Source organism: Streptomyces sp. MP131-18 (genome assembly GCF_001984575.1).
Classification (GTDB): Bacteria; Actinomycetota; Actinomycetes; order Streptomycetales; family Streptomycetaceae; genus Streptomyces; species Streptomyces johnsoniae.
In genome coordinates, this window is the sequence record NZ_LZNS01000001.1 from 4,375,970 (window position 1) to 4,429,760 (window position 53,791).

Here is a 53,791-nt window from a genome sequence, read left to right on the forward strand (position 1 = left end):
CGTGACCGACCCCCTGCGATGTATCGGGTACCCGATTGACAGATTATCGGGTACCCGATACACTGGCCCTGTCGGGCCAACCGGAAATCTCTGATTTCCTTCGAACCGAAAGAGGAGCGCCTCGATGGAAAGCCCCAACGCTATGGCCATGATCCATGCCCTCCAGCACATCCTGAACAAGTGCAACGAGGAAGCCGCGCGAAGGGGGCGCCACACGTCGGTCAATCCGGATGTTCGGCTCGCCCTCCCTTCCACCCACTGCCCCGTGGAGCAGGTTCCGATCGTGCTCAAGGGGTCCGGGGACTGGATCTGGATCACGGCCCATGACGCTGACGGCAACCTGCCTCCCGAGGTCGAAGAAGACCTCGGTCTGTCCAGCGAGACTCTGAATGAACTCGATGAACTGGACGCTCCGGGCTGGTTCTAAGGCGCGGATGCCCCAGGGGTGCGAAGCCGCCCGAGCGCGCGAGGTGCGTCGGCGCTCACCGGGAACCTGGGCTGCCGGGCGGCCGAGGTGGTGGCGCCGGCCTGGCGGCCCCGTGCTGCCTCCGGGTGGCGACCGCCGCGCCTTCGCGGTCAGCGACGTCAGTCGCGCGCCGTCCGTCGCCGCCGTTGCTGCGGAGCGGTGACCCGCGCAGCGCCGAATCTGACTCCAGGGACTGATTCGGTCGAAGGGAATTCGGGTACCCGATTGAACTTTTATCGGGTACCCGATATTATTGGTCTTGTTGGAACACCGCACCGCAAGGAGGGGCACCATGACCGCCGACGCCGACAAGCTGCGTGCCGAGGCCGCGCGCCACGAAGCCGACGCCTACGAAAGCTTCCAGAGCTGCGACAACGATGGCTTCCTGTCGCAGTGGGCCTCCGGCAAGATGGCCGGTCTCAGGCGCCTCGAAGCGGACATAGCCGAGGCGGGCGGTGTGTGGGAGTTTCCCGCTCTGTTCGATCTCGACGGCAATCTCGTCCCTGCCAAGGAGGTCGAGGGCCGCTACGGCCTGTCGTGGATGTTGCTGAACGAGCACGGGCGGTGCGCTGGGTGGTTCAACCCGTCCAAGGCGCGCAGCCCGGAGGTGCGCCGTCGCAACAACGCGGCGAAGGGCTACTACATCGGGAGCGTCCGCGTCCCTGCCGACGCCGACCTGGAGGGCGGGAACGCCTTCAGCGTGAGGGCGGTCGCGCTCCGCAAGGACAACGGCTGGAGCCCGGACGCTGTGATCGTCGACAACGGTCAGTAGCACCCCTCGCGTCGCTGCCTGGCGCTCCCTCGCCCACGGCCCGGCTGAGCGGCCTCGTGGCGAGGAGCGCGGCAGTGCCCAGCTCGGCCACGCCCGGCCTAGACGTTCAGCGGGATGGACAGGAGCTGCGCGGCGAGTTCGCTGGCCGTCTCGCCCGACAGCTCCGCGGCAAGAGAGTCGTCGCCCATCTCGATCTCGACGCGGACCGAACCGGCGTCTCTTCCGGCGCGAAGGGTCAGGGCGGCCTCGGGGGACACGCCGGTGAATCTGCTGATGGCGTTCCGGTGGTCCGATGCGTCCTCCTGCGCGAGGTCCAGGAGGCCGTCTGCGAGCTTGCGCACCGTGTGGTGAGCCAGCTCGATGGCAAATGAGTCGTGATCGAGCTCCCTGTAGATCATGAAGCCGACCGAGTGCAGGACATCGTCCACCCAGAAGCCCAGCGTCTCCTCCACGGAGGTGCTGGGGAACGTACGCAGGGTGCCGCTCTCCGGCATCCGATCCTCCGTCCGCAAGGCGCTTCAGTCCGATGAGCCTTCCCCCACCCCGGAGGGGGCAAGCGCAGCATCCTCGCGCTCGAGAGCAGACCGCGAGACGTCCAGCGGGACCAGGCCGTCGGCACCTGTTCCCCACAGGACGCCTTCGCCCCGGCACGGGGCCAGTACCGGATCATCCGACGCGACGCCGTTGGCGATCGCCATGGCCCGGTACGAGTCGTACAGCTCCATGCCGGGCGTCAGTGTCGGAGGCAGCAGGGTGCGGTCGGCCATGTACCGGCGCACCATGAGGTTGTCGCTGGCACCGCGCAGCAGCCACCCCGCGCACAGATAGGGGTTCTTCGCCTCGTGGCCGTGGCAGGCGAAGCCCCGGGTGCCCTGGTCGTAGGAGGTGGGAGCGGAGATCCTGAAGACTTCGGCGGGGAACTGGCCGGGCGGGGCGTCGCGGCGCCATGGGCAGGGAATCTCCCCGCCGCACACCGTCTTCCGCGCCCGTGGCCGGCCGCTGATCTCGACGGTGGTCACTCCCCATACGTCATCTCCGGGACGCTGGCACACCACGGTGCCGCGCCGGGGCCGCTCACCCGCGGCTGGCTCGTCCCGCGCCGACGGCGGCGGGACCGTGCGCTCGACCGCCGCGGCGGGCAGCACGCACTCGGAGGACCACCATTGCTCTGCTCCGGCGAGCACCACTCGGGTGCCCTCAACCGGTTCGCGCTCCTGCCACGCCCCGGTGCGGCGGAAGTTTGCGGCGGCCAGCGCCGCCTCCCGTCCGCCCGGTGCCGGCAGCACCGTCAACGTCTCGGTCTGCGCGGTCCCGTCGACGTGCGCCAGGACATGCACCTCGTCCTCGACGTCATAGGCGATCATCATTGCCCCGCCCTGGGCCTTCACGGCTGTTCCGGGGCGACGCGAGCCGTCTCCTGCTGGGCCAGTCCGAGGGCGTCCCAGGCAGCGTTCGCATAGTCCAGCGGGGTGGCTGCTGAGCCGGCGCCGTGCACCTTCGCCATTGCGCTGAGGAGCGCCGCGTACCGCGGGTCCGCGCCCAGCGTCTCCGCCTCCTCCAGCAGCTCGTACTTGCTCGGGGTGGCCAGCGCCTTGAGCTGGATGTGCGTGGTGCGCCCGACGGTGCCGCCCAGGTCGTGCTCGATCAGACATTCGGCTCGGGTGTCTCCGACGCCGGTCACGCGCAGCCGGCGGTCACGGTTGGCCATGTACCGGTCCAGGTCGCGGTAGAGCTGGCCCTTCTCGATGCTCCTGCTCATGCTGGATTCCTCCGCTCTGATGCGGCCAGAGACGCGGCCTCGGCCGTGCACACTTCAAGAACAGGGCCGGTCAGTCGCCTGTCTCGGTGGGAAACGCGCAGCCCGGCGTCGATCAGGTCGGCTCTGGTGGCCAGCAGCCGCAGCCGGCCGGCCAGGACGCCGTCGAAGGCGACGTCCGGAGTGGCCACGCTCAACGCGCCCTGGACGTCAGCCACGAGGACCGAGCGTTCGCCGAGGGTGGTGGAGGGCGCGTAGGTGGTCAGCACGAACATCAGCCGGCCGCCAGGGGGTCGGCCGCTGCCGGACGTGTACGGGCACCTAGTAACCACCTTCTTCGGGGCTGAACGCGGTGTGGAGGGACTGCCCGCCATCTCCGAAGTTGCGGGCGATGTACTGTTCGGTCCTCCAGTTCTGCTCCACTTCCGCTTCCTGCCGAAGCTCGTCCGGGGTCAGTGTAGATCCGTCGAGTTCCTCGACGAACAGGGAATTGGCCGCTGCGACTTCCTCCGGCGTCGAGGGTGAAGGGTCCGCCACGGGGCCCGCGTGCTGGCAGGCGGCGTGCCCGTCGGAGCTGCACAGCAGGCAGGGAACGGCGTGCCGCTCGACCTCCTGCGGGCATTCACTGGTGCGGCAGTTGAGGCAGTACAGCGCGTCAGTCACCTTGTTCTCCACAGAGCGCGTCATCGGAACGCATGGCGGGCCGAGGGCTGACCCCCTGGCCGGCGAGGGCTAGGCCGGGACGACGTTGGTCTGGCCCGGAAGGCATCCCAATCCCGTGTGGGTCTGCTGAAAGCGGATCAGCGCTTCTGCCTGTGCGGCCTGTTCATCTTCCGCGTGGAGGACGAAGGTGGCGATCGCCATCTCGTCCTGTCCCGAGCGGTGATACGGCACATCGACCTGCCACCTTGGGCGCCCGTCGCGAACGGTTGCCGACTCGATAGCCCAGTTGCCGATGGGCCTTTCGAGGAGGGCGCGGAAGGCTTCCCTTGCCAGCGTCTCCGCTCGGTGCTCGGACTCTTCGTCGAGCCTCATGGTCATCTCGACGGGGAGATCCCCGACACGGGCGGTGATGGTCACGACGTAGCGGTTCACCGTCGCTCCTTCTGCGTACGGGCGGGGGGAAGGGCTGGCTCGCGCATCGGTCCGAACTCCTCAGAGCCGAGTCCAGCCGTCGTACTCGATGCCGCCTCCGAAGCGCATCGCGATGCCCCAGTCGAAGTCCTGTTCCGTCAGTTCGATGTTGAAGTGCTCGGCCCTGCGTCGCAGGGCCTCGAATTCGTCCGACCGGGAGGGGAACAGGGGGTGGCTGGCCTGCTCGTACTGGGCGGCGACCCACTGCGCGTGGTTGGTCACGAGTCCCTTCCTTCCGGGGGCGGTGTGGTGGTCAGGCGGCCAGTTCGGCGAAGACGTCGTGGCGGTAGGTGGGGTCCTCGCGCGCGACTTCCCGGGCTATCAGCTGGGCGACCGAGGTGATGACGACGCGAGCGCTGTCGAGATGGTGAGGTGGATGTAGCGTGTAGCGCCCGCGGTGCACCGAGTAGGCGACGATGCGGTCAAGCCGGAAGGTCCGCAGCTCGCGAGACGCTCGGTCCATAGCCGTGACGATCAGATCGCCCAGCGCAGTCGTGGCGATGTCGTGCACCTCGATGGTCCGCACCGCCTCCTCGCCTCCGACCTTGATGTAGCTGATCGTCACCGGTCGGCGACGGTCCTGCGCGCGGCAGAGGTCGGTCAGGGTACGGGTGCGGTCCTGACGCGCTGTGATTCTCATGGCGCCCTCTTCAGTCCTCTGCGAGTTCGTCGGTCGGTGCTTCGTCGGGGAGGTGGTGTGTGCCGCCCCGGGCCCCGCAGAAGGCATTTAAGCATGCAGAAAACCGGTTGTCAATATTGCTAATCGAGGGCGGGGCATCCGGAGACGGGTCACACTCCCCGCTTTATGAATGTTGACAACCGGTTTTCTGCATGCTTAATATAGGTCTGTCGGGCCGGATGATCCGGCCGATCCCCTGATGGGTGAGGAGGCAGCGAACATGTCCAGCGCTGCGCGTCGTAAGAACCGGCGCGGGGGACTGAAGAAGGGGTTCCGGCGGGAGAACGGGCGTACCCCGCGCCACAAGGTGCGCCCGCTGCGTGAGCGGGCCTGCTCGCCGGAGGTCCCCGGCGGCGCGACGGTCGGCGCCCTTATTGGTGGGAGGGCGCGATGACCGCTCCGCTGCGCTGGAGGCCGCCGGCCCCGATCACGGTCCCCGAGTGGCTGTTGCGTCAAGAGGCGTACAGCCGTACGGACTACTGCGTGGCCTCGCTGTTCGCCTCCATCAAGGCCGGGCACTGGACCGTCAGGCCGCTGCCGCTGCTCCCCGGCGCGTCGGGGGTCGATCCGGTGGCCATGTCTGCTCACGTCCTCGCCGTGACCGAGGCCTCTCGGCTTGCCAAGGCCCGCACCTACTCGCTCAGGTCGAACGGCACGGGCCTGGCCGTGGCCGCTGTCGCTGGCTCGGCCCCCAGGGAGAAGATCACGACAGACCGTCTGCCGTCCCCGGCCGGGCTCATGATCTTCGCCGACCCCATAGGATCGGATGTCGAGCAGCTGACCCTCAGCGACGGCACGACGGCGGAGATCCACACGCCCATCGTCGCTGTCTCCTGGTCGGAGTGGAGCCCGAAGGACTACCAGCTGCTTGGCGAGGGTGAGCAGCTCATGTGGCTGCGGAACGGCGCGGGTTACGACCGGCCACGCCCCGTCCCGCACGACTTCCACGGTATCTGGATGACGTTCTACGCGCCCCGGACCGCTGACACGATCGGCCGGGCGCCGGATGACATCGTCGCCGTGGACTCGGACGGTGTTCCCATCACGGCCAGTCAGTCCCGCTTGGCGAACGCCCGCTTCGAGCGGGCCAGCAAGGACCGCTGGGGGCCGCTGGCCTGGCACCAGGAAATCATCCTGGGCGTCGATGAGGTCTTCGCAGAGCACCCCAGGCCCGGATCGGCGCAGCAGTGGGCCAGCGTGGTCTATACCGCCTGGCAGATCATGCAGCAGCGGTCGGGGAAGAACCAGCTCGTAGAGATCGAGGAGGTCCGCCTGCCTCCGGCCGTGAGGAAGAAGGCCAAGGAGGAGGTGAAGAGGGCCGGGAAGAAGAGAGTCGGAGACGGCGTGGTCCGCGTCGTCGACCTCGCCGCCCCGGTGCGCCCGTCGACGAAGAGCTCAGATCGCGATGCGGAACGGTCCGACGGCCGTCGCACCGTGGAGTGGTCCTGCCGGTGGCCGGTGCCCCCCTATCGACGGTGGACCTGCACCAACCCCTACCTCCACCACAAGCTCAGTGACGACGCCCGCGAGTATCACGAGCACAGGGAGGAGGTCATGCCGTTCAAGATCAAGGGGCCGGCCGACAAGCCCTTGCGCGTCAAGGGTGGCACCACATTCACGTTCGATGTGCCGACCGACGACACGCTGGAGAAGTAGCGCGCGTCTGCGGTGAACCCTCCCGGAGTCATGCCGGAAGAGCGGTGCAGGAACGGCGCGGCCACACCGTGCTTGTCCGGATCGGCGCGACTGACGCTGATCGGCCCACCTGTTGAGAAGGACCGCCATTTTCGACAGATCAAGGATGTTGACAACCGGTTATCTGCATTCTAAAATGCGTGAGCGCGATGAGCACCGGAGGCGGCCAGAGCGGCGTGCCCCGGCACTCCCGCCAAGCCCCCGGCGCGGGACGCGCGATCAAGGTCAGCCCCCTCCCACCCCCTCAACTGGCCTTACTGATCGCGTCCCGTGCCGGGTCCCCCACGAAGAGCCCAAGAAGGAGAACCGTGCAGTGAGCACCACCGAAACCGCCAAGCCGGACGAGGTCCCGGGAAAGCGGGAACTACTGCTGACCGTCGACCTGCCACCCCTGCTGGCGACGGAGAACTTCAGCGTGAGCGACGTGTTCCGCCTGCCGGAGGGACCGGAGGACAACCTGTTCATCCTCAGCATCGATCCGCACCGGTGGCCCGGCTGGCGGACCTTCGTCATCTACGGCCTGCCCGAGCCGGTTCCGTTCCGGGCAACGGAGCTGTTCCAGCCGATGCGGATGAACCGGATCTGGTCCGACGTCCCCTGCCTGGTGTGCAAGCAGACCGGCCAAGTCCATCTGGAGATGGTGCAGCACGGCCGCCTCAAGTCACGGATCTGCCGCGACTGCTCCTGATCACGCGTCCAACGCCCAAGGAATCTGTGATGTCTGAACACCTAGGCCCGGTCGCATTTCCCGGCCGTCAGTACACCCGCCCGCCGGTGCCGCGGCAACCGCCCTGTCACTTCCAGAACTGGCCGTTCGACCCGGACGGTTTCCACGAGCAGTCGTCTCCGATCGGCTCGGCGGCTGATGGACCGGACCTCTCAGGCAAGCCGCTGGAGTACGCCAGGTACATGGCGTACGGCTTCGACGTGCCGAACCGGCGCCTGTGGGTCGAGGTGGACTGCTACATGACCCCGTCCACGGGCGGCATCGACGGATACGTGGCACGGCCGCCGGAACGGCGGATGCACGGCAGGATTCCGTATCGGTTCTTCGTCGACCTGGCGCACCTGCGCTCGGCGACGGTTCACCACCGTACGGGAACCGCCCCATCCAGCCTGCACACGGACCGCTGCGATCATCCCCTGGTGCGGAACGGAGAGCTACTCGCGGACCACGCCGGCCACCGCCAGTGCTACGAGCTGTATGTCTGCCAGCACCGGGCGGGCGACCTCCACCGGATCGCACGCGAGCATGGTGACGAGTGCACCTACTGGCAGCTCCGACCCGGCTTCTGCGACGACAGGCAGCAACTCGCCATCGACACCGCTCAGCAGTCCGAACACGCCTACCTTCAGCGAGCCTCCGACCAGCGGGTCGTCTTCCGCCACAGGGCGGACACCCGATGACCAACACCAACCTGCTCCGGGTCGGGAAGAAGCCTCGCTCACACCAGGAGGAGGCCCTGTCCGCCATCCGCGGCATCGGACCGGCCGGGCGCGCCCTTGTGGTGATGGCCTGCGGCACCGGGAAGACTCTGGTCGGCCTTCTCGCCGCACTCGAGCGCGCAGGAGACCGCGGCGTCGTGATGGTCCTTGTGCCTCGCAAGGCGCTGCTACGCCAGACCTACCTGGACTGGCGCGCCGACATCCCCGGCAACGTCGACGCCCTTCTCGTGTTCTCCGACCCCCCGGTCGCAGACGCCCGCGCCACCACCGACCCCACCACGATCCGCACCTTCCTGCGAAATCCCACGGACAGGCCCCGGTTGCTGTTCTGCACCTATCAGTCGGCCGCCCGCGTCGCCGAGGCGTACGCGGCCGACCCGTCGCTCGCCGCCCTGGACGTGATGATCCTGGACGAAGCGCACAACACGGTGGGCAAAGTCGGCGGCCGCTACTCGCGTGTCCTCCATGACAGCCACATACCGGCGCGGACACGTCTGTCGCTGACCGCGACAGCCAAGGTGCACGAGCTCGGAGACGGCACGTCCGATGCCGTGGCCATGGATAACCCGAAGCTGTACGGCAAGCGGGTCTATCAACTCACCTTTGGCACCGCCATCCGCCACAAGCTGCTGTCCGACTACCGCGTCGCCGTCGTCCTGGTCACCGATGCCGAAGTGCACCAGGTTCTCCAGCAGCAGACCGCTGCGTCCCGGGGGGACCGGCTCAGCCTCGCCCAGATCGCCGCGCAGATCGCCGTGGCGCGGGCCGTCGAGGAATACGGGCTGCGGAGGATCATCGGTTTCCACGGCCGCGTGGAACGAAGCCGCCTGTTCACCGAGACCCTGTCCCGTACCGCTGCCGGTCTCACTGGCGTTCCCGTGGAAGCCCTGCACATCGACGCCGGAACGCCCGCGGAGAAACGTCTGCGTGCTCTTGAGCGGCTGGAGAACCCGGGCCGCGACGGCGCCACGGTGCTCTCCAACGTCGCCACCCTGACCGAAGGGGTCAACGTGCCGGCGGTGGACGGGGTGATCTTCGCCGATCCCAAGACGAGCAAGATCGCCATCGCTCAGGCGGTCGGGCGCGCACTGAGGCTGGCTCCGGGCAAGGAGCGCCCCTCGGTTATCGTCCTGCCGGTCTACCTCTCCCCGGACGAGAGCCCGGAACAGGCGCTGGCCAGCAGTGACTTCCGGCATGTCTGGGCCGTGTTGTCGGCGCTGCGCGACTTCGACGAACGCCTCGACACCCGGCTTGTCGCCGCCAGCCAGAAGCTCGGCGAGCGGGACGTGACCGGCGACGGCAACGTGAACCTTCCGGACGCCATCGACCTCCTGGGCTCCGGGGTCACGGGCCACAAGCTGCGCGACGCCCTCCACATCCACATCCTGAACCACACCACCGAACCGTGGCACATCCGCTACGGCCGGCTGAGAGCACACATGCGGCGCACCGGCAGGGTGCCGAAGAATTCCTACGTGACACCTCGAGGCGATCCTCTCGGGCGGTTCGCCGCCGCCCAGAAGATGGCGTTCACCAAGGGACTGCTGGCCCGGGAGCGGGCAGCTCTGCTGGAGGCTCTACCGGGGTGGGCGTGGGCGCGCCCACAGGTGCGCTACCCGGAGGTCGACCAGCAGGAGCTGGACACCCTGGTGCTCGACTGGTTCAAGCACTCCCGCGATCACCGTCTCGACGAGGACACCAGGCACCAGCGCAAGCTCGCCATCGCACGCCAATGCCGCAAGCTCATCCCCGGCTTCAAGTACTCCATCTCGAAGCAGCGGCAGAGGGTCAACAACGCCCTGATGGAGATGCAGGTCTACCTCGACCGCGTGGAAGCCCGGGAGCGCAGGGCGGCCCAGGAGCGTAACGCCGACAGCGGCTGATCCGGGCCCGCGTTGAAGGCGGGCAGACAGCAAGCCAACTCAATTACGAATGTTGACAACCGGTTTTCAGCATGATTAAATATGGGTTGTTGGGCCAGCCGCCAGCCTCGCTGGAGCCCTGGCCCAACAGCCCGGCGCGGGAGCGACGTCGAGACCAACCCCCCGGTCTCAGGCCCGTCCCGCGCCGGGCCCAGGAGAGCGCCGAGCACCCATGTCCCACCGGATCAACCCTTCGGCGTCGTCCACACCCCCACCCTGGGCGAACCACCACCAACGCACGAGAGGGACGTCATGCCGCCACCGACGAACTGGCCGCCGGTCTTGCAGGCCGACACACTGACGTACACCCCGTCCAACGGCATCCCCGCCACCCGGCCCATGACGGTGTGGCGCACCGGCCCCCGCCACGTCACCGTGCTACTGACGGAACTCGGCGACGGCATGAGCATCACCAACGCCATCCACCACGTGCACTTCGCGATGCAGGCCGTGTGGCCGGCCGACGCCATCCGGCTCATCGAGTACTACCCGCAAGCCTCCGGCTGCGGCCCGGATCACCTCGACGAAGCCCACCTCACCCCCTCCGGCCAGTGGGCCTGGCGCCGTCTGTCCCGCGAAGCCCTGCTCGCCGAACTCGGCCCCACCCTGCCGCCCGCAACGGCACCTTCCACCCCCTCGGAACGGGAGACGCGATGACGTACCAGCCCGGCGACCGCGTGGCGCTCGTCTACACGGACGACGCCTATACCCACCTCCAGCCCGGCGACGAAGGAACCGTCAGCTCCTACAACGAGCAGCTTCAGCAGCTCGAAGTGGACTGGGACAGCGGCTCCAAGCTGTCGATGTGGTTCGGCGACGGCGATCGCGTCCGAAAGCTCTGACCGCAGCCGGGGCCGCCACCGGCATCCCTGGAGGCGGCCCCGGCCACGTCGGCCCGCTCACCGGCAACGACCCAAGGAACGGCAGGACATGACACTCACCGCGAACGCCGTACGCGAAGGGCTCGGTGACCTCTGGGCCATCTGGGAGGTCACCTTCTACGAAGCCAACCCGGACGGCGAGGGACGCAAGCCGAGCGGCCACTGCTGGGTGACCACGCTGGAAGCTCACCCGCGACATCGTCAGCGTTCCCTCGCCCACCAGGTGTGGCTGTACCTCAACCGCTGGCGGCCGGACGTCCCCGAGGTGGACATGCTCAGCCCGCACGTCCGGCTCAGCGGCTACTGCGACCCCCAGACACGCGCTCGCACGCACGGCGTTCGCTGCATCTCCTGCGGCAGCGACCAGGTGACCTTCACCCCCGGCCAGCGAGCCGAATGCGCGTGCGGCGCCGGCCAGACACCCAGCGAAGCCCAACTCTGCACGGACCCGTGCAACGAATGCGAGGAAAAGGCGCTGTGACCAGCAAGAAGTACTGCCTGCACCTGGAGTTCGACACCCCCAGGGAGGCCCTGGAATGGTTCGACGGCCTGCGCCGCTCCGACGCCCTCCCGGCCGAGGCGGAACTGTACGTCCCCGACGCGATCGACCGGCAGAAGCACGGACTCACCGCCCGCGACCTGATCGTGCGCCCCGCTGGCGACCGACCGCACGGCCGAGTGCGCGACGAGGTGCGCCGGTGACCGACCACGAGTACGCGAACGCCGTCCGCCACACACCCGGTCAGACCGACATCGTCCAGCTGACCAGGAAGGACCTCCATTCCGCCGAGAACGCCACGCTGCTGTGGGGGATCACCGAGTGCAGCAGGTGCGGAACCCCGCACCAGCAGCACGCCTGGATGCGGCTGACGATCACCCGCGGCCTGTGCGGGAAGCCCTTGAACGCGAAAGTCGTGGACTGCGACGGAGCCCCGCAAGAGCACCCCCAGCCGGACGGCACGCACGGAGAGACGTCATGAGCGGGATACCCGTGCGCTGCGCACACCGTCCCACCTCGGGCGGCCTGGTTGTCCCAGCGGTCTCCCTGGTCCACAACGGCCACGCCGTCTTCGGCAACCTCGACGCAGCCCGGGTACGCGAAGCCTTCCGCCACCGGCTCTGCCAGATCTGCGCCCAGCCGCTGACCGAGCGACTGTATGTGATCGTCCGCCCGGCAGACGAGGCGAACGGACGGTCGGTCGAGCCAGCGCTTCACCCGGAATGTCTCCGGTACGCGCACGCACAGTGCCCGGTTCTCAACGGCTCCGCAACCCACTACCGGGACCGCTCCGTGCTTGCCACGCACCCGGCGTTCCGACCCTGCGGCGACCCTACCTGCCCCTATCCGGACAAGGTCAAGCCCGGGAAGGACGAGGCCGCCCGCCGCGGACAGCTGGTCGAACGCTACGAGGCATGGATGATCGCGCTCGAGCACTACCGGCTCGTCCCCGGCAAGGACAACCCCAGCGCCCCGGCAGGCATCGCCCTGGACGTGCCCGTGCTGCGCAAGCGTCTGCTGCGCCAGGCGGCGCTTCCCCCGGAGGCGGAGGCCCTCCTCGGCCAGCTCCGCGCGCTCCTCGACCTCGAACCGTAGCCCACCACCCGTCACGCCACCACCGGGCCGGGCCCTCACGGGTCCGGCCCAGGAGGGAGACCAGATGTACCGCTCCCACAACACCCGCGGCCTCACCCGAGAGCAGGCCGCTCACGTGCATGCCGATCTCGCGCGCCACCCGTTCGGCATCCTGACAAGGTATGAGCGAAACGCTGATGTGGCCCACACCATCCGGCAACTTCTCCACCTCGCTGAGGTAGACCGACACGTCAACGGTGACCGGCCGGACCTCATCATGGCCGAGGGCTGGCTGTTGTACGCCACCGGCGACGGAGACATCGAGGGAACTTCGCCCAGCTCCCGCGCCGGCCAGGACCAGGACGCCTCCGCGGCCCGCGCCGTCCTGCGCCGCTTCCACGGCAGGGACCTGCCGGAGGACACCGATCAGCAGCGCGAAATCCTGACCCGGCTGATGGTCAGCCTCATCCGCGTCGGCCTCATCGACAGGATGGTCAGCGACGCGTCCGATGCTGCCGACCTGCTCGCGGCCGCCCTGCGCGGCATCCGTCGCCAGGTCACCTCCGCGTCCGCGTGAAGGCGGTGGCCTCAATGGACCAGCGCGACGTTCTGCTGACGACCCTCCAACTCGCCGTGCCGCTTCACCGCGAGGAACTCCGTGACCTGCCGTCCGAACAGCTACTCGCCATAGCCAGCAACGCGGCCACCGTGCTCGGCTCGCATGGTGACGCACTTCAGTTCGGCGGCAAGCACTGCCGCGAGGCGTTCAACGCCCTCGCCCGGGGTCTTGCCGCCGCCGCGCTGACCGCCGACGGGGGCGTCACATGGCTCGGCGCCCACTGGTGCGCTGATCCGAGCTGTCACAACCCGAACGCCCACCTGAGCGGGCCGTGACCGACGAGGAACGCCACCGCCGCCGGACCACCCCTCTGAGCGCGGACACCGCGTCCAGACCTCACTGACCGTAGGACTCCGGCTTTCCCCGTCGCCGACCCGCAATGCACCGAAGGATCACTTCATCATGAGCTCTTTCGCGCACGGCACTCCCGCCTACTGGGACCAGATGACGCGCGTCGCCGCCGCCGTCGTCCATCGCCTGGACGACACCGTCGACGTGATGCGAGCGGCCCAGACCGTCCACGACCTCTACGCGGAGCGCGGCCTGCTCCATGTCTCCGCCTGCCTGCTGGCTTACGCCCACCTGGAGTGCCCGTTCAGGCTTCTCGGCCCCGACCGCCGCCCCGACGCTAGCCGGCTGCTCGCGCGTCCACAGCCGGACGCGCTCACCGCCCTGACCACGACGAGCAGAGTGAACCAACTCCTCGGCCGGTCCGCCGTCACGGCGACGAACATCAGCGACACCGAGGAGCAGATCAACGCCTTCGACGCGGCCGAGCCCTTGGCGCGCGCCGCTCTCGCCGCCGCACCGGAGATCCGCGTCATGGCCGTTGCCCTCGAACCAGCGGACGGCGACCGGCGAGTCACGTCCTGCGTGTACGTATACGCGCTCATCGCCGTCCGAGCCGTCCTCGAGACAGCAACGACGTGACGGCCACCCGACGCCCAACGCGCCAGGGCTTGTGCTCCTCCCGGCCCAGCGCGCTCCTGCTGGTGCTCGCATCCATGAGGGACCTCCCCCAGGCCCTCGGAAACGCAGACGTACGCACGCTTACCCTTCCGCGCTGCACCAGCCGCGAACAGGGGATTTACTCATGGCCCAGGCGAGGTATCAGCGCACGGTCGACCTCCCGCTCGACCACCTCACCCCGTTTCCGGGGAACGCGAAGAGGGGGCACGTACCGACTATCCTGGAGAGCCTGTGCCGGAACGGACAGTACCGCAGCCTCGTCATCCGCGAGGTGGGTCCCGCCCTCATCGTCCTGGCGGGCAACCACACCCTGCAGGCGCTCGCCGCACACGGCCCCGGCGACTGCGGCCTGACCGTCACGGTGGCCGGCGAAGAGCGCCCCTGCGGCATCTGCCACAACCAGCCGTGGGATCCCGTGGCGCGCTGCGAGATCGTCTCCTGCGACGACGACACCGCCGCCCGCATCAACCTGGTCGACAACCGCGCTCCGGAGCTGGGCACCTACGACACCGATGCCCTGGCGGAACTGATCGCCGGGCTCGACGACGACCTAGGCGGCACCGGCTACACCGAGACCGACCTGGAGGACCTCCTCAAGCCGATCGAGCCCCTGGCCGACGAGACCGTTCCAGACGTGCTCACGCTCGAGAACCCCGAGGACACCCCAGAACCAGCCGCGCCAGAGACCACGGGAGCCACCGAACGCCCCACGGCCGACGTCGCTGGGGACCATCCCCTCGACGCCACCCCGCAGCCCCCCGCCAGCGACCAGACCGGTGACACGGCCCTCCGTACCCCGAGCCCGGTCGAGATGCTGTTCACCTTCACGGCCGAGGACCGGGCGGAGGCCGGCCATCTCATCACCGTCGCCCGCGACTTGCTCGGAACAGACCTTAACGCCTCGGCCGTCGTGCTGCGTGCCCTGCAAACGCTGATCGCCGTCCTCCACGCCCGCGACAGCCCGGACAGCACGGTCACCCCCTCCGACCTGCTCACGACCACCAGCGCGGACTCGACATCCCGATCCGCCACCTGAACAGCACGGAGGCGAGCGTTGACCACCTGTGTTTCCCCACCGCCGTCCCTGCGTCCGCGGCGGCCCCAGCGCCCCCGGCGACTCCTCGGCCAGAACACCGACCTTCGCCGCTCCGGAGTGTGGAGCTGGACCCTCCCCGCACTCGCCACCCGGCTCCCGGACGGGCGCACCGTCCGCACCTGCCCTGCGGCCGGCGTCTGCTCCCAGGCATGCTACGCCCGCAGCGGCCATTACAACTTCCCGGCCGTGCTCGCCCGCCACCAGGCCAACCTGGCCTACGTGCTGGACGACCTCGGCGGCTGGCAGCGCCAGATGGCCGCCGAACTCAGCCACGAACGATTCCGCGGCGGCTGGGTGCGGGTGCATGACGCAGGAGATTTCTTCTCCGACCACTACCTCGCCGCCTGGCTGCGCATCATCGCCTTCCGCCCCGCGGTGAACTTCTACTGCTACACCAAGGAAGTGGCCAGGTTCCGCCGCCTGGTCGAGCCCGCTCCTCCCGCCAACTTCCGCTGGGTGTACTCCTTCGGCGGACGCGAGGACCACCTGATACGACCAGAAGACCGAGTCGCCGACGTCTTCCCCGACGAGAACGCCATCCACGCGGCCGGCTGGCACTCCCAGGACGAGAACGACCTCCTGGCCGTTCTCGGCCCCGCCCCGGTCGGCATCCCGGCCAACAACATCCCCCAGTACCGGCGCCGCCAGGGCAGCCGTACCTTCCGGCAATGGCAGGCCGAGCTCGACGCCCGGCGCAGCGAGGGCCGCCGAGCCAGAACCCCACCCCCCGGCCGACTGAAGGACGCGCTATGACCAGCTCCGACGAGCCGTGCCTGCCGCCCATCGCCGTCGACACCTACGAGGAAGTCCACAGCTCAGGAGAGCTGACCACGCCCGGCACCCTCATCGACGGTGGCGACGCCTTGCGAGGCCGTATCCGCGACGACCTGCGCAGCGGCCGGTACGACACCGTGCTCCCGGCGGGCCCGGTGATCGTGCTCGGCAAGCGGGACGGCCGCGGCGACTGGGCGCGGTTCGTGCGCTTCATCCCGCTGTGCTTCGGCTATCGCTTCGAAGACCACGACCACCCCTACGTCCGCACCCTGGTGTCCGTGCTGTGCCAGCACGGGCTGCTCCCCCTGCTGCTCCGTGGCGACCAACCCGTGGGTTCCGGGTTCTCCGTCATCTCCGTGCCCGGTCGGGAGGAGGCCGCGCAGATCATCCTTCTCCGCGGCTCCGACCGGGAGTGGCACGAACTCGCGCGTCTGCTGCGGCACGCCGGCCACGTTGTCGAGGGTGAGCACTATGGCACCGGCGTTCTCGACGTCCATCGGCCCGCCTGAGCATCCTCTGCTTGCAGACGCGGGCGCTCCAGCGCCCTTCCGGCTGCCGCACGGACCCGGGGCTGGCGCGCGGTGCTACGCGCCACGCGCCGGACGGGGATCTCGATTACCGAGCCCTGGGATGCAGTCTCCTGCCGCGCATTCTCGGCTGCTTCCCCTGTCGCTCCGCTTCCCAGTCCGACTGGATGCGGCGCAGGGCGCTGACGCTCAATCCCAGCTCCGCCGAGAAGGCTTGTACGAGCTCGCGGTCCCAGCCGGAGACGCGCTCCCCGGGAGGGCTCGGCGGCGGCATGAACTCCGCGATCAGCCGGGTACGCGTCCGCAGCAGCCGCTGGTACTCCCGCGCCGCCTCCGGCAGCTGCTCCAGTGCCTCCTCCATCGAGGTCTCCCGAGCAGGAGCCCCCTCCTTCTCCCGCTTGGCCCGAACCAGGCCGCGCAACTGCCGCACCCAGTCATCGCTCAATCCCGCTGCCTGTGCGATCTTCTGCTGCAGCCCGCGCGGAGACCGCGTCCCCGCGTCCGGGTGCGCGTCAGCCACGAGCCCGTCGAGACGATCCCGCGCGGCGTCGATCGGCTCCACGAGGTCGTTGATGGGCTTCGCCGCTTTGCGCGCAGCCTTGATCGCGTCGTTGAGCGGGTCCTCCAGCATGTGCACAGAGTGGCATACGGAAGTAGAAAACCGGAAACTGCGACCGGTGATCACCGGCCCCAGCGATCGATACTCGCCGCTTTCGACCCGAGCCGCCAGTGGACGCTGTTCTCGTCGTCTGCCCGTCCGGGGGCCGGGGACGCCTCGGGGCCCGGATGACGGCCCGGACGTGATCACGATGCGGACGCGGCCTGTCGTGTGGCCGCGAAACGGCAGGTCGTGCCCGGTGTCGAGGCCGATCACCTGCCGGCCCCCCGCTCGGGGTGAGGATTGCGAGGGAAGCGCCCTATGTCGCAGTAGGAGCCCTGGTGGACCAGCGAGTAGGTGTAGCGGCCCAGCTCGAACGTGATCGGTCCGGTCGCTCGGATCACCTTCTGATACGCCTCATGCAGGGTGAGCGTCATCCCGGGCGGCATCATGGCGAGCCCCGCGCTGCTCTCCGTGCGGCGTAGGTATACCAGCAGCTCGTACTTGGCCTCCTGGGCGGGCAGCAGGTAGGTGTTGCCGCCCACGGGGTCCAGCGGTGGCCGGTAGTCGGTGACGTGCCACCCGGCCGACAGGTCGTGGACGCCGTCGAGAGAGACGAGGCCGGCCAGGTGCCGGTCGATGGCCTCGCCGGCGCGCTGTTCGAATAGACTGTCCGAGACCTCGGCGGTGTGGGACAGGCGGAGATAGGCGGCCCGCGCTTCGCGCATGTTCTCGGTGGCGTTCTTCTGGTCGCAGTAGGTGGAGTACCACCACTCGCCGGTGGGGGAGAACCCGTCGCGCCGGCTTGTTCCGGTGTACATCCGGCCCGCCATCCAGCGGTCGCGGTCGTTGCCGAGGAAGATGCCCTCGAACTGGCCGGACCGGATTTCCTGTCGCCGCTGGTGGACGATCGTCCATTCTCCGGCCCTCTGGTTGGTCTTCACGTGCGGCTCTCCTTCCATGCGGCGTACTTCCTGGCGGCCTCGTCCGGAACGAGGCGGGGGAACGTGTCGGCCCAACTGCGAAGCGAGTTGGATTCGTAGTCGTCGAGCGGTCCGGTGATGAGGTCGGGCTGCTCGGTGAGCTGGGCCACGCTCTGCCGGGAGCCACGCTCCTCGAACAGGGCCTGGGCTCCCAACTGGGCCCGGTTGTAGGGCGTGTGGTGAGTGGTGCAAAGGCGCCTCCGGTTGCCGGACGGCTTGTGGATCACCATGAGGTCGGCGGGCATCGGGAACGGGCGCGGGCAGCCCATGCAGTGGAAGATCCCGTAGTTGTGCTCCGGGCCGCCGCGGTGGACTTCCGCGTGGTCGGTGATGATCTCGAAGTCGGTGATCTCCGGGGTGATCTCGGACAGCGGACGCCGGTAGGTGCCGGCGTGGAAGGTGCTGACGACGGCCGCGTAGGGAGTGGACGTCTTCCGCCGGCACGGAGTCCCGTCCTTCTTGACGAGGCGCTCGACAACGCCGAAGTGATGCTCGGTGTGACCGTCGATGTCCACGACCACGCGCACGATGTCGCCTGTGTCCACGGCTTCTCCTTGGGTGAGAACTCGAACGAAGGCTGAGCGCCCGCTGAGGCGGGAGCGCCGCTCAGGGGCTCGGTGCGGATGTCAACGGGGTGCGACAGGGGCTCGGCGGGTGGTTCCGAACCAGTTGGTTTCGTATCGGTGGTCGCTCCAGGGGCCGGTCAGGCGCATGCCCCATCGTTCGAGGTTGGCGGCAAGGCGCCGGTCGGTCTCGGCGGCGTCGAAGCTGGTCGCGCCGTAGAACAGGCGGCGTGGTTCGTGGGAGCATCCGCACGTGCACACCAGTCGGAGCGCGATCGTGCCGTCGACGCTGTAGCGGGCCAGCTCGACGCACGCGAATCCCCGGGCGCACTGTTCGGCGCGCTGCGCGTCCCAGGCGTCCCGGGCGTTGGACAGCGCCTTCTGCGCGTCCCGAACCATCGCTTTCGTGATCCCCGCCTCGGTGAACTCGCCGGTGTTCCATCCGCCGCTCACCTCGCGCAGCAGGTTGGACAGGGCGACAGACACGCAGCCCAGTTCGTAACCCAGGTTGAAGCCGTCGCCGTATCCGGCACCGGTCTCGTGCACGGGGCGGTGACACAGGTGGTAGGCGCTCTCACCCTCCATCGGCTTGGCGTCGTCGAGGATCGCCCGGACGGTCGGGTAGTCCTGGGAGGGGCAGTACTGGGAGATGTTGTGCGCGTACAGCTCGGCGGGGAGGGCGAGGGAGCCGACCGGGTTGGTCACGGCGGGCATAACAAGGGTCCTTTCGCGGGCGTCGATGGGTGGGGAGGGAGAGACGGAAGCCGGTCTCATGGGGTGCAGCACGGGCACGCGGGGAGGTTTCGTGGTACCACCGACCGCTGGTAGCGGACGGTCGTGACTTCCAGCAGCCTCAGCAACTCGCGGCGGATGTAAGGGTTGTGCTCCGCCTGCTCGTGCCAGTGGCGAACGGCGTCGGGGTTGAGCAGGGCATATGGTCCGCACCGCAGGAAGCGGTAGTGGCGTAGGGCTTGGTAGGCGCCATCCGGGACGGCGGGTGGCGGGGTCGGCTGGCCGGGGCCGGGAAGATCGGCGAGTTCGATGGACCTGGTGGTGACGACTCTTGTGTGCTCGACGACGCGCGTGACGAGAACGTGGTCCGCCGTGTGGGCGATGTGGTGGCGCACCGCGCGCGCGGCGGCCAGGTGCGTCGAGGAGTGCTCGGCTCCGATGCCGCGTGTGCGGTCCTGGGGGTCACGCTGTTGGACGTGCACGGTCCAGGACATGACGGTCTCGGTCGTGGGCGGGAACGAGAGCGCGATGGTCATGATCAAGGTCTCCGGAAGGCCCCGGCCGCGAGCGGCCGGGGCGGGGCGGGTTGGACACAGGGCGAGGGTCGGTCAGCGTTCGGGGTCGCGGCGGGCGCTCAGCCACGTCTCGACGGCGTCGTCGAACTTCTCCTCGTGGCCCTCGGCGGCCTGGACCACCTGGAGCGAGCAGTCGTCGCTGTGGGAGCTGCCGTTGTCGGCGCAGCCCGTGCCGTCACAGCCCATCGGTTTGCTCACGCGCTCTCCGCCGGCGCCTCGTCCAGGCGCAGCCACGCGCCGAGCAGCGCGATCAGCGACTCGATTACCTCTCGGTGGAGGAGGTGTTGTGGGCGCAGGCAGTTGCGCTTGCGGAAGAGCCATTCGAGCTGGCCGAGCTCCTCGCGGAACCAGTCCCGGTTCTCGAGGCTGATCTCGATCGTGGAGGTGTAAGTGGCGCGTCCCTCCACGCCTTTCAGACGGCGCAGGGTGGCCAGCGCGGTGTGCGGTGCGCTGGAGTCGGTGGTGGCCGCCGTCGCCAGGTAGTTGGCGACGGCGCTGGGGAGGATGACTGTGGTGGCCGTCGTTTTGCCTGCCAGCCGCTCTGGCGTGGTGCCAGGCTGCGGTATGTGCGGCATACTCGAAGTCCCCTTCTGTTCATCGCACGTGGACTCAAGGGATTCGGCGGCCGGGGAAGATCAGTCCCCGGCCGCCATTCTGTTGCCATCACCTGTGATGGCCAGCCTCATTTAAGCGTGCAGAGAACCGGTTGTCAACATCCTTAAAGGGGTTAGGGTATGCGTGGCGAGATTGGCGATCGGCCTCTCGGTTGGGGTGTCGGGGTGGCGTCTGATCTGCTGGGATTCCCCCTCGGGGGAAAGTGTTAAGAGTGTTGACAACCGGTTCTCTGCACTCTTAATGTAGGGTCGTCGGGTCGGTCGCCTGCCCGGAGCATCTGCCGAGTGAGCAGGAGTCACGATGATCAGCAAGCACGCCCGCGTGAACACCCCCGACGGCCCGGCCGCCGTGATCTCCGTGGACGAGATGCCAGCGGACTCTCCATCAAGGTCGAACTCGACCGCACCGACGTGACTGCCACCGGCGTGGCCCGCTACCGGCCGAGAAGGTCACCGAGATCACCGACTGAACCACCAGCCCCCGGGCGGGTCCCGGACCACCGCCGGAGGGGCACGGCTTCACGGCTGCGCGACGGCCCGGTGCGCGCCGATCCGCGAACACGGCCCCACCCTTGGCCGGCAGGAGGCACACCGCCATGACCACCCCCGACAGCCCATACGGCTTCGCCACAGATGACACCAGACGCGTCCTCGTCCACGTCGTCAGTCCGGAGGGCTGGAGCACCCGTGACCTACCCGGTCATCCCGAATCGCTCTGGCCCGAACATCGCGAGCCGCGCACCGTCCACGGCGCCTGGGCCATGTGCGGCACCGGCCTGGACACCCCTGCCGACTGGCCCAACCCCGCAGCGGGACAGAAGTGGTGCCCCCGCTGCGTCGATCCCGCCCGCCGTGAACTGGAACTCACCCGCGTCTAGACCTGCTCGTACAGGAGCTGCATCCCGATGACCGACCTCAACCAGCAGCACGACCGCGCAGCCCATCTCCTCCTCCACTTGCTGCACCCGGCGCCGCGGACGGCCCACGTCCTCACCGTGGTTGCCATCCGCAGCCCCCGCACCGTTCTCCACAGCGCGGCCGTGTACATCACCGCTCAGGGTGTGCTGGCCGAGCAGAAGGACATGGCGGCACTCACCGTGGTCTGCGCCTTGGGCTCCACCGCGATCGACGGCGGCCTGATCGCCCTGGACGACATGCGCCACGTCTGCGCCTGGGCGCTGCGCGCCGGATATGCCGACCCGCTCACCGCCGGTGAGCTTCGCGCCCACGACCAAGCCGCCGTGCTCCTCAGCCAGGGATCGCAGCCGATCGACGCCTACCCGATACCCGACGACCTCTGACGCCCGGCCCGTCAGCCGGACCGAACCGGGATGCACGTACCCCGAGCCGCTGACACAGCCACCTCACCGAGTACGCCCTTCACCGAAGCAGGTCACCGCGATGCGAGAGATCACCAACCAGGACCGAGCGGATCGAGCCCGCCACGCCGTCACCGCCTACACCTCCACCATCCTGACCAGCCGTCCCGGCAACGACGCATGGCAGCTCGCACTGGCAGGACAGCACGCCGCCGAACGGTTCGCCCAGGCCACCCGCCGCAGCCCCAAGGAACACACGCTCCTTGACGCCGAGCACGCCTGCGAGGTCATCGGTGACCTGGTCGGAGACCTCTTCCACCTCTTCCGCGCCGCCGACGAGCGGGCCCAGGCCGAAGACCTTGCCGCCGCCGTGCTCTCACTCATCCGGCCCGGTCGCACGACCGCCGCCCGCGATCTGGCCTTCCTCACCAAGACCGCGCCGGGCACCTACGTCGTCGCGGAGACCGCTGCTGCCGCGCTCACGGCCGCCGCGGTTCTGTACGAGCTCGATGTCGACGCACTGCTCCGCCAAGCCTGTGGCCGCTTCGCCCAGGAAGTCGAAGACGAGATCGACGACATCGAGCCCCCCTTCTGAACCAACTGCCGGACATTGCCCGCCGACCGGAGCATCGCCGCGGCGAGCGGCCAGAACCCACGCACGACCCACGCCCCTCCGACAAGCAATCCCCAGCACACCCACGACAGGGACCGACGTATGACCAGCGATCTCCAGCGGACTCAGTCCGCTGCCCTCCAGCGCAGCGGAATTCTGGACGGCTACGACTGGACGCTCCAACTCCGGACGCGTCGTCGCAGCCTCGGCCTCACCATCAAGCCCGGCGGACACATCGTCATCGCAGTCCCGCCCGATGCGCCGACCGACAAGGTTCTGAAGTTCATCGAGGCCAAGCGTCACTGGATCAAGACGAACGTGGCCAAGTCCACGGCGAACAAGGCAACCCCCCGCGTCCTCTCCCTTGCTGACGGAAAAGAGGAAGACGTCTTCTTCCTCGGAAACGCCTACCGCCTGCGACTGAACACCGCGTCGACGTCGACCTCTATCGACCCACGGATGTTCGGCGGTATCCAGTACCTCAACATGCCGCGGATACGGGCGCATGGAGAGCGTGGCCGCAGCCTCATCTCCTGGTACCAGCGCGAGGGAACACGCTGGGCGCAGGATCGGGCAGCGCCGTGGCTCGACCGCCTTCGGCTGAGTCGCAACGCTCCCAGCATCCAGACCAGGGACCTCGGAACACGTCGCTGGGGCGTATACCGGCGCAAAGGCCATCGCGTGGAACTCCACTGGCCGCTCTTCCAGCTTCCCGACCACCTCGTCGAGTACGTCCTGGTCCACGAGCTCATACATGCCACCCGGCCGCCGGGAAAGCCCCACGGGCCCGAATGGCAGGCGCGCATGACCGAAGCGATACCTTACTGGCGCCTGATGAAGAAGGAACTCAACCAGCGCGGACCCAGCCTCTGGATCGGTCACGTGGCCCCGCACGATGAGAACTGAATTCCCCCAGCCCGAACACGATGTCCACGCCCACGTGCATGGACACGCGGCCGCAGCCGCCTCTCGTTGCCCTGTGGCGGATACCTGCTGGAGCCGGGCTGCCCCATCCCCAGCTTGACCAGCGGCAACAGCGCTACCTGGCACCTCGCCACTCACCGTCCAGGCCCTCTCACCCTCGCGAGAAAGATCTCATGAGCATTCCCCTGATCGATTTCCTTTCCGGCTACAGCAGGCACGCGGAAGACGACCATTCCTGCGACATCGTGGAACCCCCGGCGCCCCAAGAAGGCACCGAAGAGACGAAACTCCAGCCCTGCGCCTACTGCCGGGTCATGGCCACCGGCGAACGTGTTCCCAAGGGGCCGTCCTCGGTGTACCGCGTGGTGCTGGTGGGGGAGGACGCCGGAGCCGCCCTGGCGGAGGCATACCGGCTCACCTGCCTCGCCCTGAACCGGACAGGTCTCCCGGGCAACGACCGGTCAAGCCTGCGAGCGATGAAGTCACGCATCGAGGCCCTGGCAGCAAACCTCGGTTGGAGGCTCGATGCGTGAGGCCGACCAGCGTGCCGCCGCCCGCGCCGTGTTCGAACAGGTCGATCGCTGCGCCCGGGGAGCGACGACGCTGCGCTTCCTGAACAACGGCGGACGCTCGAAGCTGCTGCCTCTCCCGGGCGACGGCGATGGCACCCCCATACCTCTGGCTCCCACGATCCATCGCGCCATCGCCACCGATGTGCTCACAGCCGCCCACGCCTACGCGCGCACCGTGCATGGACGCCGCGCCGACTGGCCCACCCACATCACGATCGCTCGCCCTGACGTCCCGGAGGCCGACGACGGCGAGTTCCAGACGCCCGACGACGGCGTGTGGGTGGAGGCACGCCTCGTGGTCCCCGGCGTCCAACTGCTCGGAGGCGGGCCCCTCGGCCCGTGGCGGTACGTCTACTCCGCGCACACGAGGGAGACGACGGACCACCGCGAGGGCGTCACCCAACTCATCCTCACCGGTCCTGGCTCTCCGGACTCCCGCCGGCGGGTGTACCGGCCGGACGACCAGCTCGTCGTCCGTCGACCCGATCTGGGCAACTTTCCGACCCACGCGGAGGAAGAGGCGCCGGACGTGCTCTCCCGGCTGGACCGTCTCCTCGCGAAGCGCGGCGCGCATGCCATGAGCCTATCCAGCCGCGAACAGCACATCGTGGCCTACTACCTGGCGCACACAGACCCCGTTATGGCACCGCCGGATTCCCCTGCCGCCGGCCCCGGCTATGACGTCACCGCCGCCTACAACCGCTACCGGGACACGGCCGACTACGACCTGCTGAACAACTTCGCAGCGCGACGCCGCTGGATCGCATCCTACCGGCACATCGCCGCCCTGGCCGATGGTGAGAACGGTCGATGACGCCGCTGCGCCGCCGCGCGCCCCTGTTCACACGGCCCGCCCGCCGACGGCGGCGAGACAAGCACCACGCACCTCCCCGACTCAACGGCACGTCGCGCACCCCTCACTTCAGTCCCGCAAGGAGCACCACCACGTGAGCAACACCTCTGACATCGGCCAGCGCTACTACCCGGGAGCGCCCGCATGGTGGATACGCGCCGCCCGAGAAGCCCTGCCCCAGGGCCACTTCCCGGACAGGAAGGACATGCAGCCCGGCGGCATCGGCATCTCGCTGCTCCACGCCGAAGTTGAGGGGCGGGTGACGGTGTGGATGGAGATCGACACCGGACGCACCGTCCACGACGAGCGCCCGCGTCGAGGAACCGCCGCCGAGGAACGCTGGCTCGCCACCCGCGACGACCTCGCCGCCACGCTGATGGACGCCGGATTCCACGACATCGTGCGCACCCGGGCAGGCTTGTTGGCCACCGCGCCGCAGCCCTCCGAACCCACCCACCTCCACCTCCGCCACGCCAACGTCTTCGAGGAAGGCGTGGACGCCCTCGGCCGGTACACCATCCGATGCCCCGACCACCCGCACCTTCGCGGCCTCCTAGTCACCGACCACGGCCTTGGCCCCACGGCGTTCACCTACGTCTACGGCCATGAGGACGACCAACACCCCGTCTGGCCCCAGGGCTTCCGCGGCCTCCACGCGGCAGCCCGCGCCTGGGCGGTGCACTGCGGCCTGCCGTCCCCCATCGAGGTAACCGAACGGTGATCGCTCGGCTCGAGTTCGCCTGGGACGTAGACCCGGAGAGCTGGGCTCGCAGCGCTGAACGCGACCCAGGCGACTGCTGGCCCGAACTGCCCATGTACCTGTCCGCCTGCATGGGGGATCTGCCGATGATCGACGCCGCCGAGGCCACCCCACGCGTGCGGGGCGGCACCAAGCTGCCCGATCAGCTCGACGGCCGCCTCCGGTTCGAGGACTTCTGGGCGATCGAGGTCGAGGCCGACGCCTGGGTGCGCGCCCGAGCCGAGGGCGCCAGCTACGCCGAACCCGTGCCGGCCCCCAGGGGCCGTGCCCGCCTGGACCTGGCCGAGCACATCGCCTGGGAGCTGTTCCACCTGCCGGGGGTCGTGGACACAGACGCCGTGCTCGCCGTTCACCACCCGTACCGGGATCTCTACCGACCGGGCGACCGCAACCGCGGGTCGGCGCCAGGAATCCGTTGGCCTTGTCAGCCTCGTGCGGATGGACCGGCGCCACGCTACGGCGCGAGTCCTCGGGGATGGTGAAGTGGTGCCATGACTGAGACGGTGCGTGTGCGCGTGGTCCTGCTGTTCGGCGACCAGGCGCAGATCAAGGCCGACGCCTCCGATGCGGAGGAACCGGTGTTCTACCCGGCCGCGCCGATCGCGGAGGCCGTGGGGGTGCCGGTGAAGGAACTGGCCGGGATGCGTCTGCTGGCGGACGTCGACGAGCGGGAGGAGCTGACGAACTGGCGCCTGCCGTAGATCCGTCCGTGACGCGAGTCCGCCCTGCGCTCACGGCTGGGCGGACCCGCATCACGTTCGCTACCGACCCGCGTCCTTGCGCGGCCGCCCAGTCCGGCGGGGGCGCCCGGCGTAGGTGTGGATGGACTCGGCGGTGAACACCAGGCCGGACGAGAGCACGGCGACCGGCCGCGGGAAGGCCGGATCCTTCTTCAACAGCTCGTTGATGCGCTGCGGCGACACGTGCAGCACGTTGGCGGCCTCCTTCCGGCCCATCAGGCCGGTTCCGGTGACCGGGGCGTCCGCTTCCTTGGCGCTGATCACTTCCAGTCCCGTCAGCTCGGCTCTGCTGTCCAGGGCCTCGCGGAGCGCAGTTCTGGCCCTCAGCAGTGCCGACGCGCTCGCCTGCGTGAGCGTCGAGGCCTCTAGGCGAAAGGTGAAGGTGAGTCGCCCGGTTGCCGCGTCGTGGACGGTGGCTCCGGCGATGTGCTGCTGGATCTGCTCGTACTGTTCGGGTCTAGGCGGGCTGGTGATGTTGTCGGCGGTGACCCGGGCCCGCCAGGTCGTGTGTGCCATCGTGGAATCCTCCGGTGCTGTACTGCCGTCGTGATGCGGTGGTGCGGCCGGATGGGCGGGGGCCGCACTAGGTCTGCGGCCCCCGCCTGCTACTCCTGGGGGAAGTCCAGACCCGCGCCGCGCAGGACGTTCAGCAGGTCCAGCCACTCGCCCGCGGTGACGGGCGTGCGGTGGAACGTGATCGTCACGTAGCCGCGGGAGAACATCCACATGCCGCTGTCGGCCTGCCAGGACCTGAAGCCCTGGCGGTCTAAGGCAGCAAGGAGAGCGTCCATCCGGTCTGCCATCTGAGTTGTTTCACCTCCTCTCCGTCTCGCTGACGTCGCCTACTCTACCCGTAAAGACTGACGAATCGCAAGACTTTTCTTCTCAAAAAGACTTGCATATCGTCAGTCTTTACGGGTAGAGTGTGCATCACGAGGTCGGGGGTTCGCAGCCTTCCGAACCTCGTGAACCATCCCAACTCAACAGAGAGTGAGGACAGCAATGTCCGACGAGCGGGAACGCCGCGTCGGGATGCTGCTCATGATGCTCGACATGGCCTACGTCTACCTGCTCAGGCAGTGTGGACGTCTGCCGATCGACATCACCCTCCCGGAGGTGCCGTCCATCCAGGACCGCATCGACTCCGTGTCGGGAGCAGCGGAACTCGCGGAACTCGAACCGATGCCCGGCCTCCAGCAGCGCGCGCTCTACGACGCCTGCTGCATGTGGCTCGCGGCAGCCGATTCCTATCTCCGCCTGCGCGGCGACTACACCCCCTGGAGGGTGAGCGCTGTCACGGCGTCCATCACGAAGTGCCGTGAGGACGTGGATGTCGTAGCCGCCTGGCTCGACAGCCAGCAGGAGTAGACGCCTCTGCCCCCCGGCAGCCAGCCGGGGGGCGCCACACTCTCTGAGCTGCGCAACTACGACCGGCAGGGGCCGGGTGTGCGGGTCCATGGGGCCCGCGGCGCCCCTCGCAGCGCCCCTGCCGGTCAACCATCCCGCTCAACTGGCGGGCCTCCATTCTATGCGACGCTCATCAGCGCCACCCCCAATTAAGAATGTTGACAACCGGTTATCTGTACCCTTAAGCTGGGCCTGTCAACACTTCGACACCGGCGCACGAGGGGGTATGTATGACTGGCTACAAGGACGTCACCGACGGCAATGCCGTACCGCACGCGATCGGCCTGGCCGTCGGGAAGATCACGCAGCGGGGCCCGTGGCACGACCCGGACGTCGTGACCCAACGGCTAACCATGCTCGGGCCGGCCGTTCGCGCCACGGTGGTATACGGCCAGGCGCGTCAAGCTGGGATGTCCATCAGCGCGGCCACGGACAAGGTCGTTGACGACCTCGTTCGGTACTACGCCCAGCGGTGGTACAGCTGACGCCCGAGGTACCCCTGCCCCTCCACGGCTCTGCGTCTCCCTGGCACCGGGCGGCGCAGAGCCGAGATCGCAGCGATGCCGCGATGCCCGCAGCAGTCCTGGTGCGCGCGATGGGTCTGGAATGCTGACTCTTTCCTGGTGGGCCCATGGAGCGGTCTCGTCATCCAGCGGGCTCAGGTGTGGCACATTTAGAATGTTGACAACCGGTTATCTGCACGCTTAAAATGGTATGAACGCAGCGCCACCAGACCGGGTTCCATCCCTCTGTTTCGTTAGCTGCCACACGCAGCGGCCCCCAACCAGCGACCCTAACCGCTGGCCAGGGGCCTGAAACCCGCCTACCTCAACAGCACTGAGGAGCGAGTCATGGCCAACACTACGGCCACCACCGACGAGAGCAACAACCCCATCCACCTCGCCACCGACACGGTCGAGGGCCACGTGGTCACCGCCTGCGGCAAGTGGGCCGCGAAGACCCCCGTGCCCCGATCCACGACCTTCCGCACGGCCGTCACCTGCGTCGAGTGCGCGGAGTGGGACCAGGCGTGGGCGTACGCCGTGAGCAGCCGATGAGCAGGGACAACGCCTCGCGGCTCACGGCGATGAAGAAGCGCTCCAAGGGAGCCATCCGCACGGTGGCCACCAGCGATGCCGGCCGCGCCGCCTGCGCGGACGACCTCGCCCTCTTCGACCGAGTCGCGAACAACGATGGCAAGGTCGACCCCCGGGACCAGGGAGAGGCGGCCTCCATCTGCGACGGCTGCCCGGTAAACGCCGGCTGCGGCTTCCGCGTCGCACACCCCGGCCCCGGGCGGGGTGAGAGGTGATGCCGATCCCGTTCCGGCGCACGCCCAACGGCCGCCGCGCCCGCAGGCAGGCCGACGCCAGCGCCCGGCGCAGTTCCAGGGCCAGGCGCCACATCCCCAGCGACTCCGAGACCGGCGGAGGCGAAGCCTTCGCCGACCGCAACGCCCGATCCATCACCCGGTGGTTTCGCTCGTGACCGCCGCCGTCCGTGTCCGGTCCGCCGTCGCTTCCGCGCGGCGGGCTGGGCGCTCCACCCTCCAGAACACTCTGGCCGAGGAAGCCGTCCATGTCTGACCTGACCACGTTGACCAACCGGCTGGACCCCACCGCCGTCACGGTGGCCGCTTTGGTCTGCGGCACGCTGCTGACCCTGGCGCTGATCTGGTCCGTCTCGCTCGTGGTGCGGCAGGTCACTCGACGCCGCACTCGCCGCGCGGGACAGCTCGACGCCATGACCCCCGAGCAGATAGACGAGCTGCGGACCCGGGAAGACCGGCGCCGCGCGGACATGACGACCTACGCCGCCGCCGTCATCGCCTCCGGGCTGTCGCTGGTGGGCATGTGGCCCGTTGTCGGTGTCGCGGTTGCCGAGTCCGGCCTGCCGCAGGTACTCCACACCCCGGCCGCCGTCGCGCTGCTCGGATTCCTGGAGGCCGCGGTGCTGGCCTCCGGCCGCCGCGCCCGAGCCAACGTCCGTGTCACCGGCTCGACCGGCGTGGACGGTGCCGCGCTGTGGATCATCGTCGCCTTCTCCGCAGTCGTCGCAACCACCCAGGCCCAGAGCCTGACCGGCGCCCTGGTCAAGGCCGGTGCCCCGGTCGTCGCGGCCTGGATGTGGGAGCGGGGACTCGCCCCCGAGCGCCGCGCCTACCGGGGCGAGAAGCCCGCCGTCCACTGGCGGCTGGGCCTGCGCCGCGTCGCCGTCGCGCTGCGCCTGGCCGATCCGGAGGAAGCTGACTTGGCAGTGCTCGCCCGCGCCCGCCGCCTCGGTCAGGTCGCGAGCCACATCGTGCGCGCCAAGCGCCGCCGCCGACCGGCACGCCGCTGGTCCCTCCTGCGTGCCGAACGCGGCCTCATCCGCTCCGCCGCACGCGGCGACTTCACCCGCGAAGGCGGTGCCCTGACCTTGATGGATCACATCGGCCTGCGCGCCGCCGCTCCCCATCTTGTGGAGACCAACGCCCCTGTCCCGCGCGACCTGTTCGGCCTGACCGGCGGGCCCGCCCTAGCTGAGGTGCCCTCATCCACCGAACCGGCCGTGCACGCGGAGCCGACGGCCACCGGCGACGCGCCGGAGAGCCCGGAGCTCCCGGAGAAGCCAGCGGAGAACGACGCGGAGAACGGGGAGAACGGGGAGAACGGCCTGGAGAATCCGGAAGAGTCCCCGGAGAACGGCGGAGACACCTCGGAGAACGCCGAGAAGCCCAAGCTGACGATCTTCCGGTTCACCAACGGGCGCGAGGCCTACACCTCGGCCGAACTGGACACCGCCCGGCGGCTCTTCGCCGAGTACGCGGAGAGGTCCGGCACCCGGCCTCCCGTCAACGTCGTGGCCAAGGCCATCAACCGCCGCTGGGAGCGGGCCAAACGGGTTCACGACGCCGTGATCGCCGAGCTCTCCCAGAGCGCCACATGAATCGAAAATTCGATCGAATGTGGAGCGGTCCCGGTAGTAGGTTGGCAGCCGCGCCGGGACCGCTCCCTCCCAAAGGAGCAGTCTCATCATGACCGTCACGTTCCTGCCCCACCAGCAGGCCCCGGCATCACTCCCCGCTTCGCCCGAACCGGAACACCACAGCGACCCGAGCCTCTCCCCGCTGCCGCCGGAGTTCGGGCCCATCGACGTGCACTCGTCGATGCCCGGCTGGGACGAGGCCGCCGTCCGCGACGAGCTGCTGCGGCTCCTGGGCATCCGGATCGCCCCCGAACCCGGAGGCGGGTGGTGACCATGACCGCCGATCAGCACACACCACCACACAGCCCAACATCGTCAGAAGAGACTCCGACCACCCCTCAGGCTCCACAGCCGCCTCCCCAGCCGGACTACGAGCCGGACATCCACAAGCGCACGCGCACGCTGCGTGGCGACTGGTGGCGTATGCGCAATCCCGTCCCGGAGACCGCCGGGGAGGCGGCGGAGCCGACACCGTACGCCTCGCCGGCTGCGCCGGAGAAGTCGAGCACCCCCACTCCGCCGGAGTCGGCGCCCGGCTGGTGGGGGGAGGTGTACGACGACGCTCTCGGAGACACCTTCACCGCTACGCCCGAGCCCCCGGCGACAGAACAACAGACGGATGAGGCGCCGCGGCAACCGGACACGACCGAAGACCCACCGGCGGAGAAGACACCGCCCGGAGACGGCGAACACAGGCCACGGCTGGGTCGCGTGCTCTCCGGCACCGCGCCCCATCGGCGATGGCACGGCCCCACCCAGGACGCCCTGTTCGACTGGTGGGGTCGCCGCGACCGACGTCAGCGGTTCGTGCTTCTCAACGGAACGGCCGCCGCCACCGGCGCCTACTCCCACGGGGCCTTCACCGGACAGTGGGACGTCGGTCTGCCGCAGACCGTTCTGGCCTGGATGCACGACGCCGCCGCCTCCAGCGACGAGCCGGCCACACCCCTGATCCTCGGCGGCTTGGTCGCCCTCACCGCCGCCGTCGTCGGCGGGATCGTCAGCGCCACCCTCAGCCGCTGGGTTGCTCAACTGCCGCGGTTGTGCGCCGCCTTGCACTGGGCTCTGGTCCGCGTCCCCGTCGCCTCTGCCGTCACCGCCATCCTTCTCTACGAAGCGTGAGGACCACCGTCATGCCGCACACTGTCACCCCCCTCGCCGCCGAAGGAGACCTCACCGAAGCTGTGGGCGCCATCTCCGCCTCCGGCATCGCCCTGATCCTGGTCATCACCCTGATCTACGGCGTCATCGGAAAGGGGAGGCGAAGGCTCGCCTCGGGCCCGGCACAGGCCATCGGGATCTTCGCCGAGCTCGCGTTCCTGCGCGCCAACTCCTTCTGGCGGGACATCGGCGAAGCCATCCAGTCGATACCCACCGGCATCTCCACCAACGCCGAACTCGGCAACCCCGGTATGGCCACCGTCTGCGCCGTACTGATCGTCCTGTCCCTCTTCGCACGTCTGGTGCCCGCCTCCGGTGCCCTCATCGGACTGCTCATGGGCGCCGCCTTCGAAGCATCGGACGGAAGCATCTGGCAGGCCATCGTCAGCATCTTCTCCGTGCCCTTCGGCCTCCTCGGAGCCTGACCGTGAGCCTGTGGGAAGAGATCAACATCTTCCGCGGGGCGAGCGAAGTCCCGCCCATGCTGGTGCGCTCCACCCGCGTCATGGCCGTGGTCGTCGCGGCCGTGGCGCGGGGGGAGAAGGTGCGCGCCGCTGTGGCGGAACGTGCCCCCGCCATGCCTTCCCACAGGCCCACGAAGGCGGCGGCGAAGAACGCCGGCACAGAGACGAAGACGCCCACGAAGAGGGGAGCGGGAGCCGGAGAACTCACCGCGAGACTGCTGCTCCTGGTGGTGCTTCCCGGATACGTGCTGATCTACCTCACCGGCGAACGGCCCTGGCTGTGGTACGTCTACGGCGGCGCCTGGCTATTCGGCTGCTTCATGATCGCCGCCATACGCGGTGACGGACCCTCCGAGGTGCCGGCGGAGAAGTCCGCCAGGCGTCGGCCGCAGGCGGAGAAGGCCTCGACGGCGCCGGTGAAGGAGGGGGCGGACACTTCCGAAGAGCACGCCACCGAAAACGATCATGAAATGGCGGAATCGGGGGAGGGGTACCAGGAAGCCGAGCACGACGCCCCGGCGGCCGGTGAGCGAGAGCGGCGTATCAGGATCATCCAGGACCGCGTCGAGGAGCTCGTGGCCGCCGCCGTGCACGAGGGTAAGAAGGGCGCACGCACACTGGACATCCTGGCCGCATTCCAGGCTCGAGGCGGCCTCCACGGTTGGGAGGAAAAGCCGTTCCGAGAGCTGCTGCGCAGCATCGGAATCCCCATCCGCGACCAAATGTATTTCAAGATCAACGGAGAAAAGACAAACCACCCCGGCGTGCATGTAGAAGACCTGACCGAACACCTCGGTCGCGCACCACTCCTGCCCGCGCATCTCGTGCCCGACCTCACCCCCGTACAGGCTGTAGAACCCACCTCCTCGCCGGCCCCCCTCCCGGTCCAGAACGCCCCCCCGCGTGGGGAGTGAGAGGGAGCAACCTAACGGCGCCGTCCCGCGGACCTCGCATGGGCCGCTCCCCTCCCCCGTCCCATCCACCCCCGTAGCCCTACCTTCTACCTCTCCACTACCACGCTTACCAGGACAATCCAGGCGTCGTGTGTCCGGCTGTCACCCCTCCCCGCTACCGTCAGAACACGGCGGCACACACCAGGAGGAGAAGCCGATGGCCTGGCGCTACGAGTGCGGCGACTGCGACAGGCGCACCACATGGATGGGGCGCGCTGACGTGGAAGACGTCCGCCACCAGCACCACGACACAGCCCACAGAGGGAAAGCCCCCGCGAAGGAGCGCTTCACCTCCAACGCGGAACGGGTCGCGGACAACCCTCGCCAGCTCGTATTCGTGCTCGTGATTGGAATCCTGGCAGCAGTGGTCTGGGTGTTCGACTCCATCACCTGAAACGACGAGGAGACATGCACACCTCCGCCGAACCTCCCCGCACCGCACGGACGACCCGTGAGTGCGAGCCGCGCGCCCGTACCCTCCGCCTGATCCGCCCCGAACTCTCCGATGCCGCCGACCCGTCTCTGGCCCACCTGAAGGTCGCCGAGGAGGTGACCGGCCAGTGGCCGCAGCCTCTTGGAGCCTGGGCGTCGTCGAGTTGAACGACGGCGACCGCTGGGCTACCGCTGTCATGCAGCCCGACGACGAAGCCCAGCACGGCGAACTCGCTGTCCGGTTCAAGGTCGCCGGACTCAAGCGCAGCAGCGCCCGAGAGTGGCACGCCGGTCTGTGGCCTCCCACCCGATGCACCATCACCGTCGTGAATGGCCACCTGATACAGATGCACACCGGACGCTCCCGGGTGCTGTGCGACCCTCAGCCGGTCTCCCAGGGCTGGCAGCAGGCAGCCGCACGCTGCCGCGTCGTCCTCGCCCTGGCACCGCCGGGCACCTGGTCGCCTGACATGCCGACGGCCGAACTGGGCACCACAGCGGACCGAGGCCGTCTGCTGGACACGGCGGCCGAGGGCCGGACGCTGCTCGTCGGCCTCGCCGAGGTCCGCAACACATGGGAGCCGTACGGGAGGCGATGGTGACGTCCGCCGCTCCCGACCCGTCGGCCAGATCAGCCAGGCACCCGGGCCCCACCTCGCGGCGCCTCGGCCGTCACGCCTGTTCTCCGCGCACCGGAAAACCCGGAGGAGCGGGGGAGACTTCACGACGGGACCAGCGGGACGTCACCCGGCCGCGGACGTCGATTGGCAGCAGACGAGCAACGTGCTCGACGCGAGTTCCCTCTCCGCGTTCCGCAAGGATCTGCTCGCCGCACGCCCGCTCCCTGGGTTGGCCCGAGAGCTCGCGGAGAGGACTCGGCTTCCGGAGAACTGTCGGAGAACCGCTTCCCGGAGACCGCCGGAGAGCTTCTCCGCCCCACCGGTCAATCAGCGGCGTGGACCTTCCCGACTGGGCCTCTCGGAACAAGCCATGTGGTAGTCCCACCTCAGCCGGACAACTACACATCCACCCTTTGAGGGCACGCTATGTGACTAGACTGCGGGCTCGTGATCCCTGATTCCAGCTCCGAGTCCGCCCAAGCTGCTGCGCTGCGCGGCAAGATGGTTGACGAGGTCCTTGAGTGGCGTGCCCTGCTGAAGCTGTCTCTGTCGAGCCAGGTCGAGTCCGTGCTCCGCGCCGTGCCCCGACATGTGTTCCTCCCTGGACTGCCTCTTGAGGAGGCATACGCGCAAGATGCCCCAGTCATGAAACGGGATGAACGTGACACCATCATCAGCTCGGTCTCTGCGCCGAAGATCATCGCGTTCATGCTCGACCAGCTCCGTGTAGAGCCTGGCCACCGGGTGCTGGAGATCGGCAGCGGAGGTTACAACGCGGCACTCCTGAAGGAATTGGTCGGCCCGGACGGCAAGGTCACCACACTCGACATCGACCAGGACGTCGTCGACCGGGCCCGCAAGGGGCTCACCGCGGCTGGCTACGACGACGTGAACGTCGTCTGCGGCGATGGAGAGTTCGGTGCCGAGGACTTCGCGCCATTCGACCGGATCATCGTCACCGTCCAAACCTGGGACGTCCCCCCGGCCTGGGTGGAGCAGCTCGTCGAAGGCGGCCGGCTCGTCGCTCCCTTCCGGATCATGCGAGGACAAACCCGATCTGTGGCGTTCGAGCGCGACGGTGACCATCTGGTGAGCCGGGGGTACGAGCTCTGCGGCTGCGTGCCCATGCAGGGCGCAGGGGAGAACCGGGAACTGCTGATCCCTCTCCACGGTGAGGAGGTCGGCCTGCGGGTGGACGACGGTCAGCAGGTCAACGCCGAATTGCTGCGCCAGGCGTTCGCCCAGCCGAAGGTCGAGGCGTGGTCGGGAGTGACCGTTCCCCGCATGACACCGTTCGATGACCTCTTCCTGTGGCTGGCCTTCGCCGCGCCGAACTTCTGCCAGCTCGCGTCATCGGACGCGGCCATCGACAAGGGCCTGATTCCCCGCTCCCACCGGGCTCCGACGATCTACAACGAGGAGAGCTTCGGCTACCTCATGCTGCGGCGCATCAACCCAGAGGACGGCCTGTCGGAGTTCGGCGTGCACGCCCACGGCCCGAGCGCCGAGAAGATCGCCGAGGAGTACGTCACGCAGATCCGCGCCTGGGACGACCGCCGCTCCGGCCCTGGACCGCGCTTCGAGGTCCACCCGGCCGGCACGCCAGATGACCAGCTCACCCAAGGACGTGTCGTGGAGAAGCGGCACACGCGGGTCACCATCTCCTGGCCTTCGGTCGCGAGCACGGTCGAGAATTAAGGTCGCCAACACTCCAAGGGAACAGAAGACCATCGTGATGGAGGACAATGAATCCCGTGCGTCAGCACTGCGCGAGAGACTGATCGGCGAGCTACGCCAGTGTGAGGACATCCGCACCGGCCGGATTGCGACAGCCTTCGCCGCGGTGCCGCGGCACTGCTTCATTCCCGAGGTGCCGTTGGAGGAGGCGTACGTCAACGACGCGGTGACGACTAAGCGGAATGAGCGCGGCAAGGCCATCAGCTCCGTCTCCGCGCCCTGGGTGCAGGCCAGGATGCTGGAGCTGTCTGGGCTGGGGCCTGGAATGCGGGCGTTGGAGATCGGGTCCGGCGGCTGCAATGCCGCCCTGATCGCCGAAGTCGTCGGTGAACACGGCGAGGTCGTCAGTGTTGATATCGACCAGGAGGTCACCGACCGCGCGACGAAGCTGCTGGCAGAGACCGGCTACAACGAGCGGGTGCGGGTGCTGTGTGGGGACGGCACCTACGGAGCTGGCGAGGTCGCCCCGGAGGAAGGCTTCGATGCGATCATCGTCACCGCCCAGGCGCCCGATCTGCCCCCTGCATGGTTTGATCAACTCGCCGAGAGGGGACGGCTGGTGGTCCCGCTCAGCTTGCGAGGTACCTACTACGTGTGGGCCTTCGAGCACGAGGGTGGACATCTGCGTAGTCGTGGGCGGACGTCGTGCGGCTTCGTCGGTATGCAGGGAGACAACCGCCACGGCGGGCGCACTATCGATCTGAGCGGTGAGGACTTGCGGCTGGGCCTTGATGAGGACCAGCAGGCCGACGCCGAGGCGCTGCGCTCCGCTGTTGCCTCCTCCCCGCAGTACACCGTGTGGACGGAGGCGATCTTGCGTGGCAACGAAGGCGTGCTGCCCTCCCTCGACTTGTGGCTGATCGGCACCCTCGATCCCAGCGCGCGGTCGCTCTACGCCAGCACCAAGGCTGTGCACCACGGCCTGTCCGGCTGGAACGTCGCCACCATCGCGACCTGGGAGGGTGCCACCCTGGCGTACATCACCATCCGCCCGGACCCGACAAGCGGCGGCTCCGAACTCGGCGTGCACGCCTACGGCCCCGACCGCGAAGTGCTCGCCGCACGGCTCGCAGACCGCATTCGCGCCTGGGACGCCGGAGGGCACCGGGGTTCGGTGGAGCCGACCGTCCGCGCCTACCCGATCAGCACCCCTGGCGATCAGATCCCACGAGGTCAGATCGTCACCAGGCGCTACTCCCGGTTTGTCATCTCGCTATAGCGCGAGGCTCTGAGGGAAGAGACCGACAGTGCTTCCAGGTTAGTGAGCCTTCTGGTACGCCTCGCGGACGTCGGAAGGTACTCGGCCGCGGTCGCTCACCTGGTAGCCGTGCTCTTTGGCCCACTCGCGGATCTTGGATGAGTCTTCGACCGGCGTCACCTGACGAGCGCCGCCGGCAGCTCGCCGGCCGCGTCCCAGCTTCCGTCCGTTCTCCATGAAAGGCCCGAGCACTTCCAAGAGCCGGTCGAAGGATTCGGGTGCCAGATCGACCTCGTACTGAACCCCGTCAACGGAGAAGCTGTGTGTGCGAGCCTCGTCCGACTCCTTGCCGGTGAGGTCGTCCGTGTAGATGATTACGGTCTTTCGTGCCATGAGGGAAGGGTACAGCAGCTCGGACGACCTGAATTCAGTCTCTGAAGATGAGCTGCCTGGCTGTCGCCGCCATGCGCCCCTGCACGGCGGAGGGCAGACCTATGCGGTTCCAGTGGAAGATCACGTGATGGGCTAGCACGGCGCGTAGACCTCGGGTGAGAACGCCGGAACGTGAGAGTTTGTCGAGGGTTTTTCCCGCGTACTCGAAGGCGGCTATCCACTCGCCGGCGAATTCCAATGAACCGCCGTTGACCAAAGTGCTTGTGGAGCTGGTATCGACGGTCATGAGCTTCTTCAACGCGCCTGTGATCGAAGGCAGCGGCTTCGGTGGGGAGCCATCACCATGGGGGCGGACGCCGACCACGCGGTCCCATACGTCGCCGCGTTCGAACCACTCCAGACCTGCGCTCCTCAGCAAGGCGCTGCACAGGAGTACGGACAGCTCACGGCGCTTGTCGTCGTGATCGCTGGTGTCTCGTCCCAGGTGGTCAAGGATGTTGCGGCTGTCCTGATGGAACAGTTCATGTGCGGTGGCGATGCCTTGAGGGCCGCCGAAGGCGTACGTCTCGGGTTCATAGATGGTGGAGATCCAGCTTTTCAGGGCGGCGTGCCGCTGCATTTCTGCCAGCAGGTTCTCTACGTGGAGGTCCGCCTCGTTGGCGGAGGAGCTGTCTGCGGGGCGGTAACGGAGGCGGAGCTGCTTGCCCTTGCGGATGAAGAACCAGCTGTTGATAGGCCCGGGCGTCTCCGCGGCCTTCATCCCCGGGCCCAGACGCGCGACTGCTGTCGGCTCGACATGGTGGTGTTCGGCGAAGGTCAGAATCCGTTGCTGCCAGGAGTTGCGCTGGTCGTTGGGCTCGCTCATGTCGGGCTCGTCCCTTCGGATGCGTCAGGTGAGGAGGAGGAAGGCGTCCCAGCCGGAGGCCGGCGCCGTGCCGGTGGCGGCGGTGTGGAGTGCGAGGGCCAGGCCGGCGTCTCCGGTGAGTAGGCCCAAGCTCTCGCTCGGCGCCTGGTGGTGATCGAGGAGGAGGTGGAGCAGGCGCGGGAGGTGGGCGGCGAGAGTGGGGGTGGTCGTGTCCGCGGCGGCGCGCCAGACGGTCTGGAACAGGCCGGCCGTGCCGTGGCAGAGGCTGCGGTCCGTGATGTGGGCGAGCTGGTCCGGGTCGGACAAGCAGCCGAGGAGAGCATCTTCGGCCATCCGCTGACGGGCGAGGTCCCCGGTGGCGATGCCCGCGAGTTGCTGTGCGCGAGCGAGGCCAGGGGTGCCATAGCACCAGGAAGGCCGCCAGGGGCCCGGCTGCGCAGGCTTCTGATTGCGCACCTCGTCTCGAGTGATTGTCTCCGGCCACCACGGGCCGAAGGGGTGATCTTGGCGCCAGGTGTCCAGCCAGGTGCAGATGCGTCCGATGGCGCCGGCGTGGTCCTCAACGACGAGGCCGCTTCGCAGGGCGAGGGACAGGAGCGCCAGAGGACCGGTGATGCCGTGGGCGATGCCGAAGTTCCCGTGGCCGCCGGGGAACACAGGTAACGGCCGGCCGGTAGGGGCGAGGTCAGTCCACCAGCCGGGCAGGTCTTCGCGGTCGGTGGCGAGCGGTTCGGTGAGTCGGACGAGGTACGCCAAGACCTCCCGCGTGAGATCGTGGTGCGGGTCGGTGCGCAGGAGATAGACGCCGATGCCGGTCAGCCCGTAGAAGGTGTCGAACTCCCGGAACGCGGGCTGGTCGCCTCGGTCGATTCGGGCGTGGGCCTGGGCGAGGCGGCGGCGCGCGAGGGCTTCGACGCTGGCGTGCAGTGCGGCGTGGGCCTTGGCGTATCTGCCGGATTCGGCTGCTGCGTGGATCGCGAAGGCGAGGGCGGGGGCGCCGAATAGCAGGCCGGCGTTGGGACCGGTGTTGAGCGGGGCGCGCACGGCGGTTGCAAGCCAGGCGTGTGCCGTGTCCCACCTGCCGAGGCCGGCGCGGGCGCGTTCGATGTGCAGCAGGGCGACTCCGGCGGCGCCCTTGGAGAGAGACTGCGGACGCCCTTGTTCTGCCGGGTCTGGGGTGCGGCGCGGTGGAGTGGTCAGTCGGTCGGCGATGGTGTCAGCTGCGGCCTGGGCGCGCTGTTGGTGCCACTCGGTCACTGGTTCCGCCTTGCCGTGCGGGCGGTCCGGGAGAGGGACGCGGAGCGGGCCAGTCGGTAGCAGAGGCGTTCGGCGTCTTCGTCGCTTCCGTTCATGCGGAGGTGGTGAAGGTGGAGCAGGGAAGCGAGCACGGTGTCGGGATCGGCGTCGCCGGTGTCGGAGAGCCGGTCGCGGTAGGTGGCGAGTGCCCGTCGTCGGCATGTCCACGCCCCGGTGATCTCGTCGCCGCCTGGGGCGTCTCGGAGGGATGCCCATTCGTTGGCGGGGTCGGCCAGCCGCACGGCCGTGTCGTGAAGGTGACGGGCGGGCGCCGGGACAGGGTCGTTGGCGACGTTGGTGAGCAGCCAGCGCGTTCCGCTATGGACGCTTCCGGTGAAGCTGACCGCCATGTCGACGAAGCTGGCTGCGGTGAGGGCGTAGGGGTGGGTGCCGGCGGTGGCTGAGGCGTGGGTGAGCTGGGCTGTGGCTGCGATCGAGTCGGCGGCGAACACGTCCTCGGCGGCGGCCATCGTCGCGCCATGTCCGTAGCGGCCGGTTTCCGGACGATAGGTGTCCACCTGCATGTCACGGAGCAGCCCGAGCCGTCGCAGGTCGGCTGCCCAGGCACCGATCCGCTGAAGTGCCGGGCCGTACGCCTCGGGGTGGGGCAGGCGGAAGCACAGTCTTATGTGGTGTTCAGGGACGTGGTACCGCAAGTACCACCACTGGCGGATCTCGTCGCAGTCGGAAACCAGGCCGGGCACGTGGCTGGTGAGGATGTCGCCCTGCCGGTCCGGGTGACCGTAGAGCTTCACGAACAGCCACTCCGAGGTTCCCGGCAGACGCCCGTGCTCTCGGTCGGCGGTGATGGACGCGGTCAGGCGCGGGGGTGGCCAGGCCCGGGGCGCGGTGGCCGCCAGGGGAACGACGATCTCGTGTGCGCGCCCGTCGAACCACCCGTACGCCTCCGGGGCGGGCGCCTCGGTCAACGTGGCGTGCCCCTTGCTGTCCAGGTGGGATCGCAGCAGGAACAGGTGGGCGGACTCATTCAGGTTGAGGAGGATGCGGCGGTCATCCTCACCGAGGTACACGCTGCCGGGGAAGTGGAGCCGCTGCTTCGAGGCGGTGAACTCGTCCACCCACTCCGCCCACGTCGCCGTCCGCCCTGGTAGGTCAGTGCTGGTCAGCCGCCACCGCGCAGGAGAGAGCACCGTGCGGCCGTACCGGACGCGCGGCAGGAACGGAAGCCGGCTTGCGGCTCCCCAGGAGAACGGCGCCAGGGCAGCGACCCGTGCCTTGGGGATTTCGCACAGGAACCGAAGAAGCGGATGCGCGGCGCGTGGGAACTCCACGGCGCTGAAGACGATGGGCTCGATCGTTCGCCGACGGGACAGCGACACCAAGTAGAGCCGTTGGTCATCACCGCCCACCGCCAGATCGTCAAGCGGCACCAGACCGTCGCCGGATTGGTGTTCCGCCAGCGAGATCACGGACGGAAGGACCGCCGTGCTGCGCGTGACGTTCTCCGTCCGGATGAAGAGGGGTGGGCACGAGACCTGCGCCGGCAGAGCACTTCCGTCCACGGTGGGGAGGCTGGCGTGCATGTCGACCAGCCGGTGCCGGTCGGCGTCGTCGAACAGGTCGAGGAACCGACCGCTCATGGTGCCCGCCGCCCGGGACACGCTGGCGACGACGAGCCGGAACTCTCCGCGGTCCAACGCCTCCGCGGTCCGAGCATGGACGTGGAAGGACAACTCGGCATGGGGTGTCCACTGAGCGTGCGCGATCTCCGGGCCGGCCAGGATGGATATCGCCTCGTCATCGAGGACGGCTTCGCCGCCGCCCTCCGTCGCGGCCCGCTGCGCCAGCGCCAGGAGGTGAACCTCCCGATCGGGCAAGCCCTGGGCGGGCGGGTGGTTGAGCGTGTCTCGGTAGCCGGCGGGGAAGCCCAGCCCGGTGTCCGGGTTCACGATCTCGCGGACCGGCACCAGCGCACCGCTTCCGTACCGGTCAAGGAAACGACGGTGGTAGTCCTTCCAGCCGGGGAATCCCGACGGATACGGAGTCAGGCGGGCCAGGGCCGAAGCTGCCCGCTCGGCTTCGCGCGCGACGAGCTCCGGCAGGATCAGCCCGCAGTCGAGTCGAAGATCCACCGCCAACGATCGGGAGACCTCACTAGAACCCGCGGTCAACCTCCGGACGACGGAGGCGCTGAGGCTGCGGCGCTCGTCGGCGGGCGCGGCGTTGTGCTGGGACAGCTCCCCGCGGACCTCGCGCAACTCGCGCATTACCACGGCACCGATCGAGTCGGCGTCGGCCAGGGTGAGCTGTTCGACGAGGTGGCCCAACGGGTCGGTGACGGTCATGGGAGCGCGCAGGCTGGTGAGCAGGATGCGCTGGGCCACCAGCTCGGCGAGCATCCGGTCCACGACCCCCGGCGAGGCCCGGGGGAAGTCGGCGGCCAGCTTGTCTGCCAGATCGCCGAACAGGACCGGCGCCCCCGCTTCCCGCATGGCCGCTGCCACCGCCCTGGTGTAGCGCACCGACACTTCGCCAGTCGACCGTCGGGAGGCATCAGAGGCCTGTTGCTGGAAGGGGAGCACCAATCGGCTGCCCCGCACGAAGCACAGGTTGCTCGCCATGACCGGGACACGGCGTAGCAGCTCAGAGCACTGTTCCAAGCGCCTGATCGTGTTCTCCAGCCAGACGGCATCCACGCGCGCCACGGCGCTGTGATTCTCTCCCCATCGCACCCGTGGAGACGCAGCGAACCGGACCGGGGTCACTCCGGCGAACAGTCCGAAGGGCGTCGCCCGGCTCGTCATCCGCAGCAGATAGCGGACCACGGAGACCACGACGCGGCGCACCTGGCGTGGCTGCTGAAGGGCCCCCTCGCACAGAACACTCACGCGACGAGTCAGGACCGGGCTCGCTGCCTCGATGGCTTCCGCGACTGGGGTCAGCGACCATATTCGCTGGAGCCAGCAACGCCACCGTTCCGCGTCCGCGCTGGTGTTGCCGTTCAGGTCTGGCCAGGGTGGCAGTTCGAGGTGGCGTGTGTGGGTGGCGGCCCGAGCGTGGGCCGCATCAACAAATTCGTACAACCGCAACGCTCTCCCAGGGTTCGCACGTAACGGAGGACCCGACGCCGAAACCGGGGGAGAGGGGTATTTCGACGCCGGGTCTGGTTAACCGATTGTCGTCGTCTTAGCCGGCGCTCGGGCAGGTGGTACCGGCGCTGTCTTGGGGCCCGCCGCAGTTGTCATCTGTGTCGGGATTCTTTTCTTCTTCATCCGGCTCGGATGCGATGAAGCTGACATCAAGGTCGAATTCCACGTCATCCGTTATCAGAGCGTCCATTCATTTCCTCCTGTGGGAAGGGATATGGTGGAACCTGTCCTGAGGGTGGGGTGTTGTTGTCCGTCAGGGCCAGGAGATTGTGACCCGCGTGTGTCGTTTATTGACGACACGTCCCTGGGTGAGGTGGTCATCTGGCGTGTCAGCCGGATAGACCTCGAAGCGTGCTCCAGGCCCCTGGCGGTGATCACGGTCCCAGACGCGGAGATGTTCGGCGAATCGGTTCGCGACCTCTTCGGCATCCGGGCCGTGGGCATATACGCCGAACTCGAACGTGGTTTGCTTCTCATCAACCGCTCGGGGAAAGGCGCGATAGGCGAAGCTGCCGCCCTGAACCAATGCCGGAGTAGCGACGCGCCAGGACGGATGAACCAGCCCCTGCGCGATCGCTTCCTGTGTCGCCTTAAGGATGCAGAACTCGTCCTCGACGGTAGCCAACCATAGGTCCTGTTCATCCATGAGTTCGCCTCGGCGGGCCGTCACCCCGGACCAGGCTTCCACCCTCGGCTGCTTGAGCGCGGCACGAAGGCTCTCGGCGTCAAAATCGTGCTTCCGGTCCACCCGAAGGTACACGTCTTTCTCCTGAAGGCGGACAACCTTCAGTCCGCGTGCCCCGGCACCCTGCATCGGCACGAAGCCGCACAGTTCGTAGCTTCCGCTCACCAGACGATCACGTGTGCGTTCGAACGCGATCGATCGGGTCAGGCCGAGAACCCGGAACGGGACGACCAGGCGTCCATCCTCGGCGAGCTGCTCCACCCAGGCCGGGGGGATGTCCCAGGAATCCACGGTGACGATGATCCGGTCGAACGGCGCGTACTCCTTGGCCCCGACCTCACCGTCGGCACACAGTGCCCGCACGTCCGCGTAGCCAGCCGTCGCCAGACATGTACGGGCCCGATTGATCACATCCTGGTCGATGTCGATCGTGGTGACCTCACCGTCCGGACCGACCAGCTCACGCAGCATCGCCGCGTTGTACCCCCCGCTGCCAATCTCCAGCACGCGGTGGCCAGGCTCGATGTCCAGCTGGTGAAGCATCCCGGCCATGATCTTGGGGGCGGTGACTGAGCTGATGACGACACCGTCGTCATCCCGTTTCATGACCGGCGCGTCCTGCGCGTATGCATCCTTCAGTGCCAACCCGGGGAGGAACGCGTGCCGGGGAACCTTCCGCATCACCGCCTCGACGTGACCCGACAGCGACCGGTTAAGCGCGGCACGCGATTCCAGGATCGTGTCAACCATCTGGTTCCGCAGTGCGGCGGCATCGGAGGCGGAGTCTGAAGTCATGGGATGAAGTGTAGTCACGCAGTGTCCTCTCCCCGAGTGAAAACAGTAATGAGGCACGGGAGGTTGGCTGCGCCGGCATGGTTGCGTCGCGCGGACTCAAAGCTCTGCTTGCATGGCTTCCCCGGCGACGAGCGGCCTGCTGGCCGCAGTCTTGAACAGCCGTCCAAAGCCGTTGACGGCCCGTCCACATGCCTGGCGGCTTTGCGCCGTCCGCGCCGTCGCGCTCGGCCAGCTGCGTAGCAGGTCACGACACCTACGCTCGGGTGTTTCGTCCGTGATACCGCGCGGATAATCAGTTGAGGTTAAAAGTACTGCTTAGTAGCCTCCTGCTCGGGTCTATGCCTTGCGCATATGGCCTGGTCGGGAGCGCGTATCGGCAGCCGCCCTCCGAGCCCCCGGCGCCTGGCCCCTCGCCTCCATGAAGGTGGGGGGTCACTTCTTGAATGGGGGCACCACGGCTGTGCCCGGACGGGATGGGGTCGTTTCGCCGCCAGCTGAGGAAAAGCTCAGAAGTCGCCCTTTGTGCCTGAAGCGTTGGCGGCGGCCTCGGCGAGGGCCAGGGCGGCGCCTCAGCGACCGCGCATGTGTGCGTCGTGGTCGGCGTGGGGTCCCAGGCCGACCTCAACGCGGCGTGCGTCCAGCTTGTCGATCTCGGCGATGGGGCGCGGACGCATCCCTGCGCCGTCCCCGTTGTCGAAGTACTGAGTTCCATACAGCTGAGGACGTTCTTGTGCCACGAGGCATCGATCCGTGAGGTAGGCCAGGTGCCAGGCAGAGGCGTCACCGCATGCCACGGCCTCGGCGAGGAGTTCTCGCGCGTGGCATTGGAAGCCTCCATCGGCATCAGCGTGCTGGGCCAGGAGCCAGGCCGCCTCGGCCGCCTCCGCGCCCACCAGGGTGATGCCGGGCCATCCGTGCATGGCGACGACGCGTTTGAGGAAGGCGGTGTTCTCGGCGTCGATGATGCGCAGACGCTCAAGCAACTCGGCAGGCCATGGCCGCGTCCCCGGGAGCAACCCGCGCACCTCCTGGTCCATGTTCCTGCGACGCACCAGTTCCGCAGCGATCTCCGAACCCGAGCTGAGCCCGGAGCCCCCGAACTCGTCAGGCTTCGCCATCACGTCTCCCCATCGTCTATGCCAACGTCCTGACCAGACCCTGCCCGCTCAGCTCAGCCGTTCCTCTTCCCGCGGCTGCCACGCCGGCGTCAGACGGGGAGCCCGAAGACGGGGGAGCTGTGACTTCCTCGGCAACACCGTGGGCGTTCCCCTCCGTCAGGACGCCAAGGCTTCGCCGACATGCCCGCCTGGTCGGGCGGCTGGACGACGCGTCGGCCGCGGTTGATCGCCGGGCACTCCCTGTCTGGCCTGTGCTGCCCACGGACGTCCATCGTGGTGGCGCGCCAAACACTCTTTGCTTTACGCCAGCAAACTAAGCAGGTCAGAGCTGGTCTGCGCGTGAGTGTGGCGTGAGCGTGGCGTGAGCGGACGCCCTTGGATGAACCTCTCCGAGGCTCGCTCTGCTGGATGAACCGAACTGCCTACGGGGCGCGCCCGCGGCTGTATACCCTGGTCAGGGCGCATTTCCGCTGGCAGGCGGGCCAAGCCGCCTTAGCTCAGTCGGCCAGAGCGACGCACTCGTAATGCGTAGGTCAAGGGTTCGATTCCCTTAGGCGGCTCCGGCAGCCCAGGTCAGATAGCGTCTGACCTGGGTTTTCTACTGCTCGGGGCATGACGCGTCATACGGCCGGGGTGCCGTGCAGTGGTTTGTGTGAGCGGAGGGGCCGCGAGTTCTGCTTCTTGGGCTTCTTCGGCCTGTCCTTCTTCTTGTCCTCGGCCTGCCTCGAAGAGATCGCTCACCTTGCCGGGGTGCGGGCAGGAGCCGTCCTCCTGAGTGGAGACCGCCCGCTCGGCCTCCTGCCGCTCGCGGTGGTCCCGCGACGAGCTGGCCGGGGCCGCGGAGTCAGCCCCACAGCGCGTAGTTCCCGGCCAGCATCAGCACGATCACCGCCGCGAATCCGGTCAGGGCGTAGTGCAGTCGCGAGACCCAGCCCCACCAGCGGCGGAAGTAGGCCAGCACCGCGCAGCAGAGCATCGCCGCGGTGGCCGCCCCGGAGACGGCGAGTAGCGTCGGTACGGCGGTCAGCAGCGGTGAGTCGCCCAGGAACACTGTCTCGTTCATTACGTTGGCGTCCGCGACCAGCAGCGCGAAGCAGACCGCCACCCCGCCCAGCAGCAGGCTGTTGGCCCAGGCCAGCAGCCGGGCCGTGCGCGGCCCGGGGCGCGGGTCACGGGAGCGGCGCACGAGCGCGGTGATCGGCCAGCAGATCATGGTGAGCGAGATCAGGATGAGCCCGCCGATGAGCAACCGCATGTGCAGCTTCGGCGATTCGTACCAGGGGACCCTGTCGAAGGCGACCGCGACATCGCTGCTCACTGTGAGCTGACCGTCCTCGAAGGCGATCCTGGCGTCGCCGTCGATCTCCTGGAACACGCCTGGTTCGATCTGCCGCCACCTCTGCTCGGTGACGTCCGGGTCGGCGCTGAGCGGGCCGTTGGTGGTCAGGATGCCGTCGTCGCCGGCCGAGACCTCGATCGAGCCGGTCAGCGCGGAGGCGCGGGTGAAGTCGGAGTGGCTGGTGCGGTTGGAGCGGTAACTGCCCTCGTACTGGCCGACGTCCTCCTGAACGGTCGGCCGGGACGTGCCTTCCGCCTGCCCGCCGTAGACGAAATCGGCGGCCAGCTCCGCGACTTCGTCGGCGGCCAGGGCGGCCTTGCCGCCGTCGCCGTCGCCGTTGTAATTGACGTACACGCCGAGGTCCCTGTCCGGGAACAGCACCATGTTGGAGTGGAAGCCCGGCATGTCGCCGTCCTTGACCAGGTAGCGGTGCTCGCCGTGCCGACGCTCCTCCAGGATGTAGGCCATGCCCGGCAGCCGCTCGTCGTTGCCGTAGTGCCGCTGCTCCAGGAGCTGTACTGACCTGTCACTGAGCACCCGCGTGTCCGTCAGCCGGCTGTCGCCCAGCAGGGCTTGCATCAGCCGGCTCATGTCGGTGACGGTGGAGACGGCGGCGGCCCCCGTCGGGGTCCACGCTCCGTACTGCCCTCTCGTGGTCTCCTGCCCGCCGTCGGACGGCCGGTGCCCGCGGGCGAGCGCGTCCTCCAGCTCCTTCGGGTGCGGCTGCTCGAAGGTCGTACGGGACATGCCGAGCGGTTCGATGATCTCCCGCTGGACGTACTCCTCGAAGGGCTGCCCGGTGATCTGCTCGACCAGGTAACCGGCAAGCGCCACACCGTAGTTGTCGTAGGCCGCGGCCTCGCCGGGCTCGCGCACCCGGTCCGGCTGGTTGTCCGCCAGGCTCTCGCCCAGGTCCCCGGCGTCGCGCGGGTCCTCACTGGCCGTGCCGACGATGCTGAAGTCGAAACCGGCGGTGTGGGTCAGCAGGTTGTGGAGTGTGACCGGTTTGTCTGGATAAGTGTCCTCGATCCGGAAGCTCTCCAGGTACCTGTTCACGTCGGTATGCAGGTCCAGCTTCCCGTCCTCGACGAGTTGCAGCACCGCGACCGCGGTGAAGACCTTGGCGACCGAGCCCATGAAGAACCCCGTACGCTCCGGTTCCACCCGCTGGTTCTCGTGATCCGAGTCCGGCACGCCGTAACCGCGCGCCATCAGCTGCTCGTCAGCGGATACCACGGAAACGGCGGCGCCCGGGATGTCGTACTCGTCCAACTGCTGCCTCAGCAGCCTGTCCAGACGCGCGCCCAACTCGTCCGGATCATCCGGATCGTCCGGATCGGACGGGGCGTTCGGCACCCGCTGCGGCGACGCCTGGTGTTCCGACGTCGCGAAGGCCGGGGTGAGTCCGCTCAGCAGCACCAGGACGAATCCGAGTACCAGGGTCACGGGGGCAAGGACTCGTCGGGCTGTCATCTGTTGGCTCCTTCGGCCGCACTCGGAAAGTTCCGATGACGGCAAGCCAACTGTTCGCGGACCGTACGTGCCATGGCCCTTTGTAGTCTCGGCAGGGTACTTAACTACACCCTGGGAGACGCCACTGAGGTCCAATGAGGAATCCCGCCCCCGTCCGCAGACTGGGATCTGCACAGCGGTAACCGGCCGCCAGTCGAGGGGAACACGGAATGAGCATCGTCAGCGACGAGAAGCAGCGCGGCCCGGGGGGCAGCCGCAAGGACGACCTGCGGCCCTCCAGTGCCTTCCGTGCGATGGGCCGTTCGCTGGCGCTCCTCGCGCTCGCGCCGGTGGAGGTACTGCTCCTCACCATCCTGGTGATCGTGATCTCCCTCCTGAGCGTGGGTGTCGGTGTCTTCCTCGTACCGGCGGTCGTGATCGCCGCACGCGGGGCGATGAACATCCAGCGTCGCTGCGCCCGGGACTGGTCGGGCGTCGAGATCGGTGACCCGTACCTCTCCATCCGGGGCACCGGGCCCGGCGCGAAGAGCTGGCTCCAGCGCACCATGGGCATCCTCAGCGACCCGGCCACCTGGCGCGACCTGCTGTGGATGCTGGTGAACCCGGTGGTGGGCGTGCTGATCCTGGTGCTGCCGCTGGCCGTCTTCGCCTACGGCCTCTTCGGCGTCATCATGCCCTTCCTCTGGGAACCGATCGTGGACGCGGGCGGCAACGACTGGTACCTGCTGGTGCACGTCAACAACCGCGGCACCGCGCTGACCGCCGCCGTGCTGGGCGTCCCCCTCATGCTCATGGGTTACCTGATGGGCCCGGCCATGCTGCGGGTGCACGCACGGTTCGCGCACAGCCTGCTCGGCCCCACCGAGATGGCGCGCAAGGTGCACCACCTCACCGCCACCCGCAGCGACGCCGTGAACACCAGCGCCGCCGAGCTGCGCCGGATCGAGCGGGACCTGCACGACGGCGCGCAGGCCCGGCTGGTCGCGATGGGCATGAACCTGGGCGTCGCCGAGCGGCTGCTCGGCAAGGACCCGGAGGCCGCCCGTACGATCCTGGCCGACACCCGCACCGCCTCCGCGAAGGCACTGAACGAGCTGCGCGACCTGGTCCGGGGCATCCACCCGCCGGTGCTGGCCGACCGCGGCCTGGCCGACGCCGTACGCGCCCTCGGGATGGACAGCCCGCTCCGGGTAGCGGTGAATGCAGAGCTGCCGAGCCGGCCGGAGGCGCCCGTGGAGTCCGCGATGTACTTCGCCATCTCCGAGGCGCTGACCAACGCGGCCAAGCACGGTTCCTCCCGGAACGTCACGGTGGACGTCTGGTACTCCGAGGGCACGCTGCGTGCCCAGGTGACGGACGACGGCACCGGTGGCGCGGACCCCGCGAAGGGCACCGGGCTGCGCGGTTTGGAGCGGCGGCTTGCTACCTTCGATGGCGTTCTGGCCCTCACCAGCCCGGTTGGCGGCCCGACAACACTCACCATGGAGCTGCCTTGCGTGCTGTCCTCGCCGAAGACCAGTTCCTCCTCAGGGACGGCCTGATCCGGATGCTCCGGGCGTACGACTTCGAGATCGTCGCGGCGGTGGACAACGGTCCGGCTCTGCTCCGAGCCCTCGTCGACGAGCGCCCCGACGTGGCCGTGGTGGACGTACGCCTTCCCCCGACGTTCACCGACGAGGGCCTTCAGGCCGCGTTGCAGGCCCGCCGTGAGCTGTCCGGACTGCCGGTGCTGGTGCTGTCGCAGTACGTGGAGCAGCTGTACGCCAAGGAGCTGCTGGCCGATGGGAACGGCGGCATCGGCTACCTGCTCAAGGACCGGGTGTTCGACCCGGACGAGTTCATAGACGCCGTGCACCGCGTCGCGCGCGGCGGCACCGCGATGGACCCGGAGGTCATCTCGCGGCTGTTCAGCGGCGGCAGTACGGCGCGGGAGGGCTCCATCACCCGGCTGACCGCCCGGGAGCTGGAGGTGCTCGGGGTGATGGCCGAGGGCCGCTCCAACGCCGCGATCGCGAAGCGGCTGGTGATCACCGAACGGGCGGTCATCAAGCACACCTCGAACATCTTCACCAAGCTCGACCTGCCCACCTCGGACGACGACAACCGCCGGGTGCGCGCCGTGCTGACGTACCTCAAGGACTCGGGGGGCACGGTCGAGTAGGCGCGAGGGCCTCTCGACAGCACACTGCCCGTCGGGTACCGGCAGTGCGAACTTCCGTACACCGGGGAGAGTCCGGTCCTGCCGCATCAGATCGGCCGCGATGGCGCGTACGGAGCCACGGCGTACGCCCGGGGGAATCACATCGGGAAGGACCCGCTTCGTCTCGTCCTTGCCGAGAAGGCGCCCGAGCATGCGGGCGCGTCCAGCGTGTGCGCCGCCCTCGCCGATCCGGATGGCGTGCCGGTGCCTCGCACCGGCACGCCATCTCTTCTGCCGCGGCAAGTTGGACCTTGCAGTCGGCGAAGGGACACTGGTCCCGTTCGGCCGGAGTGCGTCTTCCCGGCCGCTGGTTGCGGTCGTGGCCCGAGCGGTGTCCCCGCCGCGCCGGCGGAGCCGCCAAGTGCTACGGACGTTCGCCGTCCTCGTCCACCACGGCGCGTTCCAGAACGGCCATGGTGTGCAGGACCTGGCCGGCCTCGATGGTGTCGGTGGCCTGGGTCGCGACGCTGCGGGAGCCGATGAGCTCCAGCGTGTCCTTGTCGAACATCAGCTCCTCGCGCAGCCCAGGGTTGTAGGAGTCGTAGCGGACGACGGCGATGGCGTCCCGGCCGGCCGCGTCCACTGCGTGGGGAACCACCAGCACATCCGGAATCCGCGCGAGGGCGCCGAAAAGCGCGGCGCCGACGTCGGGCGGCATCAGCGGTGCGCGGAGGAGGTCACCGGCGAGCACGAAGGCGTCCTGGTCGTAGTTCCGTCCCTCGGACTCCACATCCTGGTGGGAGCGCAGCCACTCCAGCATCGCGCCGGGGTCCGTGGGCAGCGTCTGGAGATGGTCGTAGCCGGTGTTCCGCTCGGACCCCATTTCGCCGGCGGGGATGTCCGCGCCGCCGACGGTCAGCCACTCCTCGCGTTCGATCGGCTCCGAGAGCTCGGTTTCGATGTCGTCGCCCACCGGCGCGGTGGCCACCAGGCTGCGGATGTACACGTACTGGTCCTCGCGGATGTCCTCGGCAGCCGGGGTCCCGGCCGCCGCCGCCGCCACCTGGGTCAGCAGCTCGGCGGCGCTGCCCTCGGTGTCCGCGTTCACGTTGGGGGCGAAAGAGTACGTCGCCTCGCCGTTCCTGCCGACCGGCCGTTCGGAATCGTCCGAACTCCACGACATGAGCCCCGCGGTCACGGCGATCGCCAGCGCGCCCGCGGCGGCCGGGACGGCGATCGCCGGGCGCAGCCGCCACCGGCGGCGGGACGGAGTTTCCTCCCGCACGGGGTCCTGCTGGATTTCCTGCATCAGGTGCTCCTTGAGCTGTCGGTGACGGCCCGGCGGGAGCTCCCTCTCGGGGAGAGACGGAAGTGCGTTCATCATTTTCCCTCCTGGGCGGGCCTGACCGCTGGTGCGCGGCTATCTCTCACCTGTCCTGAGCGGTGGCGCGGTTCCAGATTTCGTGCCGCGGCCGCGAGCTTCTTCCGGGCGCGGGACAGCCGGGAACGGACGGTGCCGACGGGGATGCCGAGCGCCTGGGCGGCTGCCGCGTAGTCCAGTTCCGCCCACACGCACAGCGCGAGGACTTCCCGTTCGTTGCGCCGCAGACTGTCGAGGGCGAGCCGGACGACGGCCAGCAGTTCCGCGTCGTCGACCCGGCCCGCCACCTCGTCCGCGAAGTCCCGCACGGCCTCGGCGGGCGGCAGCCGGGTCAGCGCCGCGGCGTGACGCCGGGCGGCGCGGCGGGTGTTGCGGACGGTGTTCGTGGCGATCCCGAGCAGCCAGGGACGCAGCGATCCGCCCTCGGCGTCGACGCGCCTGCGCAGCCGCCAGGCTTCGAGGAACGTCAGCGAGACGATGTCCTCGGCGGTCGACCAGTCCCCCGTCAGGCGGAACGCGTGGTTGTAAACGGAGCGTGCATACGCGTCGAACAGCCGCCCGAAGGCGTCCTCGTCGCCGTCGCGTATGCGCGCCCGTAGTGTCGTCTCCATACTCCGAGCCCTGTCCGGGCCACGGGGGCCGGTTCCCGTGAGTCAAGTCACAGGCTGCGTTCCTTCGCGGTGAGCGCGCGTCACTGCTCGGGCAGTATCCCGCCCTTGAGCGATATCGCAATCATCCGAAAGCGGAATGGTTCGGCGAGCGGCTGCTTCTTGCGGAGGGCGGCGACGGTGACCCGCGGACGGCCATGGCGTTCCGCCGAGCTGGGAGCCGCGTCCGGCATTCTGATGCTTCGCAGCCCGAAGAGAAGCCAGTGCCGTGGTCGCGCGGACCGTCCACCCCGCCGTCGGCCCCCGCCGCTGGCAACCCAAGAAGCTGACCGCTTTTGAGAGGAAGGCCGGTTGGCGCTATCGCGTCACCGCGACCGACATCCACCGCATGCGGGGCAGTACGGGCTCCGGCTCCGGGCAGGGCGCTGTTCCTCGACGTGCTCCACCGTTCGTACGCCGAGATGGAAGACCGGATACGCGCAGCCAGGGCGATAGGTCTGCGCAACTTGCCCTCCGCCTCCTGGGAGGTCAATCGCGGCTGGACGCTCGCCGCAAACCTCGCTGCCGCCCTCGACACGTGGCCATGGCTCCTGTCCCTGCACGGCAACGACGATCCGGCCCCTCTGCCACCTGCCCCTACGCCTCGCCGCCCACGCCCATCGCCGCTTCTTGCGGATCGATGCGACCGGGCCTGGGTAAAGGCGTTCCCTGTCGGCCGGCAACGGCTGATCGCCCTGCCCGCGCCGTGGGCCGTGGGCCGTGGGTCCTGGCGCAGCCGCAGCGAAACGCGAAGGCCCTACCCACAGCAAGCCGATCACGCGTTCCCGATCGCTGGCGAGGCCGGCTGCGGTCTGCCGCGGCGGGCGGGCGGGGACCCGCCGGCGGCATCGGTGCGGAAGGCGAAATCAGTACCGATGCCGCCGGAGGTTCTCGTGTCCTCGGTAACGCCCCGCTGCAACCCATCGGCAGGGCTGCGTCTGCCAGATGTGTCCTGGCAGACGGCGCCGGCCACTTGCCAGGCCGCGGAACGCCTCCAGGGCAGCCGTACCACCGGCACGGGAGTGCCATGTCGCCGCATTGCCCGAACTCCGGTTCCGAAACGTCAACCTCGTGCGCGGACGAACCATTGGTCGAACAGCGTCAGCGCCACGGCGTCCGGGGCGCGGAAGGCGGTCGTGTCGCCGGAACGGCGCGGCCGCAGTGCGGCTCGCCGGAGCGTGTCAGCGGATGTTGACGTCGATGCAGGCGTAGAAGGCGTTGGCGGTATCCGCGATGTTCCAGATGGCGAGGACCTTCTGGTCGCCGCGGATGTTGCCGAAGTTGACGTTGTGGGTCACGGTCGTGCCCGGGACGGCGCCGCCGTCATCGAACTCGGCGACCAGGGTGTTGCCGACGAAGTACTGCCAGGTGCTGGTTCGGTGCTGCACCGACAGCGTCCAGCTGAAGGTGGTGGAGGCGCCGACGCTGTGGCGCTGCCAGCCCTTGCTGTCGTCG

At 68.6% G+C, this 53,791-nt stretch carries 70 protein-coding genes and 1 tRNA gene (1 of these 71 only partly in view); 43 read left to right on the top strand and 28 right to left on the bottom strand.

The genetic code is table 11. From position 1 onward, the window contains the following. The first annotated feature begins 124 nt into the window (after positions 1–124). Both STBA_RS37875 and STBA_RS19755 read left to right on the top strand, forming a co-directional pair. Positions 125–427 carry a hypothetical protein gene (locus STBA_RS37875; protein ID WP_171987742.1) on the top strand — a complete coding sequence of 101 codons (303 nt, stop codon included), beginning with the start codon at positions 125–127 and terminating at the stop codon, positions 425–427. Between the two features lie 331 nt (positions 428–758). After that, on the top strand, positions 759–1,238 hold the full coding sequence (locus tag STBA_RS19755; protein ID WP_077060523.1) for a hypothetical protein: 480 nt from the start codon (positions 759–761) through the stop codon (positions 1,236–1,238). Positions 1,239–1,336: 98 nt separating this feature from the next. On the opposite strand, the gene STBA_RS19760 is transcribed toward STBA_RS19755, so the two are convergent. The 8 genes from STBA_RS19760 to STBA_RS19795 are packed head-to-tail and all read right to left on the bottom strand — an operon-like array spanning position 1,337 to position 4,768. Then, positions 1,337–1,732, bottom strand: coding sequence for a hypothetical protein (locus tag STBA_RS19760; RefSeq protein WP_077060524.1), 396 nt, complete (start codon positions 1,730–1,732; stop codon positions 1,337–1,339). 24 nt (positions 1,733–1,756) lie between these two features. Continuing rightward, a complete protein-coding gene (locus STBA_RS36650) occupies positions 1,757–2,605 on the bottom strand; it encodes a DUF6283 family protein (RefSeq protein WP_077060525.1) in 849 nt (282 codons plus the stop codon). 17 nt (positions 2,606–2,622) lie between these two features. Then, the gene (locus STBA_RS19770) at positions 2,623–2,997 is read right to left on the bottom strand and encodes a DUF6354 family protein (protein WP_077060526.1); all 375 of its coding nucleotides are present in this window, start codon (positions 2,995–2,997) and stop codon (positions 2,623–2,625) included. Beyond that, entirely contained in the window at positions 2,994–3,269 is a 276-nt protein-coding gene (locus STBA_RS19775) for a hypothetical protein (protein ID WP_077060527.1), read from the bottom strand. Before STBA_RS19775 ends, STBA_RS19770 begins: the two co-directional genes overlap by 4 nt. A 46-nt stretch (positions 3,270–3,315) precedes the next feature. Then, on the bottom strand, positions 3,316–3,669 hold the full coding sequence (locus STBA_RS19780) for a hypothetical protein (protein WP_077060528.1): 354 nt from the start codon (positions 3,667–3,669) through the stop codon (positions 3,316–3,318). Between the two features lie 57 nt (positions 3,670–3,726). After that, positions 3,727–4,089, bottom strand: coding sequence for a hypothetical protein (locus STBA_RS19785; RefSeq protein WP_077060529.1), 363 nt, complete (start codon positions 4,087–4,089; stop codon positions 3,727–3,729). Positions 4,090–4,149: 60 nt separating this feature from the next. Then, positions 4,150–4,350 carry a hypothetical protein gene (locus STBA_RS19790; protein WP_077060530.1) on the bottom strand — a complete coding sequence of 67 codons (201 nt, stop codon included), beginning with the start codon at positions 4,348–4,350 and terminating at the stop codon, positions 4,150–4,152. 31 nt (positions 4,351–4,381) lie between these two features. Continuing rightward, positions 4,382–4,768, bottom strand: coding sequence for a WYL domain-containing protein (locus STBA_RS19795; RefSeq protein ID WP_077060531.1), 387 nt, complete (start codon positions 4,766–4,768; stop codon positions 4,382–4,384). A 636-nt stretch (positions 4,769–5,404) separates the two neighbouring features. Here STBA_RS19795 and STBA_RS19800 point away from each other — a divergent pair. The 16 genes from STBA_RS19800 (at position 5,405) to STBA_RS19875 (ending at position 16,291) form a co-directional block, all read left to right on the top strand. Beyond that, positions 5,405–6,463, top strand: a complete 1,059-nt coding sequence (locus STBA_RS19800) for a hypothetical protein (RefSeq protein ID WP_216355945.1) — start codon at positions 5,405–5,407, stop codon at positions 6,461–6,463. A gap of 352 nt (positions 6,464–6,815) precedes the next feature. After that, complete coding sequence (locus tag STBA_RS19805; RefSeq protein WP_077060533.1) at positions 6,816–7,190, top strand: hypothetical protein; 375 nt, start codon at positions 6,816–6,818, stop codon at positions 7,188–7,190. 29 nt (positions 7,191–7,219) lie between these two features. Next, positions 7,220–7,909: a hypothetical protein gene (locus STBA_RS19810; protein ID WP_077060534.1), complete on the top strand. Its 690-nt coding sequence runs from the start codon at positions 7,220–7,222 to the stop codon at positions 7,907–7,909. Beyond that, positions 7,906–9,831, top strand: coding sequence for a DEAD/DEAH box helicase (locus STBA_RS19815; protein WP_077060535.1), 1,926 nt, complete (start codon positions 7,906–7,908; stop codon positions 9,829–9,831). Before STBA_RS19810 ends, STBA_RS19815 begins: the two co-directional genes overlap by 4 nt. Before the next feature lie 291 nt (positions 9,832–10,122). Then, a complete protein-coding gene (locus STBA_RS19820; protein ID WP_077060536.1) occupies positions 10,123–10,527 on the top strand; it encodes a hypothetical protein in 405 nt (134 codons plus the stop codon). Beyond that, on the top strand, positions 10,524–10,712 hold the full coding sequence (locus STBA_RS19825; RefSeq protein ID WP_077060537.1) for a DUF4314 domain-containing protein: 189 nt from the start codon (positions 10,524–10,526) through the stop codon (positions 10,710–10,712). Before STBA_RS19820 ends, STBA_RS19825 begins: the two co-directional genes overlap by 4 nt. Before the next feature lie 88 nt (positions 10,713–10,800). Next, positions 10,801–11,232: a hypothetical protein gene (locus STBA_RS19830; RefSeq protein WP_077060538.1), complete on the top strand. Its 432-nt coding sequence runs from the start codon at positions 10,801–10,803 to the stop codon at positions 11,230–11,232. After that, a complete protein-coding gene (locus STBA_RS19835; protein WP_077060539.1) occupies positions 11,229–11,453 on the top strand; it encodes a hypothetical protein in 225 nt (74 codons plus the stop codon). Before STBA_RS19830 ends, STBA_RS19835 begins: the two co-directional genes overlap by 4 nt. Next, positions 11,450–11,731: a hypothetical protein gene (locus tag STBA_RS19840; protein ID WP_077060540.1), complete on the top strand. Its 282-nt coding sequence runs from the start codon at positions 11,450–11,452 to the stop codon at positions 11,729–11,731. Before STBA_RS19835 ends, STBA_RS19840 begins: the two co-directional genes overlap by 4 nt. Then, the gene (locus STBA_RS19845) at positions 11,728–12,345 is read left to right on the top strand and encodes a cell envelope biogenesis protein OmpA (RefSeq protein WP_077060541.1); all 618 of its coding nucleotides are present in this window, start codon (positions 11,728–11,730) and stop codon (positions 12,343–12,345) included. Before STBA_RS19840 ends, STBA_RS19845 begins: the two co-directional genes overlap by 4 nt. A gap of 64 nt (positions 12,346–12,409) precedes the next feature. After that, positions 12,410–12,901: a hypothetical protein gene (locus STBA_RS19850; protein WP_077060542.1), complete on the top strand. Its 492-nt coding sequence runs from the start codon at positions 12,410–12,412 to the stop codon at positions 12,899–12,901. A gap of 14 nt (positions 12,902–12,915) precedes the next feature. Further along, positions 12,916–13,218, top strand: coding sequence for a hypothetical protein (locus STBA_RS19855; protein WP_077060543.1), 303 nt, complete (start codon positions 12,916–12,918; stop codon positions 13,216–13,218). Between the two features lie 127 nt (positions 13,219–13,345). Further along, positions 13,346–13,873, top strand: coding sequence for a hypothetical protein (locus tag STBA_RS19860; protein ID WP_077060544.1), 528 nt, complete (start codon positions 13,346–13,348; stop codon positions 13,871–13,873). A 163-nt stretch (positions 13,874–14,036) separates the two neighbouring features. Further along, positions 14,037–14,948 carry a hypothetical protein gene (locus STBA_RS19865; RefSeq protein WP_077060545.1) on the top strand — a complete coding sequence of 304 codons (912 nt, stop codon included), beginning with the start codon at positions 14,037–14,039 and terminating at the stop codon, positions 14,946–14,948. An 18-nt stretch (positions 14,949–14,966) separates the two neighbouring features. Next, complete coding sequence (locus STBA_RS19870) at positions 14,967–15,761, top strand: hypothetical protein (RefSeq protein ID WP_216355946.1); 795 nt, start codon at positions 14,967–14,969, stop codon at positions 15,759–15,761. Further along, positions 15,758–16,291: a hypothetical protein gene (locus STBA_RS19875; RefSeq protein ID WP_077060546.1), complete on the top strand. Its 534-nt coding sequence runs from the start codon at positions 15,758–15,760 to the stop codon at positions 16,289–16,291. The genes STBA_RS19870 and STBA_RS19875 overlap by 4 nt, the downstream gene beginning before the upstream one ends. A 106-nt stretch (positions 16,292–16,397) precedes the next feature. On the opposite strand, the gene STBA_RS19880 is transcribed toward STBA_RS19875, so the two are convergent. The 7 genes from STBA_RS19880 to STBA_RS19905 form a co-directional block, all read right to left on the bottom strand. Beyond that, on the bottom strand, positions 16,398–16,940 hold the full coding sequence (locus STBA_RS19880; protein ID WP_143659538.1) for a hypothetical protein: 543 nt from the start codon (positions 16,938–16,940) through the stop codon (positions 16,398–16,400). Positions 16,941–17,179: 239 nt separating this feature from the next. Next, positions 17,180–17,851 carry a hypothetical protein gene (locus tag STBA_RS19885; RefSeq protein WP_077060548.1) on the bottom strand — a complete coding sequence of 224 codons (672 nt, stop codon included), beginning with the start codon at positions 17,849–17,851 and terminating at the stop codon, positions 17,180–17,182. Continuing rightward, positions 17,848–18,435, bottom strand: a complete 588-nt coding sequence (locus tag STBA_RS19890; protein ID WP_077060549.1) for a hypothetical protein — start codon at positions 18,433–18,435, stop codon at positions 17,848–17,850. The genes STBA_RS19885 and STBA_RS19890 overlap by 4 nt, the downstream gene beginning before the upstream one ends. A gap of 81 nt (positions 18,436–18,516) precedes the next feature. Next, positions 18,517–19,167, bottom strand: a complete 651-nt coding sequence (locus STBA_RS19895) for a hypothetical protein (RefSeq protein ID WP_077060550.1) — start codon at positions 19,165–19,167, stop codon at positions 18,517–18,519. 56 nt (positions 19,168–19,223) lie between these two features. Continuing rightward, a complete protein-coding gene (locus tag STBA_RS19900) occupies positions 19,224–19,721 on the bottom strand; it encodes a hypothetical protein (RefSeq protein ID WP_077060551.1) in 498 nt (165 codons plus the stop codon). A 72-nt stretch (positions 19,722–19,793) separates the two neighbouring features. Beyond that, positions 19,794–19,958 carry a hypothetical protein gene (locus tag STBA_RS37880; protein WP_171987744.1) on the bottom strand — a complete coding sequence of 55 codons (165 nt, stop codon included), beginning with the start codon at positions 19,956–19,958 and terminating at the stop codon, positions 19,794–19,796. Then, the gene (locus tag STBA_RS19905; protein WP_077060552.1) at positions 19,955–20,335 is read right to left on the bottom strand and encodes a hypothetical protein; all 381 of its coding nucleotides are present in this window, start codon (positions 20,333–20,335) and stop codon (positions 19,955–19,957) included. The genes STBA_RS37880 and STBA_RS19905 overlap by 4 nt, the downstream gene beginning before the upstream one ends. Positions 20,336–20,970: 635 nt before the next feature. On the opposite strand from STBA_RS19905, the gene STBA_RS19910 reads away from it, so the two are divergent. The 9 genes from STBA_RS19910 (at position 20,971) to STBA_RS19950 (ending at position 26,116) form a co-directional block, all read left to right on the top strand. Then, positions 20,971–21,252, top strand: coding sequence for a hypothetical protein (locus STBA_RS19910; RefSeq protein WP_077060553.1), 282 nt, complete (start codon positions 20,971–20,973; stop codon positions 21,250–21,252). Positions 21,253–21,279: 27 nt separating this feature from the next. Further along, entirely contained in the window at positions 21,280–21,675 is a 396-nt protein-coding gene (locus tag STBA_RS19915; RefSeq protein WP_077060554.1) for a hypothetical protein, read from the top strand. Positions 21,676–21,775: 100 nt separating this feature from the next. Then, positions 21,776–22,288 carry a hypothetical protein gene (locus tag STBA_RS19920; RefSeq protein WP_077060555.1) on the top strand — a complete coding sequence of 171 codons (513 nt, stop codon included), beginning with the start codon at positions 21,776–21,778 and terminating at the stop codon, positions 22,286–22,288. Between the two features lie 120 nt (positions 22,289–22,408). Beyond that, positions 22,409–23,212 (top strand): SprT-like domain-containing protein, encoded by an 804-nt coding sequence (locus tag STBA_RS19925; protein ID WP_077060556.1) that lies wholly within the window; start codon positions 22,409–22,411, stop codon positions 23,210–23,212. Positions 23,213–23,403: 191 nt separating this feature from the next. Beyond that, positions 23,404–23,763 carry a hypothetical protein gene (locus tag STBA_RS19930; protein WP_077060557.1) on the top strand — a complete coding sequence of 120 codons (360 nt, stop codon included), beginning with the start codon at positions 23,404–23,406 and terminating at the stop codon, positions 23,761–23,763. Further along, complete coding sequence (locus STBA_RS19935) at positions 23,756–24,616, top strand: hypothetical protein (RefSeq protein WP_077060558.1); 861 nt, start codon at positions 23,756–23,758, stop codon at positions 24,614–24,616. Before STBA_RS19930 ends, STBA_RS19935 begins: the two co-directional genes overlap by 8 nt. Before the next feature lie 133 nt (positions 24,617–24,749). After that, a complete protein-coding gene (locus STBA_RS19940) occupies positions 24,750–25,376 on the top strand; it encodes a hypothetical protein (RefSeq protein ID WP_077060559.1) in 627 nt (208 codons plus the stop codon). Next, on the top strand, positions 25,373–25,897 hold the full coding sequence (locus STBA_RS19945) for a hypothetical protein (protein WP_143659539.1): 525 nt from the start codon (positions 25,373–25,375) through the stop codon (positions 25,895–25,897). Before STBA_RS19940 ends, STBA_RS19945 begins: the two co-directional genes overlap by 4 nt. Positions 25,898–25,906: 9 nt before the next feature. After that, entirely contained in the window at positions 25,907–26,116 is a 210-nt protein-coding gene (locus STBA_RS19950) for a hypothetical protein (RefSeq protein WP_077060561.1), read from the top strand. Positions 26,117–26,176: 60 nt separating this feature from the next. Here the strand turns inward: STBA_RS19950 and STBA_RS19955 are convergent, their stop codons facing one another. Together STBA_RS19955 and STBA_RS39310 are read right to left on the bottom strand one after the other, a co-directional pair. Then, complete coding sequence (locus tag STBA_RS19955; RefSeq protein WP_077060562.1) at positions 26,177–26,671, bottom strand: hypothetical protein; 495 nt, start codon at positions 26,669–26,671, stop codon at positions 26,177–26,179. Positions 26,672–26,760: 89 nt separating this feature from the next. Continuing rightward, positions 26,761–26,883, bottom strand: a complete 123-nt coding sequence (locus STBA_RS39310; RefSeq protein ID WP_290443900.1) for a hypothetical protein — start codon at positions 26,881–26,883, stop codon at positions 26,761–26,763. A gap of 274 nt (positions 26,884–27,157) precedes the next feature. On the opposite strand from STBA_RS39310, the gene STBA_RS19965 reads away from it, so the two are divergent. The 13 genes from STBA_RS19965 to fxlM (STBA_RS20025) all read left to right on the top strand — a co-directional run bounded on the left by STBA_RS19965 (position 27,158) and on the right by fxlM (STBA_RS20025) (position 37,115). Further along, a complete protein-coding gene (locus tag STBA_RS19965; RefSeq protein ID WP_077060564.1) occupies positions 27,158–27,523 on the top strand; it encodes a hypothetical protein in 366 nt (121 codons plus the stop codon). 269 nt (positions 27,524–27,792) lie between these two features. Continuing rightward, positions 27,793–28,047 (top strand): hypothetical protein, encoded by a 255-nt coding sequence (locus STBA_RS19970; RefSeq protein ID WP_077060565.1) that lies wholly within the window; start codon positions 27,793–27,795, stop codon positions 28,045–28,047. Between the two features lie 366 nt (positions 28,048–28,413). After that, positions 28,414–28,620 (top strand): hypothetical protein, encoded by a 207-nt coding sequence (locus tag STBA_RS19975; protein ID WP_077060566.1) that lies wholly within the window; start codon positions 28,414–28,416, stop codon positions 28,618–28,620. Beyond that, on the top strand, positions 28,617–28,874 hold the full coding sequence (locus STBA_RS19980; protein WP_077060567.1) for a hypothetical protein: 258 nt from the start codon (positions 28,617–28,619) through the stop codon (positions 28,872–28,874). Before STBA_RS19975 ends, STBA_RS19980 begins: the two co-directional genes overlap by 4 nt. Before the next feature lie 266 nt (positions 28,875–29,140). Next, entirely contained in the window at positions 29,141–30,490 is a 1,350-nt protein-coding gene (locus tag STBA_RS19985) for a hypothetical protein (RefSeq protein ID WP_077060568.1), read from the top strand. A gap of 88 nt (positions 30,491–30,578) precedes the next feature. Continuing rightward, entirely contained in the window at positions 30,579–30,800 is a 222-nt protein-coding gene (locus tag STBA_RS19990; RefSeq protein ID WP_077060569.1) for a hypothetical protein, read from the top strand. A 440-nt stretch (positions 30,801–31,240) separates the two neighbouring features. Beyond that, positions 31,241–31,651, top strand: coding sequence for a hypothetical protein (locus STBA_RS19995; RefSeq protein WP_077060570.1), 411 nt, complete (start codon positions 31,241–31,243; stop codon positions 31,649–31,651). Positions 31,652–31,662: 11 nt separating this feature from the next. Then, positions 31,663–32,115, top strand: coding sequence for a hypothetical protein (locus STBA_RS20000; RefSeq protein ID WP_077060571.1), 453 nt, complete (start codon positions 31,663–31,665; stop codon positions 32,113–32,115). A 56-nt stretch (positions 32,116–32,171) separates the two neighbouring features. Further along, on the top strand, positions 32,172–33,068 hold the full coding sequence (locus STBA_RS20005; RefSeq protein ID WP_143659540.1) for a hypothetical protein: 897 nt from the start codon (positions 32,172–32,174) through the stop codon (positions 33,066–33,068). A gap of 196 nt (positions 33,069–33,264) precedes the next feature. Further along, on the top strand, positions 33,265–33,501 hold the full coding sequence (locus STBA_RS20010; RefSeq protein WP_077060573.1) for a hypothetical protein: 237 nt from the start codon (positions 33,265–33,267) through the stop codon (positions 33,499–33,501). 166 nt (positions 33,502–33,667) lie between these two features. After that, complete coding sequence (locus tag STBA_RS20015) at positions 33,668–34,141, top strand: hypothetical protein (protein ID WP_077060574.1); 474 nt, start codon at positions 33,668–33,670, stop codon at positions 34,139–34,141. A 465-nt stretch (positions 34,142–34,606) separates the two neighbouring features. After that, positions 34,607–35,857 (top strand): methyltransferase, FxLD system, encoded by a 1,251-nt coding sequence (fxlM, locus tag STBA_RS20020; RefSeq protein WP_077060575.1) that lies wholly within the window; start codon positions 34,607–34,609, stop codon positions 35,855–35,857. A gap of 37 nt (positions 35,858–35,894) precedes the next feature. Next, the gene (gene fxlM, locus STBA_RS20025) at positions 35,895–37,115 is read left to right on the top strand and encodes a methyltransferase, FxLD system (RefSeq protein WP_077060576.1); all 1,221 of its coding nucleotides are present in this window, start codon (positions 35,895–35,897) and stop codon (positions 37,113–37,115) included. A 39-nt stretch (positions 37,116–37,154) separates the two neighbouring features. On the opposite strand, the gene STBA_RS20030 is transcribed toward fxlM (STBA_RS20025), so the two are convergent. From STBA_RS20030 to STBA_RS20055, 7 genes are all read right to left on the bottom strand, one after another. Next, complete coding sequence (locus STBA_RS20030) at positions 37,155–37,487, bottom strand: Lsr2 family protein (protein WP_077060577.1); 333 nt, start codon at positions 37,485–37,487, stop codon at positions 37,155–37,157. Positions 37,488–37,521: 34 nt separating this feature from the next. After that, positions 37,522–38,352, bottom strand: coding sequence for a thiopeptide-type bacteriocin biosynthesis protein (locus STBA_RS20035; RefSeq protein ID WP_077060578.1), 831 nt, complete (start codon positions 38,350–38,352; stop codon positions 37,522–37,524). A 24-nt stretch (positions 38,353–38,376) separates the two neighbouring features. Next, positions 38,377–39,609 carry a lanthionine synthetase C family protein gene (locus STBA_RS20040; protein ID WP_077060579.1) on the bottom strand — a complete coding sequence of 411 codons (1,233 nt, stop codon included), beginning with the start codon at positions 39,607–39,609 and terminating at the stop codon, positions 38,377–38,379. Next, complete coding sequence (locus STBA_RS20045) at positions 39,606–42,698, bottom strand: lantibiotic dehydratase (protein ID WP_107485081.1); 3,093 nt, start codon at positions 42,696–42,698, stop codon at positions 39,606–39,608. Before STBA_RS20045 ends, STBA_RS20040 begins: the two co-directional genes overlap by 4 nt. A gap of 97 nt (positions 42,699–42,795) precedes the next feature. Further along, positions 42,796–42,948 carry an FxLD family lantipeptide gene (locus tag STBA_RS36655; RefSeq protein ID WP_107485082.1) on the bottom strand — a complete coding sequence of 51 codons (153 nt, stop codon included), beginning with the start codon at positions 42,946–42,948 and terminating at the stop codon, positions 42,796–42,798. A gap of 63 nt (positions 42,949–43,011) precedes the next feature. Further along, positions 43,012–44,238, bottom strand: coding sequence for a methyltransferase, FxLD system (gene fxlM / locus STBA_RS20050; protein WP_077060580.1), 1,227 nt, complete (start codon positions 44,236–44,238; stop codon positions 43,012–43,014). A 569-nt stretch (positions 44,239–44,807) separates the two neighbouring features. Continuing rightward, complete coding sequence (locus tag STBA_RS20055) at positions 44,808–45,356, bottom strand: DUF6624 domain-containing protein (RefSeq protein ID WP_077060581.1); 549 nt, start codon at positions 45,354–45,356, stop codon at positions 44,808–44,810. Between the two features lie 486 nt (positions 45,357–45,842). Between STBA_RS20055 and STBA_RS20060 the strand changes: the two genes are divergently transcribed. After that, positions 45,843–45,916 (top strand) — tRNA-Thr (locus tag STBA_RS20060). 284 nt (positions 45,917–46,200) lie between these two features. On the opposite strand, the gene STBA_RS20065 is transcribed toward STBA_RS20060, so the two are convergent. Further along, a complete protein-coding gene (locus STBA_RS20065; RefSeq protein WP_077060582.1) occupies positions 46,201–48,168 on the bottom strand; it encodes a serine hydrolase in 1,968 nt (655 codons plus the stop codon). Between the two features lie 209 nt (positions 48,169–48,377). Between STBA_RS20065 and STBA_RS20070 the strand changes: the two genes are divergently transcribed. Together STBA_RS20070 and STBA_RS20075 are read left to right on the top strand one after the other, a co-directional pair. Next, complete coding sequence (locus tag STBA_RS20070) at positions 48,378–49,709, top strand: sensor domain-containing protein (protein ID WP_079252043.1); 1,332 nt, start codon at positions 48,378–48,380, stop codon at positions 49,707–49,709. After that, the gene (locus STBA_RS20075) at positions 49,661–50,329 is read left to right on the top strand and encodes a response regulator transcription factor (protein ID WP_077060583.1); all 669 of its coding nucleotides are present in this window, start codon (positions 49,661–49,663) and stop codon (positions 50,327–50,329) included. The genes STBA_RS20070 and STBA_RS20075 overlap by 49 nt, the downstream gene beginning before the upstream one ends. Before the next feature lie 403 nt (positions 50,330–50,732). Here the strand turns inward: STBA_RS20075 and STBA_RS20080 are convergent, their stop codons facing one another. From STBA_RS20080 to STBA_RS20090, 3 genes are all read right to left on the bottom strand, one after another. Further along, entirely contained in the window at positions 50,733–51,692 is a 960-nt protein-coding gene (locus STBA_RS20080; RefSeq protein WP_366510833.1) for a CU044_5270 family protein, read from the bottom strand. Further along, positions 51,689–52,300, bottom strand: coding sequence for an RNA polymerase sigma factor (locus STBA_RS20085; protein ID WP_077060585.1), 612 nt, complete (start codon positions 52,298–52,300; stop codon positions 51,689–51,691). Before STBA_RS20085 ends, STBA_RS20080 begins: the two co-directional genes overlap by 4 nt. 1,217 nt (positions 52,301–53,517) lie before the next feature. Next, positions 53,518–53,791, bottom strand: the 3' portion of a protein-coding gene (locus tag STBA_RS20090) for a lytic polysaccharide monooxygenase auxiliary activity family 9 protein (RefSeq protein WP_077060586.1). The gene runs 242 nt beyond the window's last position; only the last 274 of its 516 coding nucleotides appear in the window; the start codon falls outside the window, past its right edge; the stop codon is at positions 53,518–53,520.

Excerpts from the sequence above, each read along its gene's own strand:
- STBA_RS20010 (WP_077060573.1), top strand. The coding sequence starts at position 33,265 with ATGGCCTGGCGCTACGAGTGCGGCGACTGCGACAGGCGCACCACATGG.
- STBA_RS19875 (WP_077060546.1), top strand. The coding sequence starts at position 15,758 with ATGACCAGCTCCGACGAGCCGTGCCTGCCGCCCATCGCCGTCGACACC.
- STBA_RS19905 (WP_077060552.1), bottom strand. The coding sequence starts at position 20,335 with ATGCCGCACATACCGCAGCCTGGCACCACGCCAGAGCGGCTGGCAGGC.
- STBA_RS19950 (WP_077060561.1), top strand. The coding sequence starts at position 25,907 with ATGACTGAGACGGTGCGTGTGCGCGTGGTCCTGCTGTTCGGCGACCAG.
- STBA_RS20000 (WP_077060571.1), top strand. The coding sequence starts at position 31,663 with ATGCCGCACACTGTCACCCCCCTCGCCGCCGAAGGAGACCTCACCGAA.
- STBA_RS19815 (WP_077060535.1), top strand. The coding sequence starts at position 7,906 with ATGACCAACACCAACCTGCTCCGGGTCGGGAAGAAGCCTCGCTCACAC.
- STBA_RS20035 (WP_077060578.1), bottom strand. The coding sequence starts at position 38,352 with ATGAGCGAGCCCAACGACCAGCGCAACTCCTGGCAGCAACGGATTCTG.
- STBA_RS19850 (WP_077060542.1), top strand. The coding sequence starts at position 12,410 with ATGTACCGCTCCCACAACACCCGCGGCCTCACCCGAGAGCAGGCCGCT.
- STBA_RS19845 (WP_077060541.1), top strand. The coding sequence starts at position 11,728 with ATGAGCGGGATACCCGTGCGCTGCGCACACCGTCCCACCTCGGGCGGC.
- fxlM (WP_077060580.1), bottom strand. The coding sequence starts at position 44,238 with ATGACTTCAGACTCCGCCTCCGATGCCGCCGCACTGCGGAACCAGATG.
- STBA_RS19920 (WP_077060555.1), top strand. The coding sequence starts at position 21,776 with ATGCGAGAGATCACCAACCAGGACCGAGCGGATCGAGCCCGCCACGCC.
- STBA_RS19755 (WP_077060523.1), top strand. The coding sequence starts at position 759 with ATGACCGCCGACGCCGACAAGCTGCGTGCCGAGGCCGCGCGCCACGAA.
- STBA_RS19895 (WP_077060550.1), bottom strand. The coding sequence starts at position 19,167 with ATGCCCGCCGTGACCAACCCGGTCGGCTCCCTCGCCCTCCCCGCCGAG.
- STBA_RS19910 (WP_077060553.1), top strand. The coding sequence starts at position 20,971 with ATGACCACCCCCGACAGCCCATACGGCTTCGCCACAGATGACACCAGA.
- STBA_RS20085 (WP_077060585.1), bottom strand. The coding sequence starts at position 52,300 with ATGGAGACGACACTACGGGCGCGCATACGCGACGGCGACGAGGACGCC.
- STBA_RS19925 (WP_077060556.1), top strand. The coding sequence starts at position 22,409 with ATGACCAGCGATCTCCAGCGGACTCAGTCCGCTGCCCTCCAGCGCAGC.
- STBA_RS19770 (WP_077060526.1), bottom strand. The coding sequence starts at position 2,997 with ATGAGCAGGAGCATCGAGAAGGGCCAGCTCTACCGCGACCTGGACCGG.
- STBA_RS19860 (WP_077060544.1), top strand. The coding sequence starts at position 13,346 with ATGAGCTCTTTCGCGCACGGCACTCCCGCCTACTGGGACCAGATGACG.
- STBA_RS19930 (WP_077060557.1), top strand. The coding sequence starts at position 23,404 with ATGAGCATTCCCCTGATCGATTTCCTTTCCGGCTACAGCAGGCACGCG.
- STBA_RS19935 (WP_077060558.1), top strand. The coding sequence starts at position 23,756 with ATGCGTGAGGCCGACCAGCGTGCCGCCGCCCGCGCCGTGTTCGAACAG.
- STBA_RS19830 (WP_077060538.1), top strand. The coding sequence starts at position 10,801 with ATGACACTCACCGCGAACGCCGTACGCGAAGGGCTCGGTGACCTCTGG.
- STBA_RS19820 (WP_077060536.1), top strand. The coding sequence starts at position 10,123 with ATGCCGCCACCGACGAACTGGCCGCCGGTCTTGCAGGCCGACACACTG.
- STBA_RS20065 (WP_077060582.1), bottom strand. The coding sequence starts at position 48,168 with ATGACAGCCCGACGAGTCCTTGCCCCCGTGACCCTGGTACTCGGATTC.
- STBA_RS39310 (WP_290443900.1), bottom strand. The coding sequence starts at position 26,883 with ATGTGGATGTTCTCCCGCGGCTACGTGACGATCACGTTCCACCGCACG.
- STBA_RS20030 (WP_077060577.1), bottom strand. The coding sequence starts at position 37,487 with ATGGCACGAAAGACCGTAATCATCTACACGGACGACCTCACCGGCAAG.
- STBA_RS20005 (WP_143659540.1), top strand. The coding sequence starts at position 32,172 with ATGCTGGTGCGCTCCACCCGCGTCATGGCCGTGGTCGTCGCGGCCGTG.
- STBA_RS20055 (WP_077060581.1), bottom strand. The coding sequence starts at position 45,356 with ATGGCGAAGCCTGACGAGTTCGGGGGCTCCGGGCTCAGCTCGGGTTCG.
- STBA_RS36650 (WP_077060525.1), bottom strand. The coding sequence starts at position 2,605 with ATGATGATCGCCTATGACGTCGAGGACGAGGTGCATGTCCTGGCGCAC.
- STBA_RS37875 (WP_171987742.1), top strand. The coding sequence starts at position 125 with ATGGAAAGCCCCAACGCTATGGCCATGATCCATGCCCTCCAGCACATC.
- STBA_RS20080 (WP_366510833.1), bottom strand. The coding sequence starts at position 51,692 with ATGATGAACGCACTTCCGTCTCTCCCCGAGAGGGAGCTCCCGCCGGGC.
- STBA_RS19795 (WP_077060531.1), bottom strand. The coding sequence starts at position 4,768 with ATGAGAATCACAGCGCGTCAGGACCGCACCCGTACCCTGACCGACCTC.
- STBA_RS19855 (WP_077060543.1), top strand. The coding sequence starts at position 12,916 with ATGGACCAGCGCGACGTTCTGCTGACGACCCTCCAACTCGCCGTGCCG.
- fxlM (WP_077060576.1), top strand. The coding sequence starts at position 35,895 with ATGGAGGACAATGAATCCCGTGCGTCAGCACTGCGCGAGAGACTGATC.
- STBA_RS19825 (WP_077060537.1), top strand. The coding sequence starts at position 10,524 with ATGACGTACCAGCCCGGCGACCGCGTGGCGCTCGTCTACACGGACGAC.
- STBA_RS19760 (WP_077060524.1), bottom strand. The coding sequence starts at position 1,732 with ATGCCGGAGAGCGGCACCCTGCGTACGTTCCCCAGCACCTCCGTGGAG.
- STBA_RS19970 (WP_077060565.1), top strand. The coding sequence starts at position 27,793 with ATGACTGGCTACAAGGACGTCACCGACGGCAATGCCGTACCGCACGCG.
- STBA_RS19980 (WP_077060567.1), top strand. The coding sequence starts at position 28,617 with ATGAGCAGGGACAACGCCTCGCGGCTCACGGCGATGAAGAAGCGCTCC.
- STBA_RS36655 (WP_107485082.1), bottom strand. The coding sequence starts at position 42,948 with ATGGACGCTCTGATAACGGATGACGTGGAATTCGACCTTGATGTCAGC.
- STBA_RS19955 (WP_077060562.1), bottom strand. The coding sequence starts at position 26,671 with ATGGCACACACGACCTGGCGGGCCCGGGTCACCGCCGACAACATCACC.
- STBA_RS19810 (WP_077060534.1), top strand. The coding sequence starts at position 7,220 with ATGTCTGAACACCTAGGCCCGGTCGCATTTCCCGGCCGTCAGTACACC.
- STBA_RS19985 (WP_077060568.1), top strand. The coding sequence starts at position 29,141 with ATGTCTGACCTGACCACGTTGACCAACCGGCTGGACCCCACCGCCGTC.
- STBA_RS19880 (WP_143659538.1), bottom strand. The coding sequence starts at position 16,940 with ATGCTGGAGGACCCGCTCAACGACGCGATCAAGGCTGCGCGCAAAGCG.
- STBA_RS19900 (WP_077060551.1), bottom strand. The coding sequence starts at position 19,721 with ATGACCATCGCGCTCTCGTTCCCGCCCACGACCGAGACCGTCATGTCC.
- STBA_RS20070 (WP_079252043.1), top strand. The coding sequence starts at position 48,378 with ATGAGCATCGTCAGCGACGAGAAGCAGCGCGGCCCGGGGGGCAGCCGC.
- STBA_RS19990 (WP_077060569.1), top strand. The coding sequence starts at position 30,579 with ATGACCGTCACGTTCCTGCCCCACCAGCAGGCCCCGGCATCACTCCCC.
- STBA_RS19775 (WP_077060527.1), bottom strand. The coding sequence starts at position 3,269 with ATGTTCGTGCTGACCACCTACGCGCCCTCCACCACCCTCGGCGAACGC.
- STBA_RS19975 (WP_077060566.1), top strand. The coding sequence starts at position 28,414 with ATGGCCAACACTACGGCCACCACCGACGAGAGCAACAACCCCATCCAC.
- STBA_RS19965 (WP_077060564.1), top strand. The coding sequence starts at position 27,158 with ATGTCCGACGAGCGGGAACGCCGCGTCGGGATGCTGCTCATGATGCTC.
- STBA_RS19915 (WP_077060554.1), top strand. The coding sequence starts at position 21,280 with ATGACCGACCTCAACCAGCAGCACGACCGCGCAGCCCATCTCCTCCTC.
- STBA_RS19865 (WP_077060545.1), top strand. The coding sequence starts at position 14,037 with ATGGCCCAGGCGAGGTATCAGCGCACGGTCGACCTCCCGCTCGACCAC.